Below are 57,671 nucleotides of genomic sequence, written 5' to 3' on the forward strand. Positions count from 1 at the left end.
GCGCTTCAATGGCTCGATCTTTGGCTTCGCCATATAGCCGTGTGATTTCCTCCTGAAATTCGGGCTTCGAGAACCGGGCAATTGCAGCCTTTAACTCATCTGATTGGTTATCGGCTGCAATTGGAGCAGTTGCGGTGGGTCTGGTATCGACTGGATCGTCCATGGTCACTCCCCCTGTTGGAACTCGTGCCGCACTGCCTCAATTATATCACACACATTCCTTCTCAGCGAACCTCACCCTTCTAGCGCCTGCCGCAAATCCTCAATCAGATCGACGGTGTCTTCAATGCCGCAGGCGAGGCGAATCATGTTATCGAAGATGCCGAACTTGGCCCGCTCTTCGGGCTTGTAGTCGAAATAGCTCATCACCAATGGCTGCTCGATTAACGATTCGACGCCGCCGAGGCTGGGCGCGATGCGCGCGATCTTCGCCCCATCGACAACCGCTGCGGTCTGCTTCCAATCGGCGTCTTTCACCAGGAAAGTGATCAGTCCGCCGAAGCCCCGCATTTGCCGCTTCGCCACTTCGTAATACGGATGCGTTTCCAGACCGGGATAATAGACCTTGCTCACCCGCGGATGGTTCGCCAGGAATTCGGCGACCGCCTGGCCGTTGGCATTGTGCCGCTGCATCCGCAGTTCAAACGTCTTCAGCCCCCGTTCGAGCAGATAGATATTGTGGGGCGAATTGATCGCCCCCATGATGCCGCGCAACTTGCGAACCGGCTCCAACTGCTCCTTCGCACCGATAATTACGCCCGCCAGCAAATCGTTATGACCACCCAGGTACTTCGTGGCCGAGTGCAACACATAGTCGATGCCATACTCCAGCGGGCGGCAGTTGTAAGGCGTGGCCAGTGTGGCGTCGATTAGTGTTTCCACATTGTACTTCTTGCCCAGCGCGCCGAACTTTTCCAGGTCGACGACCGACAAGTGCGGATTGGTCGGCGATTCGCTGATCAGCATCCGTGTCTGGGGAGTGATGGCAGCGGCCATGGCGTCGTAGTCGCAAGCCTTCACTTGCTTGGTCACGACACCAAAGCGGCTCATGTGCTTGGTGCAAAACTCGCGGCTGCGGTGATAACACTCGTCGAAGAAAATCACTTCGTCGCCGGCGTTCAGCTTGGCCATAATCAGCCCCACGATGGCCGCCATGCCACTGGCAAACAGCACCGCGTCTTCGCCTCCATCCAAGGCTGCCAGTTTGCGCTCGACGACACGTTCGCCCGGGTTGCCATACCGCCCGTACTCTTCGCGCGGCTGCTTCTCGTGAATGTAATCGAGCACCGCCTGCGTGCTGGTGAACGTGTAGGTCGCCGAGCAGACAATCGGGTCGGTCAGCGAATGCGCAAGCTTCTGGCGATCTTCGCCGGCATGAACCGAAAGGGTGCTGAAGCCGGTGGATGGTTTGGCCTTGGACGGAGTGCCATTCGAGTCAGACATGCGGGCAATCGCTTGTGCGGGATGGTTGCGGGCGAACATTCGAAACGGCCAGAACGCAGTTTTGCTGCGCGGGAATCGCGTCGCGGGCAGAATGCCATCGCATAGAGCCGCCGACCAAAACAGGTCGGCTGTGACTTTCGTTTGCCGGGGCACCATCGCGGCAGGCCGCAATCGCGCAAGGAAACACGGGCAATCGAAGGTGGCTGTTTAGCAGATGAAGGCTGCAAGCGGCCGCAAATCCCTTGGCTGAACACTAAGTTTAATCTCTGACCGCCTGCCCCACAAGGTAAAGCTCGCGCGACCAAGTCGTCGCCGTAACTTGCGGCCGCGCCGAAACGAATGCGCCCTAATAGTTGATTTTGCGCTCGAATTAATCAACGCCACCTCGCGCAACTCTCGGCTGCGGCGCGCATCGGTGTTGATTAATTCGGGCATTTATCAACACCCCCCAATTGTGTGCGCACCGACTTACGTCAAACTCCCTCTCCGTGCGAATCCACAAGGAGAGGAAGTGAGCAATTCGCGCTCGCCCTGATTAGGCTTGCTGCGGGTCGACCCGCTTCGTCGCGCTCCCTTGGCCTTGGACGATGCGATTGACGGCTGCGAGGATGGCCTGGACCGTGGCTTCGACCGTGTCGGTCGAGACACCGCGGCCGCGGAACTTTTGGCCGGCGTGTTCGACGGTCAGCGTCACTTCGCCGAGCGCGTCGTGGCCGAGCGTGGCGCTGCGGACCTGATATTCGACGCACTTCACTTTGACGCCGGTGATCCGCTCGGTCGCCAAAAACGCCGCGTCGATGGGGCCGTCCCCTTCGGTCATCGTGGCCGAGGTCTCTTTGCCGCCGCGGCTGAGAGTCATCGAAACCTGCGGCTTGCGACCAGTGCCGCAAGTGACTTCAAACGACACCAGGTGCCATTCCTCTTGCGACGGAGCGCCGTGCAATTGGTGCTCGATCAGCGCGATGATGTCGCCGTCGTAGACTTCCTTCTTCTTGTCGGCCAGCTTTTTGAACTCGTCGAAGACGGGTTGGATCTGTTCGGGCGTCAACGTGTAGCCCAGCGACTTGGCCCGGTCGGAGAGAGCAGCGCGACCGCTATGCTTGCCCAGCACCAGGTCGGTCTTTTGAAAACCGACGTCTTCGGGGCGCATGATCTCGTAAGTCGTTCGTTCCTTCAGCATGCCGTCTTGATGAATGCCCGCTTCGTGCGCGAACGCATTGCGGCCGACAATCGCCTTGTTCCGCTGCACTTGCAGGCCGGTGATCGACGACAGTTGACGACTGGTGGGAACCAGCCGAGGCGTGACAATCCGCGTCGTACACTGGTAGTGATCTTCGCGAGTCTTGAGCGCCATCACCACTTCTTCCAGCGAGCAGTTACCGGCTCGCTCGCCGATACCGTTAATCGTGCACTCGATTTGCCCCGCGCCGTTTTCGACGGCGGCCAGGCTGTTCGCGACGGCTAAGCCCAGGTCGTTATGGCAGTGGGTGCTGATGACTGCCTTGTCGATATTCGGTACACGATTCTTCAAGAGCGCAATCACGCTGCCGTATTCTTGCGGCGTGGTGTAGCCGACCGTGTCAGGAATGTTGACCGTTGTGGCACCCGCGTTGATCGCAGCTTCGACCACCTGGCAGAGAAAGTCCCGCTCGGTGCGGGCGGCATCTTCGGGCGAGAATTCGATATCGTCGCAAACGGCTTTGCCGCGCTTCACACCTTTAATGGCGCGCTCGATGATCTCTTCGCGCGTCATCTTCAGCTTGAATTCGCGATGAATGGCACTGGTGGCCAGGAAGATATGAATTCGCTTGTCGCTGGCACCTTTCACCGCTTCCCAAGCGCGGTCGATGTCTTGATCGTTGCAACGAGCCAGGCCGCAGATCGTGGCTCCGTGAATCGTATTGGCAATTTCGCGCACCGATTCAAAATCGCCGGGCGAAGCAATGGGAAAACCGGCTTCGAGAATGTCGACCCCCAGGTCGACCAGCGACTGGGCCATTTCCAGCTTCTCTTGCAGGTTCATGCTGCAGCCCGGCGATTGCTCGCCGTCGCGCAGGGTGGTATCGAAAATCTTGATCGATCGCATGGCAGTCATCAGAAAAATCCTTCGTTGGCTGTCTAGTCATGATTCTAACGCGAAATACTCTCCGTCTGCCGGCCTCACGCCGGCCCGACAAGGAGCAGCTCCGTCAAATAACGACTCCCTTGGCTGATGGATCTGCCAGGCGACCAGCCGCGCAGCCCGCCGACGACCGCGGCGGAGATTTCCGCCTGGTTCGTCGCGCTGTCTGGATGTTCGCCGGTTGCCATGTTCGTTCTGCCAAAAATTCTGTCTGCCAACAAAAAACCCCGAAGCTTTGTCAGGCTCCGGGGTGAAATCGCCACAAACAAACTGCGCTGCTGCACCCCTACGTCCTGCCCAAGGCAAGCGCGAGAAGAAGGTCGAGTAGGAGGCCTGGCAATCGCATGATCTGAGTATTCTCGGGGCAAGATGACGCTGGAAACCACGTTTTGCTTGCTAACTTGACTCTAATGCGAGCCTGGTGGTCGGTCAAGGTCGAGACAACCGTCGCGGGGCAATGGTTCGGGCCAAAACCGACCTTTTCAGCCCACACGTAACGGTTTGTGATAGCTGAAGCGCTGGGCGTGACTTACCATGCTCTCTGCCGCCAATGCGGGCCAATTCAAACGTCGTCGTTACAACGGGTGTGCAGTGGAACCGGAACGCCTGATCAGCCTGCTGGGCTTGGTGGTGATGATTTTCCTGGCCTGGCTGATGAGCTCGCACAAGCGCAAGTTCCCCTGGCGCATTGTGGTCGCTGGCGTGGTTCTCCAGTTCTTCCTGGCCTGGTTGACGTTGATGACGGAGCCTGGCTTGTGGTTCTTCAAAGTCATCGGCGACTTCTTTACCAAGATTCTCGAGTTCACGGACCAAGGTTCGAAGTTTGTCTTTGGCGACGATTTTCGCGAGCACTACTTCGCCTTCAAGGTGCTGCCGACCATCATCTTCTTCTCGTGCTTCATGTCGATTTTGTACTACGTGGGGGCGATGCAGTATTTGGTCAAAGGATTGGCCTGGTTCATGCAAAAAACGCTGGGCACGTCGGGCGCGGAAACCCTGTCGGCAAGTGCGAATATCTTTCTCGGCCAAACCGAGGCACCGCTGGTCATCAAGCCTTACTTACCAACGATGACCCGGTCGGAGCTTAATGCCGTGATGGTCGGTGGGTTCTCGACGATCTCGGGCGGTGTGCTCGCCGCGTTTGTGGGCATGGGAATCGATGCGGGGCATCTGGTGACAGCTTCGGTGATCTCGGCACCAGCCAGCTTGCTCATCGCCAAAATCATGCAACCCGAAACCGAGGTTCCGCATACGTTTGGCGAAGTCCGCATCGAACCGCCCAAAGTTGGAGCGAACGTCATCGAGGCGGCGGCGATTGGCGCGAGCGACGGACTCAAGCTCGCCCTGAATGTGGCAGCCATGCTGGTGGCCTTCATGGCACTCATTGCCATGGGCGACTATTTGGTGCAGGCCCTGGGGGATGCGATCTCGCATTACACCGTGTTTATCTCGGCCCGCGACTGGTCGCTGCAAAACGCCCTCGGCGCTCTCTTCGCCCCCATCGGTTTCTTAATGGGCATTGAATGGAAAGATTGCGGCCGCGCCGGAGAACTGCTCGGCCTCAAAATGTTCGCCAACGAGTTCGTCGCCTACGACATGCTGCACACCTGGATCAAGCCCGACTCCGGAATCAAGCTGCAACCGCGGACCATCGTCATCATGACTTATGCCCTCTGCGGATTCTCGAACTTTGCTTCGATTGGCATTCAGATTGGCGGCCTCGGCGCGATGGCTCCCGAACGGCAAAGCGATTTGGCCCGCCTTGGTCTGCGCGCCATGTTGGGCGGCACCATGGCCTGCTGCATGACCGCGTGTGTGGCGGGAGTGCTGATTTAACGCACGAGAGGAGAATGGAATAATGACCGAATGCCGCGGAGCATCTGGCTCACTCCGTTTTTCACTTCGCACGCTCCTCATTGCGATGCTGCTGGCGGGTCCGCTCTGCGCAGTAGGGTGGAAAAAATATGTCGCCTGGCAGGAGTGGAAAGCGGAACAGGAGGCGGCGGCAGCGAACCAGTTAAAATGGCAGAATGCGGTGATAATAGCGGCGCAGAAAGGAACGTTGAGCCAATCCAGCACCATAGGTTCCCCGATTCCCTATGAACAGCTTTCTGCTGCTGAAGTTAAAGCAGAGGTTGAACGACTCGATCGCGAAGCAATTTTCATTCGACGAACTGGCCCTCTTCGAGAAGTGATCGACGAACGCGAAGCAGCCTCAATGGAATCAAGCCAGTTCGAAAATAGGTAACCGTTTACGCCGGCACCTCTTTAGGAAACCCGAAGCGTCAGCGAGGAAAGCGAGCGCGAGGTAAGGAAGTGCAAGTCTCTCGAAATGCGTTGAGATGACTCGCGTGGCACCATAGCGCTGGCAACAGCGAATGGTCTAACTATCGCGACGGCTCTTCACCGCGATCAGCACGCGCCTCGCTCACGCTTCGGGTCACCTGAAATGCGGCAAAACCGAATGTCAGTACCCCCGACATCATGCGGGCGTGAATGGCTACAAAAATAGCGTATTGAACTCACCGGTAGATCTCTCCCCGTAAAAGTCATACTGCGCGCGAGTTTGACCAACTTACGCGCACTCACGCTGCGCCAACTGCAAAAGGGGGGTGTCCAACAAAGGGGGGCATAGTTGGACGCGCGCTAGCGCAACTCTCGGGTTTCCGGCGCAACTGTGTCCAACAATGTGCCCGAAGTTGGACACTTTGGACAATTTTGGTTTATCGAAGAGTGGCCTGCGATCGACGTAAGTCCGGCCAACCGTTCGGCCCCCAAAGTTGCCATCCGGCGGCCCGTGGGCTAACATCAGGCGCTAGTTCCTGCCGCGGTTTTTCCGCTGCGTGATGCCGCTACCTTTCCCGCCGTCCATTTTCCCCTCGTGTGAGGCCCACCATGCGTCGCTGGTTTGCTTGCTCGCTGTTTGTCTTGTTGTTCGGGGGAATGCTCGCGAGCCACGCTGCCGCGCAGGAATGGACCCGGTTTCGCGGACCCAATGGCACAGGCGAAAGCGAAGCCACCACGGTCCCCGGTTCGTGGACCGACAAAGATTACAACTGGGTCGCTCAACTGCCGGGCATTGGCCACAGCAGCCCGGTGATTTGGAAGGACAAGATTTTTCTGCTGAGTGCCGACCCCAAGACGGCCGCGCGGCATGTTCTGTGTCTCAATAGTGCCGACGGCAAGATCGTCTGGCAGCGAGACTTCCCCGGCGTGGTGCATCACCTGCACGTGCGCAGCAGCTTTGCGTCGTGCACGCCCTGTGTCGACGAGTCGCAAGTCTACGTGGCGTGGTCCGATCCTGATCACACCTGGTTCAAGGCCTTCGATCATGACGGCAACGAGAAGTGGTCGCTCGATCTCGGCTCGTGGGTCAGCCAGCATGGCTTCGGCCAAAGCCCGATGATCTATAACGACCTGGTCATCATCACCTGCTCGCAAGAAGCTTCGAAGCAAGCCGGGGTGCCTGAGCCGCGCGAAAGCTTTATCGTGGCCGTCGACAAAGCGACCGGCAAGCAGCGTTGGCGGAAGGACTGCGTCATTGATACCGCTTCGTACTCGGTCCCCACGATTCGTAAGAATGAAAGTGGTGCCGACGAACTGGTGATGGCTTCGACGGGCGAAGGTCTGTTCGCGGTCGACCCGGCGACCGGCAAGACGAACTGGGCCAGCAAGGTGTTCAAGATGCGCACCATCAGCAGCCCGCAGTTGGTGAGCGGCTTGATTTTTGGCACCACGGGCTCGGGCGGTGGCGGCAACTATGTCGTCGCGGTGCGGCCCGGCCCCACGCCGGAAATCGCTTACGAAATCAAGAAGGAAGCTCCTTACGTTCCCACTCCGGTGGCCCGTGGCAACTTGATGTTCCTCTGGTCGGATAAGGGAATTGTCACCTGCATCAACGCCGAAGATGGCAGCAAGGTCTGGCAACAGCGGATCGGTGGCGTCGGCAACAGTGGCTCGCCGATTCGCGTGAACGACAAGATCTACTGCGTGGATGAGGCCGGTATGATGGTCGTGCTGGGGGCCGGTAACGAATACAAGCTGCACGGCAAGATGGACCTGAAAGAAGAGTGCCGTTCGACTCCTGCCGTCTCGGATGGCCGGTTGTACATTCGCACGCTCTCGAAGCTTTATTCAATCGGTGGTAAAAGTGGCTCGTGAGTGATCGCTGGAGCTTTTGGCTCGATGTAGGGGGCACGTTTACCGATTGTCTGGCGCTGCGGCCCGATGGCGTTTTGCTGCGGCGCAAAGTGCTGAGTTCCGCACGAACGAAGGGGCGATTAGCGTTCGACTCCTCGGCGGCAATTTTGCTCGACCCGGCTCGGCAAGAGCCGGACAACTTTTGGGCCGGCTACGTTTTGCGCGTGCTCAATGCCCAAGGGCAACTGGTCGATGCCAGCCCGATCCTGCATTCGAGCCCCACCACAGGCGCGCTCGAACTGGCCGAGCCGTTGCAAACTTCGGTTCAACTGGGTGGGCATTCTTATGAGATCATTTCTCCCGAGCCCGCGCCGATCTTGGCCATTCGCCTGTTCCTTGGTCTGAAGTACCACGAATCCATTCCCCCCTGCGATGTGAAACTGGGCACGACGAAAGGAACGAACGCGCTGCTCACGCGCACAGGAGCTGCGACGGCCTTCATCACCACCAAGGGCTTTGGAGACTTGCTGCGGATCGGCTACCAGAACCGGCCTAAGCTGTTCGCACTGAACATTCAGAAGCAAGTGCCGCTGCACGAAGTGTCGGTGGAAGTTGAAGAGCGCGTGGCCGCTGATGGGACGGTGCTGCACGCGCTCAATGCCGAACAAGCGCGGAGCAAACTGCAGCAATTGCGCGAGCTAGGTATCGGGTCGCTGGCGATTTGCCTGCTGCATGCGTGGAAGAATTCCGCGCACGAACTGCAACTGGAACAGCTCGCGCGCGAGGCGGGCTTTGCCGACATTAGCGTGTCGCATCGCGTCTCGCCGGGCATGAAGATTGTCCCTCGCGGTGATACGACCCTGGTCGATGCTTACCTTAGTCCAGTGCTGCGCGACTATGTGCGTCAGCTGCAATCGCTTCTGCCTGGGAGCGATCTCAGGCTGCTCACTTCTGCTGGTTCGCTCGTTCGTGCCGAGAATTTCACCGGCAAAGATAGTGTCCTCTCGGGCCCGGCTGGCGGAGTGACGGGCTTTGCCCGAGCTGCCGAGGCCGCTGGTTTCCGGCGGGCCATTGGCTTTGATATGGGGGGCACGAGCACGGACGTGGCTCGTTATGCGGGGCAATTCGAAACCGAGTACGAAACGCAAAAAGCGGGCGTGCGACTGGTGACTCCGATGCTTGCCGTCGAAACGGTCGCAGCGGGTGGCGGTTCGATTTGCCGCTGGGATGGTGTGAAGCTGATCGTCGGTCCTGAGAGTGCTGGTGCCGATCCTGGTCCTGCCTGCTATGGCCGCGGTGGTCCGCTCACGGTCACCGATTGCAACTTCTACCTCGGCCGCATCGTCCCTGCCCACTTTCCGTTTCCGCTCGATCTGGCAGCGGTCGAAACTCGCCTGGGCGAAGTGGCTGCCGCTTTAAGCAGCAGCAGTGCGCCAGCGCGAACCAGCGCCGAACTGGCGAGCGGCTTTATCGAGATTGCGAACGCCCACATGGCAGCCGCGATTCGCAGCGTATCGATCGCGCGGGGTTACGACGTGCGCGATAATCTGCTCGTCGCCTTTGGCGCGGCAGCCGCGCAGCACGCGTGCGCGGTCGCTCGTCAGCTGGGGATGAAGCAAATCCTCAGCCATCCCGATGCAGGCGTGCTCAGCGCGCTGGGTATTGGCCTGGCCGATGTAATTAAGCACGAAGTGGCGCCGCTGTATTGCGAGTGGCCGCAATTGCCGGCTGATGAACTCAAGGAGATTTTCCTCCGCCTGCACGATCAGGCTCGTGCAGCGCTGTTGGCAGAAGGGGTCGCGCCTGAACAGATGACGTTCACGCGGCAACTCGATTTGCGCTATGCCGGTACCGATGTGCCGCTGACGGTGAATGAACCAGCCGATCTCGATTGGCCGCAGGCCTTCGCTGCCGAACATCAGCGGCGCTATGGCTACGTGCAGCCTGGGCGCGAATTGGCCATCGCCTGCGCGCGCGTCACGGGAGTTGGCCACAGCAATTCGCGCTTGCCCGTTTCAGTACCAGTGAATTGGTACTTGCCGACGTTTTCGCAAACACAACTGCTGCACGAATCTGGCTCGAGCGAGCTGGTTCCGCTGTTCGATCGAACCTCACTTCGACCGGGCGCTCGCATCGACGGTCCCGCGATCATCGTCGAACCGCTGACCACGACCATCGTCGACCCCGCTTGGCAAGCCACGATGCTCAGTGACGGCGAACTGTTGCTGAACGATGTTCTGTCAAACGGCGATCTTCGCACGGAGGATACTCGGGAGGGCGAGGCTCCTGCCGAGCCGCCGCGTTTAGCAAGAGGTCACGGCTCGGCAGGAGCCTCCCACTCCCGACTACAAGCCTCCCAACTACAGCAGGAAGCCGATCCCGTCTTGCTCGAGATCTTCAATCAGCAGTTCACTGCAATCGCGACTCAGATGGGGCATACACTGCGGAATACGTCGGTCAGTGTGAACGTGAAGGAAAGACTCGATTTCAGCTGCGCGATCTTCACCCCGGCCGGTGATCTGGTCGTTAACGCGCCGCACATTCCCGTGCATCTGGGAGCGATGAGTGAGACCGTTCGCAGCGTGCTGCGAGACTGCAGCCCACTCGCTCCTGGCGATGTGGTCGTCACTAACGATCCGTATCGCGGCGGCTCGCATCTGCCCGATGTCACGGTCGTTACTCCCGTTTTCAACGCCGCGAGTGAGTTGCTCTTCTTCACTGCCAGCCGGGCCCATCATGCGGAAATCGGCGGGATTACGCCGGGCTCAATGCCGCCGTTCTCCAAGTCGCTCTCAGAAGAAGGAGTTTTGATTCGGAACTTCAAAGTGCTGCAAGCTGGGCACGAATGTTTTGGCGAACTCGCCCAACTGCTATTGAGCGGACCATTTCCGACGCGCGCGGTCGCGCACAACCTGGCCGATATCCGCGCGCAATTGGCCGCGAATCAACAGGGGGCAACCGAACTGCTCAAGCTCGTCGAGCGGTATTCGTTGCCGGTCGTCCGCGCCTATATGCAGCACATTAGCACGGCGGCGGAAACCAAGACCAGGCACGCCATCGCGCGGCTGTCGCTGGGGACGCGCAGGTTCGTCGATTATCTGGACGATGGAACACGGATTGAGGTCACCATCACCGCACGCTCAGCTGAGGAGTTTCCCGCCAAGCCGCTGCTCATCGATTTCACCGGTACCGCGGGTGTGCATCCCGGCAACTTGAACGCCAACCGCGCGATCGTCACAGCTGCTGTTTTGTATTCGCTCCGGCTGCTCGTTGCCGAAGACATTCCGCTGAACGAAGGAGTCCTCGCGCCGGTCGAACTGGTGATTCCACCAGGCCTGCTCAATCCCCCGGCCAGCGAACGGGCCGAAGATTGTCCCGCGATTGTGGGCGGCAATGTCGAAACGTCGCAGCGCGTGGTCGACGTGTTGCTCGCCGCGCTCGATCTGGCCGCCGCCAGTCAGGGGACGATGAACAACCTGCTGTTTGGCGACAAGACGTTCGGCTATTACGAAACGATTTGCGGCGGCAGCGGGGCAACTGCATCTGCCAGCGGCGCGAATGCCGTGCATACGCACATGACGAATACGCGCATCACGGATCCGGAAGTCCTTGAGCATCGCTTTCCCGTCCGGTTACATCGCTTCGCCATTCGCACCAGCAGCGGCGGCGCTGGCGCACAGCACGGCGGCGATGGCATCGTCCGCGAGCTCGAATTCCTGCAGCCGATGACGGTCTCGCTCCTCACGCAGCGGCGCGGCGATTATCGGCCCTTCGGTTTGCATGGTGGCGAGCCCGGCGCAAAGGGGATCAACCTGTTGCAACGCGCTGGGCAATTGCCAGAAACGTTGCCAAGCGGAAGTCAACTTGCCGTGCAGGCCGGCGACCGCCTCACGCTCGAAACTCCCGGTGGCGGCGGTTGGGGTGCGGTTCAGCAGTAACCTTCTTAAACGCCAACTTCGTCGGTCGAATGAGGTTCGACATGGACGAAGGCATCGGCAATTCGCAAGTTTGACGTGCGCAGGGCACTGCGCACACGACCACCAATGAAGTGCCCCTCTTGCACCGTCGCGAAGGCATCGACTTCGATGTGAATCTCGACAAAAAACGTCATGCCACTTTTGCGGATGCGGCACTTCTCCACGGCCCGCACCCCTTCGACCTGGCTGGCTACTTGCCGTACCTGTTCGGCGAAATGCTTGGGGGGAGCAGCGTCGAGCAGATCGCGAATCGCCATTCGCATCAAATGCACTCCGCTGTAGACAATCACCACGCAGGCCACGAGCGCCGCCCAATCATCGGCCGGTTCGTAGCCTGGGCCGCCGATGAGACCAATGGTGATGCCGACAAACGCAGCAAACGAAGTAAGTGCATCGGAACGATGATGCCAAGCATCGGCTTGCAGCGACGAGCTGTCGGCTGCTGCGCCGATCTTGCCGATCCAGCGTGCCATGACTTCTTTCGTCACGACAACAATGCCCAGAACGAGCAAAGTTGACCAATGCGGCAGATGATGCGGCGTGAGAATCTCACGCACACTCTGCACTGCAATGACCACGGCGGCCACCAGCAGCGCTAACGCCGCCACGATTCCGGCAAGCGCTTCTGCTTTGCCATAACCATAGGGATGTTTCTCGTCTGCAGGAGAAACAGCGACCTGCAAACCTCCCCAAACAACCAGCGAGGTGACAATGTCGGAAGTTGACTCAATGCCGTCGGCAATCAGGGCGTAGGAGTTGCCCACAACTCCGGCCAGAATCTTGATTGCCGCAAGCGCCGCATTCACCGCCACGCTGACGAGCGGCAACTGGGTGATGGTCTCGGGCGAAGCTGGTTCCGGCGATGGCATGCGGTGGGAGATTAATGTTGGGACGCGATTTAGGATTGCGGGGACGTTCAATCTAGCGAGGGAGCTTCAGTTGCAGGGGCGCGACCCCGCCCGCCCGAAAGATTTCCGAAAATACGTGGCGGGCGACGCGGTCGGTTTGCGGGCTAAAGGTGACGAAGCAACTGACGCTTCGCAACCCGCACAAAACCCTAAGATTTGGAGTCCTGACCATGAAACTTGCAACTCTCGCCGCGTCCCTGGTTGTTGCCGCTGTCGCCCTGATCGCCGTCGAATCGGCTTCCGCTCAAGGCTTCGGTGGACATCAACAAAGCTACTCCACTGGGTACGGCTATCGCCCAGCCCCGTACTGCCCGCCGCAGTTCTGCCCGCCGCAGTTCTGCCCGCCCCAATACGGCCGGCCCTACTGCCCACCGAGCTTCCAGCCCAACTGCTTCCCCACTCGCCCGCAGCCTTGGTGCGGCACCGGGATGCAACGCTCGAACTTCGGTTACGGCTTCGGTGGCGGTTACGGCAACCCCTAAGTTGTTGCTGAATCACAACCTAAGAAGATAGCCCCGGTGTCACAGCCGGGGCATTTTTCGTTCTTGCTCAGCCCGTCTAAGATTTGATTGCGCGAAACCGCCAAGCCATAATACGACCTCACGACTCGCACTTTCGATGTCTCTCGGCAGTGAGATTTCTTCCATGCAACGCTCATCTTTCGCTGGCGGTATCGTGGGACTCACACTGGCCACGTGTCTGACCTTGCTGCCGGTCATCAGTGCTCAGGACGCTCCTCCGTCAAAAAAGAAAAACAAGAAACCCGCAGCTGCGAAAGCGCTGAACGACAAGGAACTCTATAAAGCACTCTTGCCCAGCGTGGCTTGGGTTCGAACCAGTCCGGGCAACGATGCGGGCGCGGGCATGGGGACCGGCTTCGTTGTCGATGTCGACCGCTGTTTGGTGGTCACCAACGAGCACGTGGTGAAAGGCTTCAGTGAACGCGGCTACGACGAAATGATCGTCCACTTCGCCGAGCAAGATGCCGAAGGGCGAACCATTGTCGAGCCCTTGCATTACGTAAAACAGCCCGACGCGCTAAAGGGAGAGGTCATTCACCGCGATGTGGCGCGCGACTTGGCGCTGATTCGCCTTCCTTCACTCCCCGCCTCAGCCAGGGCGTTGAAATTCGCCGACCACTTGCCCGAACCGGGCGAGCACGTCATCTCGATCGCGGGCAAGCCCGAAGGAAGCGAAGGGGTGTGGATCATGTCGACGGGTTCCGTGCGAATGTCTTACCGGCGGAGCCATGCCAACGGCGCGGTGGCGGGAGTCGTCGAATCGGATATGCCGACCAATCGGGGCAACAGCGGTGGGCCCATCGTCAACGACCGGAATGAATTGGTGGCCGTGTGCGAAGGACATCGCCTCGATGCGCGATTGGTCTCCATGTATATCGACGTGAACGAAGTCCGCGCGTTCCTGGAAGTCTGCGAACCGCTGATCGAGCCGCAAGATGCGCAAGCCTTTTTCGACCGTGGCTACTACCGGCACAACACCAAGCGCTGGGAGGCAGCGCTCAAGGATTACAACGAAGCACTGCGGCTCGATCCGAAAATGGCGCTCGCCTCGGTGAATAAGGGGTGGATCTTCAACAGCATGCAAGACTACGCGACAGCCGAAGCGGAATTCGATGCAGCCCTCAAGATCGATCCGGAAAATGCCTCGGGCTATGAAGGCCGGGGGGTGTGCCGCCGCTCGCTCGGTCGCAATGACGAAGCGATTGCCGATTTCACGCAGGCGATTCGTCGCTCGCCCGATGAGGCTCACCTGTACTTTCGGCGCACGATTGCGCACCGCAATAAGAATGACCTGCCAGCGGCCCTGGCCGACTTGAATCGCTGCGTTGCGCTCGATCCCAACACGGCCGACAATTACGGCAGCCGCGGTCAGGTCCATCGCCTACTCAAGAACTTCAAGGAGTCACTGGCCGACTTCGACATGACCTTGAAGCTGCAACCGCAGAACCCCGCTTGGTGGTATGAAGCAGCGCGGGTGCATTACGACCAGGAAAACTATGCTGCTTCGATTAACCTGAATTCAGTCGCTATTCAGCTGAACAACCAGACCACCAGTTACTTCAACGACCGCGGTCTCGCTTACTACCACCTCGAAAGGTACAACGAAGCAATCGCCGATTTTCAAGCCGCTTTCAAAATCAACCCCAAGGGTGCGAAGTACCTCGAGAGCATTGGCGATTGCCTCTGGTATTCCAACAAGTTTCGTGAGTCCTGGGATCTCTACAATCAGGCGGTTGTGCTCGATCCCTCACGGGCGAGCGCCTGGCGCAGCCGCGGCGATGTCTACAAACACTTTGGCGACACAGCTGCCGCCCAGCGAGACTATGCGAAAGCGCGCGAGCTAGAGGGAAAATAAGCGAGTTGGAAACCGATCAAGAACGAGAACTGCGCGAAATGGATGAACGCTTAGCGAGTCTCGGTTCGCACACGGTGCGCGAAGAGAAGAGACTATTTTCGCTCCTCTTGGGTGTGGTGTTCATTCTCAGCGGTGTTGTCCTGCTGGTGTGTTCCGTTGTGGGGAAGTAAACACCCTGAATTTAGCAGCCGTTTTCACCTTTGCTTCGAGCGTGAAAATCGCTTGCCGCGGATGCCGATGTGCGGTGGCCGGACGGGGCCGCGTCCTGTTCGTTCTGGAGAACTGCTCTTTTCCTCCATGACGGGGGATTCATGCTGGGCGTGCACCGCGCCCTCAATGTTCTCGGGCTCGGCATGCACTTGTTCATCTTCCAACAAGGTTCCCATCCAGCGATCCCAAACATTGAAGAACGCGCCGTAGTTTTTGTCCATGTGCGTGTGATGCGAGTCGTGATGGGTCACGGTATTCAAACCCTTGAACCACCTGCTCTGTGAGATAAACCGCGGCACCAACTCATAGCCGGTGTGACCAGCGGTGTTGATCTGCGTATCGATCCACAAAAACGCGAGCAATGCGAGCGGATGCAGCGGCAGGAACAGAACCAAAAGCGAAATGCCGATGAATTGCACGACCGCTTCTGCGGGTTGGAAGGCAAAGATCGCCCAGGGTGTCGGACTGACCGAGCGATGATGCCCGAGGTGCATGTACTTGAACACCGGCTGCCAATGCATGAACCGATGGCTCCAGTAGAAATAAGTGTCGTGAATGACCAGGCACAAGAAGACGCTGAGAAAACCGTAGCCCACCGGGTAATCGCGAAACCGCCAATAGATGCTAGTTAAGTCAGCCTTGTAAAGTTGATAGAGTCCGGTCGACATTACAGCGAAGATCAAAATCGTGACCAGAGAGAGTTTGATCTCTCGCACAATCTGCGCCTGCGAAGGCCGGCGTGCCTGCAGCGGCTCGAGCTCGCGCTTCTCGGCATTCAGGTGATACAGCCAATAATACATGCCCGCAGGTGCGAGATACCCCAGCACCAGCAGGAACGCAAAGAAGGCAGTGAACTCAAGCAGGATATTCATAGCAGGAACTTATTCAAAATCAGATAGAACGCTCACTGGTGGCATATTTGGCAAGTATTATGCCGACCGCGTCAAAATGACGGAAGCTCAACTTTTCGGCCGCTGATAGCACCGCGAAACGCCGTAAAAAGCCGCCTTATGTCGTCTGAAATAACGGTCTTGTTAAGTTGCCGCACCATGGCAGCAAGCCGTTCACTGAGCGATCAACGACGCTGCGCACAAGCCAAAAAGTCCCCTGGAATCGGCGCGGCACGCTCCCTAGAATCAAAGATGTAGGCCTGACAAACTGTCGGGCTGAGATGAACAGTGTCTGCGACCGACCGAGACAAACGCGTGCTGCCGACAAAACAATCACGAACCTTTAGCTGGCTCCTCGTGATTGCCTATTTCTTGTCGTTTCCGCTGTTCTGCCCGAGCGGGCTCGAAGATTGGAAATCCGGCTCTCACTCAGCCGATTTAGTTGCCGGGCCGACGGCGGACGTCGCCGCCTCGCTGGTGAAGGACACGTCTGAATTCAACCGCCTGACTCGCCGCATCTTCAGTCATGAGCGGTGGGAGTTGCTGGCATGCCCCGCTGGGGCTGTCGAATTATCGACCTTGCGCGCGCCGCGCCTCTGGTCGTCGAAGCAAATCTTGTGCGAACTGGCCCGCCACGAAGCGGCGGGCGTCCTCTTGAGCTGATGGTCTGCGCTCTTCGCAGCTAAGCAATTCTTTTCTTCCGCTGTGCGGACCCGCACAGCGGTTGGCGGTCGGCATAACAAGATTGCCGCCCTTGCCTAACGCCCACTCAGACTCGCTTCTTACTCGCACAGTTCTTCAAGCCAAATAGGTTCTCGAAATATGTTTACTCAACTGCTGATTGCGCAAGCCAACGCCGCTAGTTCAATGTCTTTCTCTCAGTGGCTCCTCCTGGGAGTCACCGTGGTGGGTGGCGTGGGCCTCATTTTCCTCATTCTCAAAATGAAGCCCGCGGCCTGAGAGCGGCACAGTTCGGTGATTTCAACCTGTAGCCGCTTAACCGTAGCTTTCTCGGTGAATCTGTTTGCTCGTGATACCGATGGCTTGCAAGGCGGATAGCGAAGACTCCAGAAACCGCGGAGCGACTTCTTCCCCCTTGGCCTTCGCAGCTTCACGATCGAACTTGGTGATACCGGGGCCGCAGCAGAAGACTTCAACCGCAGAGGGATCGGGAATGAACTCCTTCAATAATGCCTGGTTCAGTCGCCCGCTGCGGAAGTTTGTCCCCTGAGAACTGGCGGCTGCATCGCGCGTGAGCGTATAGACGATTTGCAACTTGTCTGGGTTCGCGCGGGCGAGAGTATCGAGTTCGCGGCGGAAAATAATGTCGTCGTGTGTCTTGTTGCTATAGACGAGCGTGTGCTTCATCTTGGGCAACTCGACCAGGCAGTGCTTGATGATGCTGTAATTCGGCACAATGCCCGAACCGGCACACACGTGCACCAGGTGATCGGTGCGCGTGTTGATATCCGGCGGCAGTACATACGGACCGGTGAAACCGGTGATCATCAGTCGTGTACCGCGCGGAAGGCGATGCACCAAGAGTGGCGACAGCAGGGGGGGATATTTGGTCGTCCCGCTGACGTATTTCTCTTCCTTGACCGTAATTGCCAGGTACTTTTCGTGTGGCGCGGACGCCAACGAGTAGGCTCGCGGCGGCTCCTTCTTTCCCTTCTGATCTTCCAGAAAGGCCGTAAACCTTTGCAACTGCGGAAAATTGTGCGGGTCGATGGTGCAGAAGTGCCCCGGCAAATACTCGAGCCGATCATTTCCCGTGAACAGGACGAGCGTCGTCGTGTCGTGCGTATCGGCAATGGTATCGGCGACCATTACTTCCAGTTCGCGGATGCGGCGGCGCTTACTTGGTTCAGATGGTTCCGTGGTTTCCATGATTTAACTTCAAGAGCGAGGATCACGAGTATTGAAAACTCGGTGCGAAAGGTAGCAGGAAATGCCTTGTTTTCAGGGCAAACTTGCAGCGGATTGTACCGGAGCCGATCGCAAATCCCAACTCCGGCGGCAGTAGTTCTGGCCGAAAACGTGGCTGAACACGGGCGCGGCAACTAGCATGGAGTCGGCCTAACCGATTTGCGAGGAGTTCGCCCGTGTACCCGAAGACGATGTGGAGTTTACTGCTAGTTTTATTTTGGGCAGCGCCGTTGCTGGGGCAAGGACTTGGGCCCAATCAAGGTCTTGCGGCGGGACAAGGTGTTGTGCCGCCAGGCGCTGAACTGTCGCCGCCTGAGGATCCCGTTGTGGTGGGACGGATGGAGCATTTGGGTTGGAGTTTAACCGGCCCTCGCGCGCGGCATTATGTCTTCGGCGGGTTAGCCGTTGCCGACTATGTTTGGCAAGGAAAGCGGCGCATCGTCACGTTGCAAGAACAGGCCACCACACCCAATCCCGATCCGGAGTATCTCTACTACAGCGAACTGCGCGATGGGCATTGGTGGGCTTTTCGCAAACAGCCGTGGCCCGACAACACGTACTCGGTTTGGTACCGGCCGCAACAAAATCCGCCCTCGAAGTGGATTCGCTTGCAACTCTCCAGGTTGGAGATGCCGACGGTGCCGAAACGCTGAAAGTTGTCTTCTCAAGACTCCCAAACCAGGCAGTCAATCTTTTTTAAAACCAAGTCATTCTTTTGAGGTATTTTGCTGGCACTGTAATATATTTTGCCCCTAACAATGAGTAGACAATTTGACGTTAAAAGCGAATTCTTCGCTAAGATTTACCGCAATTGCCGCAATCTGACTGGCAATTATTCAGTTCGCGGATAACCTGCCATCTGCCGCAAAGTGCCCACCTCTCCCGGGTTGCTGAGTGGCGAGTTTTTGCGCCGTCCCACCAATCGGCGTTGGCTCGTCACGTCTCCACAGCTTCGTCCGCCGGCCTCGAGGAAGCATCTGCGCGCCACCAGCTTCCACGAAACATCGGGATTCTCATCCTGTAGCGGGGTTCTTCCATGGCGTCGGACTTAAGTGTTGCTCGTTCGTTGATTGGTCGCAAAGTTCGCAGCGGATCCACTCAAACCAAGCTCGCGGCCCGCACCAAACAACGTCGGTTATTTCTCGAAGCGCTCGAAGACCGCCGCGTGATGGCGACTGTCGGTGAAGATCAGATCTTTCAGTTTAATGGCAGCGAGTTGGGCCTCGGTAGTGTCGTTGCCGACTTTCGCGATGACTACCAAACCCCAACTCCCAAGGCGAACTGGAGCTATCAGTGGAACAGCGGTGGCGCGATTGGCACTGCGGCGAACTATGCCAACATGGTCTTCGGCACTTCCAATTACAACAACGACGATGGGATCCCGGGGTTACCGGGTACTGCCCCAGGTAGCTTCGTTTCCATCAACGCGAATGGTGGTCACCCTGGTCTCGGTACTAACCAGGCAACCGGTGGCAACAACCTGAACCGCTATGCCATTACTTCCTTTACGGTACCGACTTCCGGCCCGTATTCAATCACCAACAGCTTTGTCAATCGAAACAATGGGGTCAACGAACTTGATGTTCGCGTTTACGTAAACGATTCGCTCAAATCATTTGCCGAACAAACCACGGTTAATCAGCCATTCAACCAAAGTCTCGGCATGCTCAATGTAGGCGATAAAGTCTACGTGGCAGTTGGACCTGACGGTAATGACGGCAACGATAGTTTTGCGCTCGACTATACCCTCTATGGTAGCGCTCAAATTACGAGCGTAGCCGCCTTGAGTTCCCTGGGAGCAGCGGTATCGGTAGCTGGAGGAGTGGTCACCTACAACCCAACAGCGGCTGCGAATTTACAAGCTCTGCACATTGGTGACTCGGCGGCTGATTCGGTCTCGGTCGACTATGTACTCCCCAACGGTACGACGGGCACGGCCATTGTGCCAATCACGGTTCTGGGCGCCGATCCCACGGTTCTCGCCGACTCGGCCGCGACCCTCGCGAACACGGTGCTTAGCTTCGATGTACTCACCAACGATACCTTTACGAATCGCTTAATTGCCGATTATCGCGACGATTTTCAGGGCCCGACACCTAAGTCAGGTTGGGCCTACAAGTGGAATTCAACAACCACGATCGGCACAACTTCTGGCTACGCAAATTTAATTTGGACCGGCACTGGTGCGTACGACATTGATGGCATCCCAGGCACCCCTACAGCTGGCCCGGGGCAATACACCTACTTTACCGCCACGGGTGTGCATCCGGGCATTGGCTATTCCACGCAGACTGCCACGAACTTCGACCGCTATGCCATTGCCGAATTTACGGTTCCGGCAAGCGGAACTTATTCGATTACCGATAGTTTGTTCCAGCATGACGACCCCGCTGGAACTGGGGTTGCGGTTCGTGTCTATGTCAGCACCAGCGCGACACCTCTTTTCAGTACCAATGTGTCGCAGGCGACAGGATCGGCAACATTCAATACCGCACTAGGAACGCTCGCTGCTGGCACGAAGGTTTACGTTGCCATTGGTCCCGACACTAGTCACAACAACGACCGCAGTTTCATCGATTTCTCCATTCGGGCGAGTTCCACTCCCACCCTCACTGCGGTTGACACTCTGAGCACCTACGGCGCTGCGCTCGCGCTCGATGGGGCAAACAACGTCTCGTACAATCCCACGAACTCGCTAAAGGCCAAGGCCCTCGTCGCTGGCCAGACCCTGGTCGATACGTTTACCTACAACATTACTGAAGCGGGTGTCGGCACCGCCACTGGCACTGCGTCCGTCACGCTGACAGGTGTGGGTGCCTTCGAAGTCGATTTGAACGCCGTCGGCGCGCCCGGTAACGATCTGGCTGCCGATGAAATCACCTTGCGACTGAGTGCCGACGGGCTGATGCGGCAAATTTACATCAACGACGTTTTGCTGAACGAAGTGCCGGTCAGCGATACCAGCCCACTGACGATTGCAGGCTCTAGCGACGACGATACGCTGACCATCGACATGAACAATGGTAATCCGATTCCTACGAGTGGGATTTCGTTTGACGGCGGAGTTGGCGGCAACGATTCAATGGTGGTGACAGGCGGCAGCACAACGACAGTCACACACACGTTTAATAACGCCAGTGATGGGCGCATTGTGCTGGCCGGACCGATTGCCGGCACCATCAACTACAGCGGCCTGGAGCCAGTCGATCAGGACATCTCAACTGAATTTGCGGAGTTCATCTTTCTCGGCGCTGCTGAAACCATCACGGTCACCGATGAAACGGCCAACGATGGGCAAATGCGAATCGATTCTGATCTCTTCGGTGAATTGACTGACTTTAATATCCCGTCGGCGCGACTAACGATTCGCACGAGCACCGGCGCCGCAGGAGCAGACACACTCACTTTCGACTCGGTCGATGCTCAATTTCGCGCTTCGATAGAAATGTTCACCGATAACAACGATATCGTGAATTTGAATGCGCCCCTGACGCTGGGCAACACTATCGCTGAAGGCAACGTCATCGTTGCTGCCGCCAGCCTCGTCAATCTGAATGCCAACATCAATACGGATGCTGGCACCGCAACCGGTGGCGGTGATATCCAAATCTCTGCGCCCGTTGCGCTCGCGGCCAACGTGACGCTGGATACCGACCGCCCAACGGGCACCGATGGAACAATCTCCTTTGGGGCAACCGCGAATCTCGGCAGCAACGAACTGACACTAAATGCTGGTACGGCCAATTACACGATGTCAACGGTCATTAGTGGCACAGGCTCGCTCCGTAAGCTTGGTAGTGGCACGTTGACATTGAATGGTTCAAGTGCCAACACACTCTCTGGCACGACGGTGGTGAATGCGGGAATTCTGCATCTCGCGAAGACTTCTGGCAACGCAATTGGCGGTGACCTAACCATTGCTACGTCTGGCAAGGTTACATTTGGTGCGAGCAATCAAATTGTCGACACTGCGACCGTGAGCATGAGCGGTTCGGGAAGTGTTCTAAATGGCAATGCGATCAATGGTGGTCAGTTTAATGTGACTGAAACAATCGCTAACTTGACCATTACCGGTGGCGCATTTAATCCTGCTTCGGATGGTGTATGGACAATCACCGGCACAGGCAGTTTCACCGGTGGCGCAGGAAACACGATCTTTGTCGGTAACAGCGGAACTCGCCTAAGCTTCGGCACTTTGCAGATCAAGGATATGTTAGCGGTGGCGGGGTCAACCGTAACGACCGCGAACAGCTTTACGCTTTACGGCAACAATTCCACGCGGCAATCGACGATCACCGTTGGTGCTGGTGGTCTGATCCTTGATGGATCTAGCCTGAATATTCGGTTGGGCTCTAGTGCGAACACCAAAGGAAGTCGCCTGATCGTCAATGGTGGCATCTCGACCACGGGGTCAACTGCGTCATTCATTTCTGAGGACACAGCGGGCGGCACCCTCGGCGCGATCGCCGTTGAGTTGAGCAATTCCGTCGGTGCCGTTACACGCAACTTTACTATCGCCGGTGGCGGTGCCAATCTAACGGTTGGCGTGCCTATCACCAACGGTATGGCGACCCCAGGGGGGATTACGAAAATTGGTACTGGCAATCTGACCTTAGCCCGTACTAACACTTACTCCGGACTGACCACGATCACCGAGGGTATTTTGCATGTCGGCAGCGCCGGTACAACGGGCACGCTGGGTTCGGGAGCGGTGGTGAACGACGCCACGCTGGCGTTCAATCGCACCGATACGCACCTTGTGAGCAATAACATCTCGGGCAGTGGTTCACTGAACCAAGCTGGTTCGGGCACAATTGTGCTGACGGGTGCAAACACTTATGGCGCGACCAACATTACTGCTGGCACCTTGCAGGTGGGCAATGCCGGCACTGTTGGCACGCTGGGTACGGGCGATGTCTCCAATGCCGGTACACTCGCGTTCAATCGCAGCGATGCCATCACCATCGGCAACAATATCACCGGCGCGGGCATTATCAATCAAATCGGCGCAGGCACGACCGAACTCACTGGAACGAACTCCGCTAACACCACCAACGTCACTGCTGGTCGCCTGAATGTGAACGGCGAACTAACCAGTACGGTCGTCGTTAGTGGCAGCGGTGTGCTGGGCGGCAACGGCACAATCATCGGAAGTGTCTCCAGCACGGGCTCGGCTGCCCAGGTCAATCCTGGCAACAGCCCGGGCACACTTACCGTCACCGGCAACTACTCAGCCAACTCGACCTTTGAGATCAACGACGACTACCTCACTCCTGGAGTTGGCGGCGACTACGACCAGATCATCGTGAACGGGGCCGCCAATACGATCAATCTAGCTGCTGCCTTGGTGACCTTCGTCAGTGCCGGTGGTGGCACAGCTCCCGCATTGCCTAATCTTATTACGCTCATTGAGAACAATACTTCGAACCCCATCACACCATTCTCGAATCTGGCGCAAGGGTCTGTTGTTACGCTCGGCACTGGTGGTGCTGCCCGCAGCTTTATTGCCTCGTACACCGGAGGCGATGGCAATGACCTGGTGCTATTCAATGCGACAGTGCCGAACAACATCATCTATATCGACGACAGCTTCGTGGGTACTGTTGGCCAGCCCGTGAACGATGCCGACAAAGGCACGATCGGTGATGAAGTCGCCATCCTCGGTGGCAATGCCTTTACGACCTTTGCTGCCGCTCAGTTGGCCCATCCTTCGTTTGGCGGCACCTTTATCGTCAACGATGGCAACTACAACGAAGCGGTTGTTCTAGCCAATACTCAGATTTTGGAAGTGACCGGTCCAGATGCGCCGCAGACGGTTGTCATCGCCTCTTTGGCGGTCGCTGGAACTCAATCCATCACAATCGAAGGAACTTCGAATCTGACCATTGGCAACGCCTCAACCACGGAAATCGCTGGCGTCATCAGCGGCAGCGGAAGTCTGACCAAGCAGGGTGCCGGCACTGTTACGTTGGGTGCCGCCAATACGTATTCGGGCGTTACAAGCATCACCCAGGGTGTGCTCCTGGTGAATGGTTCGTTGTCGAATTCGACGGATGTGGCCGTTTCTGCCGGCGCAACTTATCAACTTGGTGCCAGCGATACGATTGACGGGCTCACCGGTGCGGGCACTGTGACATTAGGTGGAAACACGCTCACCGTGGGCGGCAACAATGAAGCTACGCCCAGTTTTGGTGGCGCAATCGGTGGCACCGGCGGCCTAACAAAGATCGGTTCCGGCAATCAAACGCTGAGCGGCCCCAATAGCTACACCGGCGCAACCACGATTAGCACGGGGACTCTCTCCGTAACCGGCTCACTCTCGAATTTGACAGACGTAAGCGTGGCTAGCCTGGCGACCTACAGCGTGGAAGGTACGGACACAATCAATGCCCTCACGGGCACGGGTACGGTTTCGCTCGGAGCAGGGTTCACACTTACCGTGGGTGGCGCCAACCAAGTAACGTCTTGGTCATTCGGTGGCCTCATCACCGGTTCGGGTTCGTTTAGTAAGACAGGGGCCGGAACGCAGATCCTTACTAGCGCCAATGACTACACAGGTTCGACAACAGTTGGTGCGGGTATCCTAAGAATTTCCAATGCGACAGCACTCGGAGGGATTGGTGCGGCATCCGGAACAACTGTTTCCAATGGTGCCCGTCTGGAACTTGCGGGTGGCATCACGGTCAACGGTGAAGCTCTTACAATCTCTGGCAGTGGCACCAACAATATCGGTGCTCTTCAGAGCGAGTCTGGCGCGAATACCTGGGCTGGAACCGTTTTGCTTGGTGCCGATTCAACCCGCATTGGTGCCAATGGCTCGGGCGATATCTTAACCATTTCAGGAGTGATCGATGATGGAACAAGCTCCTTTACGCTGGCAATTCGCAACGCAGATGCCGGTGGTACTGTCGTTCTCAGTGGCGTGAATACTTATGGTGGCAACACAGATGTCGTTGTGGGTCTGGTTCAAATTGCTGGTGGCAACGATCGCCTTCCAGTCGGTACAGCCTTGCGTGTCGGCAACGCCGCGAACGTTTCAGCTGCACGGTTCGATCTGAACGGTTTCAACCAAACGGTGGGAGGGTTGGTCTCGGTCGGAACCACGATGGCAAAGACCCTGGATAATTCCGGGGCTAGCGCGACGTTGACGGTGAACAATTCCAGTGCCAACACTTATCTTGGCAGAATTGTTGGCAATCTAAGTCTGACAAAGATTGGAAGCGGCGAGCTTGTGTTGGCGGGAAATACAGCCAACGGCGCGAATACCGCGACGGGGCTCACCACAGTTTCGGCTGGCACGCTGACGCTAAGTAAGCCAGCTGGTGTCGATGCGATTGCGGGCAATATCCTAATCAACGGCGGCACGTTGCAACTGGCAGCTACCGATCAAATTATCAACACCTCGGCCATTTCCCTCAGCAGCGGTAACCTGAATTTTTACTCAGGATTTACGGCATACAACGAAACGTTTGCCAGTCTCGCCATGACGGGTGGGAACCTCAATACGGCTCCAGCATCGAATGCAAATGACGTAACCGTAACTGGTTTGGCTTCTGTTTCTGCTGGCAACTTTACGATCAACAGCGGCACTCACTTTAGTGCAAATAGCCTCACATTCACTGGCGGCACGAACACGGTTTGGTCCAATAGCACGATTCGCGAAAGTCGCCTCATAGTCGGTGCGGGTGGGCTATCGATGACAGGTTCTACACTCACCCTCCTGCAAGGGACTGCAGCGGGCGCACTGGGGAGCCGACTGTTGCTCAACGGCGATGTTACGACGCTGGCTTCAGCGGTGTCGGCCAGCATCGTCCAAGATGTCGTTGGCGCACCGACAGCGCTTCCGCATATCAATTTGGGTGGTGTGAATAGAACTTTTACAGTGGCTGATGGTGCAGCAGCCGTCGACCTGATCCTGGGAGTTGTAATCGAGAACGGCTCGCTCATCAAATCCGGAGCTGGCACGCAATTACTGAGCAATTCCAACACTTACACCGGCACGACTCAGGTTAACGCAGGTACGTTGCAATTGCAGGGTGGAACGGCAATCCTCGATACGGCTGGTGTGGTGACTGTCGCGGCAGGAGCAACGCTTGAGTTGCTGGCGGACGAGACGGTGTCGTCGTTTGTGGGAATTGATGACCCTGCGAATGAAACTGATGGTTTGTTGGCGCTCGGCGCGAATCGATTGACGACCACGGGCGATGCCACGATCGCGAACGTTTCCGCCTCAGCCGGTGCCCGAATCGTTGCACAAGGCGCGATCATCGATGGCGATCTCGACAACAACATCACCGGCCCGAACATCTTCCTGCAAGCAGCCACTGGCATCGGTTCGAGCGGTGCCAATGGTGCGATTGAAACTGCGGTCAGCAACATTCAGTTGTTCAACTCCACCAGCGGGGCGATCAGTGTGCTCAACAGCAACATGGGCGCGTTGCTTACGGTGAGCGATCTGCACCTGCTGGGCTTTGGTGCCAACAACGACGGCGGCAGCACCACCATCGTCAATAGCAGTCCGCTGACGATTGCCTCTGACAGCATCTCGCTGGGGGATGTGGTTTTCACCGCGTCGGATTCGGCGGCGGTGGGTGATAACCTGACGGTGAACAGCGGGGTTACGGTGCAATCGACGGGTGGTAGTGTGACGCTCAATGCGGGTGACGATGCGTTGTTGGATGGAGATGTGACGGCGGCGACGCAGGTGACGGTGAATGTGGATGCGGGAGATGGGGAGTCGAATGGAGTCGGAGAAGTTGCGCCGGGAAGCGGTGGGACGGTGACGATCAATGGTGTGATCACCGTCAATGGCGGCACTGGCACGACGTTCTTAAACGGCGGGGACGACTATGACACGTTCGACTTCGATCCGCAGACAACGACCTCGTTCAGTGTGAACGGCAACGCGCCGCACGGCACGGCCGACGGCGATCGCCTGGTGATCACGGTCCCGGCACTCACCGTGCAAACGGTCAGCGACGTGGGGAGCGGCGGCTTCTCGTTCGCGCCGACCGCCAATCCGGCGCTCGACCCGGTGACCTACGTCAGCATCGAAGAGCAGGACGTGACCGGCGGTCCGCTGAACCTGCTGATTGATCTCACGCCGGTCTATAACGGGGTCAACAATCAACTCACGATGCAGCGGGTCGGAGCCGACCTGGTGATCAATCGCCTGGGGACGGGCCCGGTCACCGGCAACTTCTACACCGGCACCCTGGCCACGATCAACTCGCTGGAGATTCGCGGCGGCGGGCAGAACGACTCGGTCGAAGTGTTCGACACCGGCACGGGCCTGCCCGACTTCGTCGGCACGGTGCCTGGGGTAACGAATAATCCAAACGTGGTGGGGACGCCGGAGTTCTTGTTCACCGGCGGTGCAGGCACCGATGTGCTGACGTTCAACCTGGGATTGGCCAGCACCGCCCAGGTGTACGGCATCGGCAGTGGCTCGGGAACTGCTGCGAACGACGGCGAGATCAGCACGACCAATCCGGCGAACACGCTGATCACCTACTTCACCAGCGTCAGCGAAGTGAATCGGGCGGGCTTCAATGCCACGGCCGATGGGCTGCAGATCTTGGGCGACCTGTCAGGCAACACGATCAACACGACCGATAACGGTGGTGGTGAGACCCGCGTCCAGCCGACCGGTTACACGCCGTTCGACTTCAGCGGCGATAACTTCAGCAGCTTCGAAGTCTACGGCCTGCGGGGCAGCGACACGCTGACGCTGACCAGCTTCGGCAGCGGTCAGACGAATAACCCGACCATCGTGCTCGACGGCAGCAATCCGACCGGCTTCGGTGGTCCAACGGACGACGGCCTCGCCGACACGCTCCGCGTCCTCAGCACCAGTTCGAACACCGGACTGGTCACGCTGCTGGGTGGTCTGGGCAGCGATCAGTTCTTCCTCGCGGGTCCGGGCCTGACGGTCGACGACATTGCCGGCCCGGTGGTGGTCGACGGGGAAGACAACAACCTGGCGGGCAATAACGATCAGTTGTTCATCGACGACAGTGGCGACACGACCGCTGACCCGAACGTGCTGATTGCTGCAGCCGGCGGGATGAATGCGGACTATGCGGTGACGGGAATCAACGCCAGCGGAGTCACGTTCCGCAACATCGACAGCTTCGATTACACGGGCACGGAGCAGGGGGACACGATCGACGGCCGGTTCACCCCGACCAACGTGCCGCACGACCTGAACACGGTGGCCCTGCGTGGTTTCGACGGCGACGATCAGTTCCTCCTCTTCACGTCGAACCAATGGGGCGGGGTCACCCCGGTGACGGAACTGCCATTCACCCGCGTGGCCAGCGGCGTGGGGACGATCAGTCTGTACGGCAACGATGGTGAAGATATCTTCGGCGAAACTCCGGCCCCGGTCATCGGGAACACGGGAGCCATGCACGTGGGCCTAGCCGTCCCCGCCACGACGCGGCTGATTCGTCCGACCACGGCCGCGACTGCGGGGGGAAGCACCATCTTCATCGACGGTGGCGATCCGGTACCGGCGCTCAATCAGGCCGGCGATACGGTCGGCGATGTGCTGAACCTGGATGTCACGGACGTGCCGAAGAACACGGCGATGATCGTGGGAGCCGGTTCGTCGGGGAACGTCCTCAGCGCCAACACGGCCCCCTTCAGTTGGGTCAGCATCGAAGACCTCAACCTGGTCGACAACGGCAAGCTGACGGGCGTGCAGATCGGCGACGTGTTCGGCCGCGGGACCACGGGGAACGACCTGATGCAGATCTCGGCCAATGCCACGGCCGCGCTTCCGCATCAGGTGCGGGTGCGCATCGGCGGCGCGATCATGAACTACAACGTGCCGGGCAAGGCCGTGCTGTACGGCGGCAACGGAGTCGACACGATGTCGCAGACCACGGCCAAGATCCCGGCCGTGTTCTATGGCGAAGCGGGCAACGATTCGCTGGCGGGGGGCTCGAACAACGACTGGCTGGTGGGTGGCGACGGGAACGACCAGATCACGGGTGGCGAAGGCCAGAACGTGATCTGGGGAGATAACGCGCCAACGAATCCGGGCGACCCGACCCCGCAAGACTTCCAAGGCCTGAACGACGGTAACGACACGATCAGTTCGGGCAACGGAGCCGACGTGATCTATGCCGGTGGTGGCCACGACGTGGTGAACTCCGGTGGGGGCAACGACTACATCCATGCCGGGGCTGGTAACGACAGCGTCGATGCCGGAGCCGGAGACGACCGGGTGTATGGCTACAGCGGCAACGATACGCTGCAAGGCAACAGCGGCAACGACCTGCTGTCGGGCGGCGACGGTAACGATTGGCTACTGGGTCACTCGGGGAACAACGTGCTGATCGGCGGCACGGGGAGCGACACGCTCTCGGGTGGGGACGGCAACGACCTGCTGATCACCGGTGGGCTGGGCGGTGAAGAGAACAGCACCTGGACTTCGGCTCCCAACACGATGACCTATGCGGCGAACACCTACAGCGACCCAATGGATAACGATGCAGCCCTGCTCGCACTCCTGACGGCCTGGCAGCTGAACTCCAACGCCGCTGCACCACCGCCCGAAGTGCTTGCCCTGCTCCCCATCATCGCGCCCGACGGCTCGGACGACGACGCCTGGGGCGGCAACGGCAGCGACCTCTTCAGCTGGGACGCCGCCGACATGGCCGACGAATCCCTCACCGCCCCCGGCCCCAACGACTTCAACAACCCCGCCACAGGACCAGACGTCCGACTGATCTAAACCAGCGACACAAAAAAACAGCTTGAGCAGAAGTGAAACTTCTGCTCAAGCTACGGCTGGTCTTTGGAAAGTCTTGTAGGAGAGGTAGGGCTTAGCTCGCGCCGTCCTTTTCGAAGCTGAGCGTTAGTTGCGGATCGCGACGATCGCTTTGGGGATTCAGTTCCTTGTAGAGAAGGCTCGGCTGAATATCGCGATTGTGCTGGTACTTATCGCTACAATACTCAGTGATGCTGCCGGTAATCTGATGATAGAAGATCTGGCAGATCGGCACGCCGGGATAGATACGAATCGGCTGGACGGCGAACATTTCGAGGGTCCAATAGCCAGCAAAGCCTACGTCCCCAAAGCCGGCAGTCACATGCACAAACAGGCCAAGCCGACCGATCGAAGAGCGGCCTTCAATCATCGGAACGAAATTGTGCGTTTCGGTTCGCTCGACGGTCCTGGCCAGATAGAGCTTTTGCGGCGCGAGAACCAGACCTTCAGGAGGAATTCGCATGCGCCGCGTACGATTGGGCTGAGCCATATCGAGCACGACTTCCTCGTACGTGATTAACTCATCGTGCAGCGTCAGATTATAGCTGTTGGGATTGAGCCGCTCCGGTTCGAAGGGCTCGATGCAAATATCTTTGCCCAAGCGTTTGCGAATCTCTTCACCGGAAAGGATCATGATTCACCCATAGCGGCTGCGGTGGTTGCGGGCGCGTCATTGTAGCCTGCGAACTTCATTCCGGAGAGACGACGTCCAATTTTTCGTGGGCTCATCGGCAAGCTACGACTAATCCGGCAGTGGTTGGCCCTTCGTTTCGGGCGCGAACCAGATAATGACCATGCCAAGCACATAGACCAGGCTGATCGTGGAGCAGGCGAGTGCGTGACCGTGGGGAATCACCAGGCTGCCGAGCATCACGTCGGTATCGAACAGCTTCAAAAGATTGCCGACCTGCAACACACCAATAGCGGCGAGGATGCGGCCAAAGTTAAAGCTGAATCCCTGGCCGGTTGCCCGGACATTCGTGCTGAAAAGTTCAGGCAAGTAAAGTGGCAACCAGCCATAGAACGAGGCGGTACAAGTGCCCGCAATAAAGGCCCAAATCAATAGAGGAGTGCCGTAACTCGTATTGAGCAAATAGAGCCCCCACACCGACAGCAAAGAGGTCAAGCAGAGCAGGAAGAAAGCGGTGCGCCGACCGAGCCAATCACCCATGAAGGCCGCGGCCAACGTACCAATGATCGCCCCGACAGAGAGCCAAATCAGCGTGTACTCGCGAGCTCGCAACTTGGGACGTTGGAGCGAGGCCGCTTCTTCTGTTTTTCCCTCGGCAACGAGCTGTTGCTTGGTCTTGTTGAAATCGGCTTCGGTCAACTTATCGGCCCAACTGGGGGCCTGTTGCGTCGAACCCCAAGTCCCGAGCAGCGCGACGCCGCTGAGCGTGGCACCCAGCAACATTCGCTGCATCGTGCCGGCCCAGGGTGCCGAAGTTCCGGCGGAGTGAATTGCATGCCGCTGGAAGTAGCGAACCACGGGATAGGTGTAACCAACAAGCGCGATGGCGAGCCCCAAGATCGTGCCGACGATTCGCAGCACATTGCCATGTTCGAACAGGACGGTTTCGGTACCGGGTTGATAGGTACGATCGAAGGCCCAGAGATAGACGATCATAAATGGGCCGATGAGCCCAATCAGCACGCCGAACAAATCTTGCGATGCCCAGTGTGAAGTCGTTCCCTTTTCCTGCTCGTGTTCCCACTTTTCCGACTCTGGCACAAAGACGCGAATGAGAAACGTCAGCAGGGCTGGCAACGTGCCCGCGATCATCATCAGCCGCCAACCGTCGTTACGTACGAGCATCGTGACGGTGCTGGCGGGCAAGCCGATGCTGAGCATAGTTTCTTCCATCCCCTGGATCACGCCGAGCAGGCCAAGACCCAAAAAGCCAACGAGCAGATAGCCCACGTTTGCGGCGGCACCAATCAAACCTGCCATGAAAGCCCGCGATTTGTTAGGCCAAACTTCCATCACCAGCGCGACACCCAGCGACCACTCGCCACCCATGCCGAGTGCGGCGATGAATCGCAACACGCCGACTTGCCAGGCTTCGCCAGCGAAGCCGCAAAGTCCGGTAAATAAGGCGTAAGTGAGCACGCTGAGGGTCATCGCGCGGACGCGGCCAATGCGATCGCCAAGCCAACCGAATACAACGCCGCCCGTCGCTGCGCCCACGAGAAACGATGCGATGATGACGTTGAACCAAAGCCCAACTGTTTGCTCGTTGGCTGTGGGCATCAGGTCCATCACCGCTTTGCGGCCGACGAGGCTGAAAATGCCCATCTCGGCCCCGTCAAACATCCAGCCTAACAACGCGGCGGTCAGCGCCATCCAGCGGCCGTGGGCGTTGTCCTTGGGTGGGTCCGTCGGCGCGGGCGAAATCACTTGGGGAGATTTGTGCTTGGCTTCGGAGGCGGGGCGGGTAGTCACATTGGCCATGATGGGCCGTTCCTCAAACAGGCAATTCGGGGAGAGCGGGGAAGCCGCGATTGTAGCCCGCGAGGCCCACCGCGTCACGCGACCAAAGTGCCGCCGAGCCGAAACTTCTGCAGCAAATGGCAGAAAATCCCGGCAATGTTCCAGGCATCGTCGTGCCCCCGGTGATGCGTCCCTTCCAGCGGCAAGCCAATTCGCTCGCAAGCTTCATCGAGCCCCATTTCGCCGTTGTCGCCATAGGCGACGGCAAAGAGCGTCTTGATATTGAGGTGCCCGACACCGAACGGATAAGGAACGGTAAGTTCCTTGCAGACTCGTTCGAACTGCCGGCGGTCGTAGTCCCCCCAACTGGCCCACAATCGATCGGGCGAACGATACTCTTTTTTCAAAATGCCGACCGCATCGGCCAAAGTGCCAGCCGCGCGAAAGTGCTCGTCGGTGAGCGTGGTCAACTTCGTACAGAACTCACTGATCTTGCTACGAATTGGTTTGATGAGAAGACTCCGCTTTTCTAATCGCGCGAGCTTTTTCACATCGACGGGGCAAAGACCAACTTCGATAATCTCGCTGATTTGCCCCGCGGGTGGATAGCCTTGCCAACAGGTGGATTCGATATCGACGACAAGAACTTGATCGAAGAGTTTGGCCATGAACGAATTCTAGCGACGAACGAGCAACTCGTCCCGAGGCGTAGCAGCATTCACCCGTATTCCGCTACATTTGAGCGCTATGAAAATGCTCATTCGTCATGCTCAGGTGGTGTTACCGACGGAAACCATCGCTACGTCGGTGCTCGTGGAAAATGGCAAGATCGCAGCTGTCGATGCGGCGATTCACACGCAGGCCGATGAAATTATCGATGCTGCCGGCCTGCATCTCATTCCCGGCGTGGTGGACGACCAGGTTCATTTCCGCGAACCCGGGCTGACGCATAAAGAGGATCTCACCACGGCCACCCGCGCCTGTGCCAAGGGAGGCGTTACTACCTTTCTGGAGATGCCGAATACCAATCCCACCACCACCTCCGTCGCGGCGCTACACGACAAGTTGGCGCTCGCGGCCAACAAATGTTTGGTGAACTACGGTTTCTATATTGGCGCGACCACCAGCAATGTCAGCGAATTGAAGGCAGCCAGGCGAACGCCGGGGATCAAGATCTTCATCGGCTCTAGTACCGGCAATATGCTGGTCGATGAACAGGCGGCGCTCGAAGCGATCTTTGCCGAGACATCGCTCCCCATCTGCGCCCACTGCGAAGACGAAACAACCGTGCGCGCCAACAGCGCCAAGTTCGCCGACACGCACGACGTGGCCGATCACAGCCGCATTCGCGACCATCAAGCAGCGGTGATTGCCACGCGCCGCGCAATCGAGCTGGCTCATCGGCACGGGCATCGGTTTCATGTGCTGCATGTTTCAACGGCAGACGAAGTACCGCTGCTCGTCGACCATCGCGGGCTGATTACGGCCGAAGTCTGCCCGCATCATTTGTTTTTTAATGTCGACGACTATGCCCGCCTCGGCACACTCGTGCAAATGAATCCCTCGCTCAAGACATCGGCCGATTGCCGTGGCTTGTGGCAAGCACTGCAAGACGGGCTGATTCAGGTTATCGCCACCGATCATGCCCCGCATACGCTGGAAGAGAAGAAGCTTCCCTATTCGCCCGGCCACGGCGGCAGTCCATCGGGATTACCCGCGGTCGAGAACAGCCTGGCGCTGCTGCTGAATCAGGTAAATCAAGGCCGTTGCACGTTGCAGCAGGTCGTTCACTGGATGTGCGATGCCCCGGCTCGCGTTTGGGACATTATGAACAAAGGACGGATTGAGCCCGGTTACGATGCCGACCTGGTGCTGGTCGATTTGAACAAGACTGCCACTATTCGCAACGAAGAACAAGAAACCAAGAATCGCTGGAGCCCTTGGCACGGCGAAACACTCACCGGATGGCCCGTTCGCACTTGGGTCATGGGGCAGGAGGTTTTTCGCGCTGATAGCAGTGGTTCCCGGATCAATTCACAAGTCCGCGGACAGGAAGCCACCTTCGACCACGCCCGGGGCGGATACTGGTCAACAACATCACCGTAGGCGAGTCATTCCATGACTCGCGGACTCAGTCACGGAGTGACTGAGTAACAAGAAGAGGCTACGAGGCTGGACCACCTTTGCCTCAACTTCCGGTGGGGCGGTGGTCGACAGTAATTCCAGATGCCTTGATTCTCGCGATTGTGCCACCTACTATTTCCCGAGAGTCGGCATTCCCGCCCGCAAAGTTTGCCTCACTGTTCGCGTCAACCACTTTGGATGCCTACCATGCCTGCTTGCGTCCTTCTGCTGGCCCATCACTTCGAGCAGTGTACCGGCTGATCAATCACGCTCCCTGAATCAGGCGAGCCCGTTGATCACCGCCGTCGCACTTTTCTCGTTTCTGCTGGTGACGCCCTCTTGCTGGAGCTGAGTATGGCTTCCGACTTTCGGCTGAAGGAACAACTCCCTCGCCTGACCGACCGCATCGTGGCCACTTATAAATGCGCCGGTGCGGTCCATTATTTGGGCCATTGCCCGCTCCCCAACTACGACGAGATCATCGAGTGCGTGGCGGATCTGAAAGACATTCTCTATCCCGGTTATCGTCGCCGCGAAGGTTTGCACATTGGCAACGTGACCTATCACGTCGGTGACATCATCGATGGCTTGCACGACAAGCTCACGCGGCAAATTGCCCGCGCCCTGCAGCACGATGACCGCGTCAACGGCGGCAATACCTGCGATCCAGAGACCGACTACGAAGCCAAGGGCCAGGCGATGGCGATTGCGTTTCTCGAACGCATTCCCTACCTGCGCGAAATCCTCGGCACCGATGCCCGCGCGGCCTACGATGGAGATCCCGCCTGCCGCAGCATCGACGAAGTCGTGTTTTGCTATCCGGGGCTTGAAGCGATCACCGTCCATCGCATCGCGCACGAAATGCGCAAGCTGGGTGTGCCATTCATTCCACGCATGATGAGCGAGTGGTCGCACAAGCAGACCGGCATCGATATTCACCCGGGTGCGATTATCGGCCATCACTTCTTCATCGATCACGGCACCGGTGTCGTCGTTGGTGAAACGTGCGAGATCGGCAACAACGTCAAGCTTTACCAAGGCGTGACGCTCGGTGCCCTCAGCTTTGCCACCGATGACGACGGCAACCTGGTCCGCGGCCACAAGCGGCATCCCACGCTGGAAGATGGCGTGGTGATCTATGCGAACGCCACGGTTCTCGGCGGTCGCACGGTCGTCGGGCATCACTCGGTCATCGGTTCCAGCGTCTGGCTGACGCATAGTGTCGAGCCGCATACGACAGTCGTCATGGAAAAGCCGAAGCTCCGGATTCGCGCGGAAGTGCCCGACGAACTGAAGCCGGAACTGAACTACCAAATCTGAGCGTGGCAACCCGAGGCGTTGACGTCGTGTTGCCAAATATCAACGCCTGTTGTCTTTTGGCAACGTCTCTTGGCAACATCGCGCTTCAGGTTTGAAACATCGGTTCACTCAGGCAGCACTCGGCGGTTGAAAAAAACAGCCGAAACCCGCCGTCTTTTCAGGGCTTACGCTTTCGCCCCGGCAGATTAGCCTTCTGTCGCCAGCGATTGGTACGAAGTGTGCATTACGGGAGTGCTGTCTCGTGTTGCCTCCGCGCCGCACCCCGGACAAACTTCCTAGACAGAGAACAGGTGGGCTCATGGTTTGGTTGAAGAAGCAGTTTGGTAAACGTTCGGATCGCCGCGGCGTGTTGACCCTCGAATGGATTCTGCTCGTCACGGTGCTCGTGATTGGTGTGATTGGTGGCCTGGGGGCCGTCCGCAACGCGACCGTCGCCGAGCTTGGCGACCTGGCCGAAGCCATCGAAGCTCTGAATGTGAAGACTCAAGCAGAACAAGCAGAGGAACTCACCGAACCGTAGATCGCACTTGCAAAACATCCTTGGGAACACGCCACCGCTTGCGAATGCCCGAATGTGCGAGCGGCTAATCGTTGGACCTGCCACAGGAACGGAAAGCAAGCAAAACCAGGTTTGGACTTCGCCCAGTCCGCCCTGGCGTCTGCCCTTGGGGCCTCTTAAGCTGAGATGGTTCGCCACTCAGCTTAAGGGGCCCAGCTTTTTTTGGTGCCTCACATTTCGAAGCCCAGCGTTTCAGACTTAGCGGCATGCGGCACCTCTATCTCGATTACAACTCCACCACGCCGATTGCTCCTAGCGTGCAGGAGTCGATGCTCCCCTTTTTGGCCGAGCACTTTGGCGATCCCGCTAACAACCACTCGACGGGTCGCGCCTGTCGCGAAGCGGTTGCCGATGCTCGTGGCCAACTGGCCCATCTGCTCGGTGCCGATGCCGAAGAAATCGTCTTCACCAGCGGCGGCACCGAAAGCAACAATCTGGCCCTCCTCGGCACGATGCTGCGCCATCAACCAGGGGCCGGCGGCCACCTGATCATCTCGGCCATCGAGCACGACAGCGTCGCCGAGCCAGCTAAGTTTCTCGAACGTCTCGGGTACGATGTCACCGTGGTTGGCGTCACGGGCCAAGGGGTCGTGCAACCCTCGGCCATCCAGGCTGCCCTGCGCGACGACACCGTGCTCGCCAGCATCATGCACGCCAATCACGAGACGGGCGTCATTCAACCCCTGCGGCAAATTGCCGAGTTCTGTCACGCGCGGAACGTACTGCTGCATACCGATGCTTCGCAAAGCGTCGGCAAGATTCGCACCTTCGTCGACGAACTCGATGTCGACCTGCTCACCGTTGCCGGGCACAAGGTCTATGCCCCCAAAGGCATCGGCGCTCTCTTCGTTCGCCGCGGCGTTCCGCTCGAACCTCTCCTGCGCGGCAGCGGACAAGAGCGAGGCTTGCGGGGCGGTATCGAAAACACGCCAGCCATCGTCGGACTCGGTCGGGCTGCGATGCTCGCCGCGCGTGCGCTCGAAGAATCCCCCGATCGCCTGGAACAACTGCGCGATCAACTCTTCAGTCTGTTGCAAGCGGCAATTGGCGACGAATTGATCCTGCACGGGCAACTGGCCACTCGCCTCCCCAATACGCTCAGTTTGAGTTTTCCCGGCGTCGCCGCGCACGAGTTACTCGCGCGCGTACCGGAACTATGCGCTCACACTTGTGGTGGTTCCCACACCGATGCCCGGGCCAACTCGCCCACCCTGGCCGCGATGGGAATCGATCCCCAAACGGCTCGCCAAACGCTCCGCCTCAGCCTGGGTTGGTACACCGCGCCAGAAGACATCTCCCGCGCTGCCAATTTGCTGCTCGGCGCCTGGGAATCGCTGCGGGAATAAACATCTCGTCTCCCGACATTGCGCCTGATTGTTCGGCCTCTTTTAGCTGGCCTCTTATTGCACAGGGGTTTATCAACACCCCCCTTTTGCGGACATCGTCGTCAACCCGTTTTGCAGCAACGAATTGCGCCCAAATTTCCAATCCTGAAATCATCCTATCTGTTGATAAACCTCACCAGTGCAACTTCCTGCGATTGGCTCCTTGCCCGCCAAGCCAAGAAATAATTCGCCGCTTCGCGCGGACTGTATCCGCGCGAGCCCACGCGTTCCTTTCACCGTGTTGCCAAATAGCTACTTAGATTGTCTTCAGTTAGTGATTACTTGTCAAGTATCTATGGACTATATGTAGTTGCTGTTTTAACCCGGCTGTTCGACGTGAGACGACGCGCTCGCTCCTTCTCAATCACCTGTGCCAGCGAACACCGACCGACCGCCATCGACGGGCAAGCAGACGCCGGTCAAAAAATCGTTCTCCAGAAAGTGGAGCACTGCTTGGGCCACATGCTGTGGCGTTCCTTCGCGCTTGACGAGCGTACCGGCAATGGCCGCGGCCCGTTCCGCCTCGGGTAGCTCAGCGGGCAACATCACCGGCCCGGGTTGAATGCAATTGACGCGCACGCGCGGATTGCGGTGGGCCAGTTCCACGGCAAAGGTGCGCGTGAGTGCGGGAATCGCCCCCTTCGACGGAAAATAAGCAGCGTAATTCAGGTAGGGCCGAATCGTCGCCCAATCGCCAAACGTCACAAGGCAGCCCCCCGTCGCTTGTTTTACCATCGCCAGTCCGGCGTGTTGGCAGCAGAGGAATGTCGCCAGCGTATTCACTTCCAGATAGTGCCGCACATCGGCTGCGGTCACCTCTTCCAGCTTCTTCGGCTGCCAGATGGCCGCCGTATGCACCAGCGCATCGAGCTGGCCGTATTCACTCAGCACATCGGCCATCAGTTTTTTCACCGCCGTTTCATCGGCCAGGTCGCCTGCGAATGCGTTAGCTTCCCAGCCGCGCGAACGAAACTCCTTCACAGTCTCGGCGGCTTCCTGCGCAGAAGTGCGATAGTGAATGGCCAGTGAATACCCGCGCGCGCCGAGCGCTTCGGCCACGTGCCAACCGACGCGCTGCTTGCCGCTGCCGGTGATGAGAGCCACTTTACGATCGGTCATGCTACTGCCTGTTCTCTGGCGAGAGGATGGTTTGGTGCAGACAGTTTAGTAGCTGCACACGAGGCGAACAGTGTCTAGCCAACTTGACGCTCCCCCATGAGTCCCTACGATGCCAGAACGGCCCCAGGAAAGCGGGGCTTCCTTCTCAAAGCAACGATCGCCACTTGGCATACGAGCGCAGGATATCATGGCAAAAAAAGCGACCTCGCAACCACTGCTCGCCGGCTTCGACGATCCTGCGCCTGCGCCCGCAGTAGCCATTACACCAACACCCGCGACGATCCTGCCTACAGTGCCAGTGGATCACGCGGCACTCGATACGCACGCCGTGGTGGTCAACGAAGCGGCGCTCGCGAAAGCTCCTGCGAACGAACCGCTGAGCCTCAAGGGAAAGCGAGTTTATCTCGTCGATGCCTATTCGCTCATCTATCAAGTGTTTCATGCGCTGCCCGAGATGACCGGCCCTTCCGGCCAGCCCGTCGGGGCGGCGCATGGCTTCGTCCGCGACATGCTCGACCTGATCGAGAACCGCGGAGCCGATTTGTTGATCGCTGCCTTCGACCATCCGAGTGCTACGTTTCGCACGGAACTTTACACCGAGTACAAGGCCAATCGGCAGGAGATGCCGGTCGACTTGCAGCCGCAGATTCCGCTCATTAAGCAGTTCATGGATGCGCTGGGCATTCCCGCGCTGGCGCTCGCAGGTTACGAAGCCGACGACCTGCTCGCAACCCTCGCCCTGCAGGCGCACGAAGCCGGCGCGGAGTGCCTGATTGTGACGAGCGACAAGGATTGCCGTCAGCTGATTACCGATAACGTCCGGCTCTACAACATTCGCAAGAACGAAGCGATGGACGCGGCCGGCCTGCTCGAGGTGTGGGGCATTCGGCCGAATCAGGTCGTCGATTTTCAATCGCTGGTCGGGGACTCGGTCGACAACGTCCCCGGCATTCCAGGCATTGGTCCCAAAACGGCCACGACCTTGTTGCAAAAGTACGAAACGCTCGAAGGGGTCTACGAGCATCTGGATGAACTGAAAGGAAAACAGCGGGAGAATATCGAGAAAGGGCGCGAGTCGGCCTTCATGAGCCGCGATCTCGTGCGGCTCAAGGCCGATCTCGAACTTGACTTTAATTGGAGCATCGGCCTGATCGGCGGCATGCAACCCGCAGTCCTTGCCGAACTCAATCGCCACGCCGGCTTCAAGCAACTGGCCAAGCGGATGGAATCGCTCGCGGCAAAATTCGCCGGCGATGCTCTGCCCACCGCGCCCGGGCCGACGCATGACTTCAGCTCGGCAGAGTTTGTTGCCAAGCGAGAAATCGTGGCCAGTTCCCCCGCGGCGGAAGTTGTCTCGCGCCCCATGGTCGCCACGGCCGATCCGTGGATCGTCGACTATCGCACCGTCGCCACGGTGGAACAACTCGACGAACTGATCGAGCAGATGAAGCAGCAGAAGGAAATCGTCATCGATACCGAGACGACTTCGCTCCGTGCGCGACAGGCCGAGATTGTTGGCTATTCCTTCTGCTGGACTCCAGGCGTCGCTTATTACCTGCCCGTTCGCGCGCCAGCTGGTGAGACAGTTATCGATCCGCAACTCGCACTCGAGAAACTGCGCCCCGTGCTCGAAGACCCGCAGATTGCCAAGGTGGGCCAGAACATCAAGTACGATCAGTTGATTCTACGCTCCGCCGGTGTGACACTGCGCGGCGTGGCCTTCGATACGATGGTCGCCGACTATCTGATCGATCCGGGCGAGCGGAGTCATAACCTCGACGACCTGGCTGTGCGGCATCTGGGGCACCAAAACATCACCATCGATACACTGATCGGCACGGGTAAAAACCAGAAGCGCATGGACGAAGTGCCGGTGGCCATCATCACGCAGTACGCGGCCGAAGATGCCGATGTGCCCCTGCGGTTGAAGGCCGTGCTCGAACCGCGACTGGCCGAGCAGGATTTGCTGCCGCTGTTTCACGAACTGGAGATCCCTCTCATCGACGTGCTGGCCGAGATGGAATTCAACGGCATTCGCGTCGATCGCGAGCGGCTGAAACAACTCGATGAACAGTTTACGCTAAGGATTGCCGCGCTCGAAAAAGAGATCTACGAAATTGCCGGGGCCGAGTTCAACATCGATTCGCGGCTGCAACTATCGAAGCTGCTGTTCGAAGATCTGAAGCTGCCGATCGTCAAACGAACGAAGACCGGCCCGAGTACCGACGTCGACGTGCTCGAAGAACTCGCGCGGCTCCATCCGCTGCCGGCGAAGATCATCGACTATCGGCAGAATTCGAAATTGCAAAGCACGTATGTCCTCGCGCTGCAGGAATTGATTCATCCTGGCACAGGCCGCGTGCATACGTCGTTCAAGCAAGATGTCGCGGCCACCGGTCGCCTCAGTTCGCAAGATCCGAACTTGCAGAACATCCCTGTGCGGAGCGAAGCAGGGCGCGCCATCCGCTCGGCATTCTTGCCCGGGCCAGATGGTTGGCTTCTCATGACCGCTGACTATTCGCAAATCGAACTGCGGGTGCTCGCGCACTTTTCCGGCGATGTCACGCTGCAACAGGCGTTCATTCTTGACCGCGATATTCACACGCAAGTGGCCAGCGATGTGTATGGCGTGCCGCTCGAGCAGGTGACGCGCGAAATGCGCCGCAATGCCAAGGCAATCAACTTCGGCATCATCTATGGCCAGAGCCCGTTTGGGCTTTCGAAGGCCCTCGATATCAGCCAGGGCGATGCAGCGGAATTCATCGAAGCCTATTTTTCGCGCCTCCCCGGCGTCGAAAAATTCATGGAGCAAGTGCTGCTCGACTGCCGCCGCGTCGGCTGGGTGAGCACGATTCTTGGTCGTCGTCGCCCGGTCCAGGGGGTACGCGATCCGCGCGTCCAGGTGAACAAGCGCCAGCGGACGCTCCCCGAGCGCATCGCCATCAACACCGTCATTCAAGGCTCCGCTGCTGATATTATCAAGCGGGCAATGATCAACGTCCATCGTCGGCTGGCAAAAGAGCAGCTGCAATCTCGCTTGCTCCTGCAAATTCATGACGAACTGGTGTTCGAGTTTCCGCCCGATGAGCAGGAGCGCCTGGCGCAATTGGTCGGGGAAGAAATGTCCACCGCCGCGCAGCTCAGCGTGCCACTCAAGGTCGACGTAAAGACGGGTCCCAACTGGGCCGCCTGCGAGGTGCTGGAATAATCGACACGCGGTCAGCGCGGCGCGAGGTTTGCTACTGGTGAGTGCTCGCATCGATCCGCGCCGGTCGTATTTCAGCCAGAGAAGATTCACCAGCGCTCTCATCAACGACTAGCAGGGAGTCAAACCCGATGAAGACGCGCGATTTAGAGCACTTTCGGGAAGAACTTGTTGTGCTCCGCGACCGCTTGCTGGGCGTAGTATCGGCGGTTACCGATCAAACGCGTCAGCCGAGTGGCGGTCAAGGTGACTCCGAATTGTCCAATGCTCCCATGCATCTTGCGGACATGGGAACCGAAGAATATCTGCACGATCTGAATGCCACGCTGCTGGAAAACGAAGAACAGCTAGTAGCCGAGGTCCGCGATGCGATTGCCCGGATTGATGCTGGCACGTTTGGCGTTTGTGACAATTGCGACCAGGCCATTGCCCGCGAACGGTTGCAGGCGATGCCATTTGTAAAACACTGCGTCGTTTGTGCCGAGGCCATTGATCACAGCGAAACGGTCAATTTCAATCGTGGCCGCCCCAGCACTCCGCGCGACACGCTCGCCCCAGAAGGGGAAATGAACGAGAACCGCTCGCGGACCAGTCAGCGGCCGCTGAGCGAGATCTCGGCCGATGCCGGCGAAGAATTTTCCGATGATTCGCATGCTGTGGGAACTGCTGGTGGTGGCACGGCCGTCGGCGGCCTGGCAGGGACCAACATTGGCCGCGGCGATCCCAGCATTGCCGACCTGCAAGATGCTTCGGGAAGCAGCGACTTCGACCGCACCGATGCCCGCGATGATAACGGCCCCGTGCCGCACGCGGCGCGCAACGGCGTGCCTATTCGTGGCACGCCAAAATCGAAACGCACCCGCTAACGAGTTATTGCCAGCCCGCGATTGCAGCTATTGTCATCGATCTTCATTAGCGCTCTCTCAGTCACTAGCGGTCTGGCCAACTGCGGCAAAGGAACTTTGCCAGCGGTGGCGTACTCTGCGCGCACCACGTCACGCCGAACCGAAAGGAGAAATGTTATCTTGCTGACAGCCACCGCTTCTCAGCGACGAAGGAATAACTCATGCCCGCCGATGCGACGACAACCGTGCAGCAACTCAAAGAGATCATGCGGGCCTTTGTCGCCGAGCGCGACTGGCAGCAGTTTCATTCGCCCAAGAACTTGAGCATGTCGCTCGCCATCGAGGCGGCGGAATTGATGGAGCACTTTCAGTGGATCGATGTGCCCGCCTCGCGGCAGGTGAAAGATGAACCTGCTAAGCTCGCTGCTATCGGCGAGGAACTGGCCGATGTTCTCTGTTATGCACTGGCCCTGTCCAACGAACTAGGGCTCGACTTAAGTGAGACCATCCGCGCGAAGATGGTCAAAAATGCCACGAAATACCCCGCAGCGGAATTTCGCGGCCGGTATGGGAAGGATGATCTTCCTACTTAGCCCGACGCGTCAGCGAGGGGATATTCAGAACTTACGTTCGTTCGCAGCAGATGATCGACCATCGTGTCCCCTGGCTGACGCGTCGGGCTAAGTGAATAAGGCTTAGTGTTTGTAGACTTTGTGCTGCGGGCGACCGGAGAGGATTTGTTCTTTGCCCCAGTTGGTAACGTCGCGGAACGCCTGGCTGCGGATGAACTCGCCAAAGGCGTTCTCGTCCGACCATTCGCTGGTGATCAGGTACGAAGCATCGTCGGCCACATCTTTCCACAATGTCGACGAAGTGTGACCCGGAGCAGCCTTGAGCGCCGTAATGACGGCGGCAAACTTCCCCTCAAAATCCTGTTGCTTGCCTGGAAGGACGTGATAGTTCATGCCGACAGTAATCATGGCTTGGCCTCGGAGTGAGCAATGAGAGAGAATGTGTCTTGTTAACAAGTCCCGCATTCTACCGCAGCCTGCGAGCGCCGGGTTGCCCCTCTCGACCTTCGCAACGACAATGCGGATGGTCGCTTTCCGTTGTGCCTTTGCAGAAATCTCTCCATGAAACGCCCGGCTCGCATTACCGTTCCCCAACTGGTCCGCATGAAGGAAGCTGGTGAGGCCATCACCATGCTGACGGCCTATGACTATCCCACGGCAGCGCTGGTCGATGCCGCGGGAGTCGAAGCGGTGCTTGTTGGCGATAGCCTGGCGATGGTCGTGCAAGGGCACGAAACGACATTGCCGGTCACCTTCGAGCAGATCAAGTATCACGCCGAAATGGTCGGCCGCGCGGTGCAACACGCGCTGGTCATTGTCGATCTGCCGTTTCCTACGAACCACCTGGGCGTCCATCGAGTGATCGAACTGGCTGGTCAACTGCTCAAAGAGTGCCGCGTGCAGGCGGTGAAGCTTGAAGGCGGGGCCGATCAGGCGAACGTGATTGCCGGCCTAACCACAGCTGGCATTCCTGTGATGGCGCACGTCGGTCTGCGACCGCAGAACGTCCACAACATGGGGGGCTATAAAGTGCAGCGCGACGCTGAACGGCTGATGGCCGATGCCAAGGCGGCGCAAGATGCTGGTGCGTTTGGCATCGTGCTGGAATGCATCCCGGCCGAGGATGCCGCGTGGATTTCGCGCGAACTAAAGATTCCCACCATCGGCATTGGTGCTGGCGCGCAGTGCGATGGTCAGGTACTGGTTCTGCACGATCTGCTCGGGCTCACGAATGGTTTCGTCCCCAAATTCGTCAAGCAATATGCCGACCTGCGCAGCACCATCACCGACGCCGTGACCAACTATCGCGATGAAGTCCGGGCTGGGAAGTTCCCGACGAAGGAACAAGAGTTTAAGTAGGTGAAGCAGGGAGGAAGCGAGAAAGGGATGAAGGGTTGAAGAGAGAAAATGCGGTTCGACGTTCTCTTCATCTCTACCCCTTCGTCCCCTCCTCCGCAAACGGATCCTCAATATCCGCAGGCAGCGGAGCATCGGCGGGGGATGTCTGCACGAGTTGAGCCGGCTCGAAAGGGCGATCGTCGACGCGGACGATGAGGCGCTGGGTAGAAATCTGTACCACGATAATCGGCTGCCCAGCTTCGATGCTCGCTCCTTCGCTGATGGCGTCATAGTTGTGCCCTTCGACGTGTACGATGCCGCCGGGCAGCATCAGGCTCTTCGCCACACCCCGCTTGCCAACCAAGGCCTGCAAGCCGCGATAGGCGACGGTCTCGGGCAGCACTTCATCGGCATGCGATGGGCGGGGAATAAGAATCAGTTTGCCGATTGCCGTCTCGGGCCAGTAATGAACGGCTGCAAACAGCACTCCGGGGACAAGTACCATGATTCCCAGTAAAAACACCGCGCCGGTATTCGAGCCCGACATAAACCCCAGTACGACGGAACCAATCAGCGACAGCCCACAGAGCAGGCCCAACATGCCCCCCGAGGGAACGAAGAATTCGAGCACGAGAAAGAAGAGCCCGAGAGCCAGCAGAATGAGTGCCCAAATGAAATAGTCCATACCGTCGATTCTACTCGCCTAAGTCACTTCGCGCACCAGCACGCGGCTCCCGATGACATCGGTCACGATCACGCTCGCTCCCTTGGGGATCATTTCGCCCGCACTGACCACGTCGACCATTTCGTCGCCGAAGAGTGCTTTGCCCGACGGGAAGAGTGCCGTGGTCGTTTGACCCCGCTTACCAGCCAGATGCGCCCACTGCACCAGTTGTTCGCGCTCCAGCCGCTCTTCGAGTTCTTCGTTTTGTGGTGGCTTCAGAATCATGCGATTGAAGTAGGGCGTATCGGGCAGAAACCGCCGAATAGCTGCGATCGCCGCAATGCCGCCCGTGATGCCCACCACCAGAATCGTCAGGGAGATCGGCATCTGCTGCAGCTGATAAGTATTGCTAGGCAGGATGAATGTTTGGCTAGCGAGCACAATCGAAGAGACAATCATCAGGCCGCCGCCCAGCCCAAAAATAAACGTGCCGGGAACGACGAACAGTTCGATCAGCACGCAGACGATACCACCCAGGAACAGGCAAATCTCCAGCCCTGTCGCATTGCCGTGCAAAAACTGCGACCAGAAGTAAAGCACAAAGCAAAGGAGCGAAATGAACCCCGGTAGCCCCAGCCCCGGCGAGGAGAATTCAATCATCAGCGCAAACATGGCGACGAAAAGGAGCATTGCCGAGATGCGTGGGTCTGACAACCATTCGACAGCTGCGAGGGCCCAGTTCGAACGGACGGCGGGGAGTTCCCCTTCGAGATGATACAGGCTCTTGAACTCTTCCTGATTCTGCACCACGTGCGTCGCGAGACCGGTCTCAACCGCTGTCTTGGTATCGAGCCCCCGCGTCAGCCGCAGCGCACTTGCGCCGCGCTGCCAATCTTCTTTGTCGGGCAAGGTCGACCACTCGGCGGGCGATAAATAGAGCGTCTCGGCCAGGCCGACTCGCTGATATGGCCAGACTTCGGTGGTCGAATCGATCATCGCAAGTGGCAGCGACCAGTTTCGCTGGCGCTGAGCGGCGATCTGTTGCAGCGGCGCTTTCACCGCCTCGCGCTGGCGGGCGGTGAAGGTGGCATCACCTGGTCCGCCGAGGATGACACTATCGCCAACGATCAAATCGTCGCAGGCCCAGGCAATCAGTCCAGAATCGGCAAGTGCTTGCCGCGGCACGAACGCGACCGTCCGCACTTCTTTGTCGAGTTGGGCGAGAAACGAAGCGAGTTCGATGCTCTCGTCGAGATTGCCGCCGCCACTCGTGATGAAGATGCACAGCAGGTTGAAATCGTTCTTCTGCCGATGATCTTCCACCACGCGGCGAATCCAACTCACCTTCTGATTTGTGATTGGCCCGTCCAGATCGACCCGTATCGGCCGCCAGCCATCCTCGGGCATCAGCGGCGCGCGCAGGGCAGACGGAGCCAGGTTAAGGGCCGTCGCCAGCGACTGTTTGTCTTCGGCCAGGTGCGTGGCAAAACCGTGATAGCGCATCTCGGTGCCGTTGAGCGAATGGGGTTCACCCGAGCGAAAGATGGTTTCTTCTTTCTTGACCACGCCCTGCGCTCGCAGTCCCGCGAGGGCCTCGGCCGCTTCATAGCGAACGCCGTCGGTCGTCGAGACTTTGAAGACTTCAAGTTCGGTATCGAGCATGCCCAGCGCGACCGCGGCCGGCACGGTGCGGCGGCGGAGCGCGAACTCGCGATAGGCTCCGCGCATTGTGTCGTCGAGCAGTTTTTCGTCGACGCCAGCGGAACCAAATTCCGCCTCTTTAGCCATCACAATTTGTTCGCAGGCCAGCACCGGCAGCACCGCATGACCCTGCACCGCGTGGGGCAGATAGGCGACCGTCTTGACCTGCGCCAGCGATTCAGCCACCAGGAACTTGGCCAGCGAATGTGCGCGGCCGAAGTCGCTCCCCGTGCCGGCGGTATCAGGGGCCGAGCGAAACTCCAGAACCAGCGTCGGCCGTTTGGCATCTTTGGGAAAACGCTTCAGCGCGCGGGCGATCTGGCTTTGCACCAACTGATCGGCATTGCCAACCAGGGGCAGGGGAACTTGAATCAGCACGGCCGCGGAATTGGCCGGCTTCTCGCCGGCCTCTTTAGCCGGCACCGGCTGATCGTTTTGGGCTAGCAACGAGCTGGCTTGATGAGAGCCCGCAAGACCATAGCACGATAGCGACAGGAGCCCGAGCAACGTCAGCATCCGGGCTGTTCGCCAGCTACCATTCGGCCGCGCGAGCGCGGGTTGATAACGAGTCTTTTGCATGGCTCCACGTAGCACCGCGGCGGGCACCTTGACTGGCAGCACGGCGAACGACCAGCAGCAAAGCCCGGGCGTTCGCAAGTTCACAGTTCGGGTAATTATAGGCTGCCTGGGCTCGCAGGCGAGCGGGCAAACCTGTTCACCCGTTATTCGTCGACTGCGGGCCGCTATTGTCCGGTCAATCCCCACAATGCTAATGCGGCTGGTAGCTTCGGGTTGCGCCGCTCGCGGTCACCCACGTTAGCCGATCGCTGTTTCCCCGCTGGTGAAGATCGGGCTAAGATGGAAATATGACGTTGCGGCTGCTGCCAGTGTTGTCCGGCCTGTTCCTGCTGCTAACCCTGGTTGGCTGCAGTTACTCACCGCTGCCTACCCAGGTTGCGCAGGCAACGCGAACTGCGCCCGGTGAAGGCAATGCAACTGTCAACGAAACAACTTCGCCCGCAGAAAGCCAGCCTCCCACGACCGAAGCCATCACTTGGGAGCGGCTTGATATTGGCATGGAGCCCGATTCCGTTTATCAACCGTGGATGCTCAAGGAGCAGGTGAAGGTGCTGGAAGGAATGCCCGTGCGAATCAAGGGTTACATGCACGGGGCTCTCTTCCAGAAGAACAACATTCGCACGTTTCATCTGCTGCGTGAGGTCGACTGTCCGTTCGGTCCCGGTGGCCAGGCCCACCATGCGATTGAAGTCGAATTGCAAGGCTCGCTGCGCACTTCGTTCACCAAAGACGAACGGACGATTGAAGGTATTTTCAGCGTCGTCCCGGTCAAAGGCGAAAACGGCAACACCTGGTCGCTCTATCGCATTGCAGGAACTTCCATTCAATGAAGCTCAACTACTACGCCACGCTCGGCGTCACCGTCTGTTCGCTGGTCATGTTCACCGGCTGCCCGGTGACTCAGGCGACTCATGAAGGCAGTCGCTTAGAGCCCGTGGTGGTCGAAAATTTGCTCGTCGAGCCCGCAGCCGACAATCAGCCCGGCGATGCTCCCCTCGCGCAGTCCCCTGCGGTCGTTGCTCCCACAACTCCTGCTGAATCTACCGGCGATGCGCTCACCGCTGCTGAGCCAGCCAAGGAAGAGCCAAAACCAGACGAGCCTAAAAAGCCAGCCAGCGATGCGAATCCGACGGTTCGTCCCAAGGCCGACCGCACGCCGCGCAAAGCTGGCGATCCGATCAAGATCACGTTCGACAACATCATCATCGGCATGCAGGCCGATATCGCCTATCGTCCTTGGATGCTCAAGGACGAAGTGAAAGAACTCGATGGTCAGCGGGTGTCGATCACTGGTGTGATGTGGGGTGCCGAATTGACGCGGAAGCTCGATTCGTTCGTGTTGCTCCGCAACAAAGAGTGCAAGTACGGCCCCGGCGGCCAGGCCGACCACCTGGCCAAAATCGAACTCAAGCCTGGCACCAAGACGACACTCACGGCAGCGACCGTTCGCGTCGAAGGTGTATTGCGCATCCAACCCGAGACTGGAACCGACGGCAACACCTGGTCGCTCTACGTCATCGACGATGCCAAGGTCACGGTGCAGTAGTGCCAACGTGTACAGGTAACAGTAGTGGTGTCACTCCAAAAGTCTTGGCACCATTCGGCCGGAATATTAAGCATCGCATCGAGTCCAACCGCGTTCGCCGTTCTTGAGCGAGCGGGACTGCCACCATTCGTGTGATAGCTATGCTAAGCGTGCTGGGCGAACGGGGACGGAAGGTTTCGATTGCGAGATCACTGAAGAGGGCTTTTGTCTTCTAGGTAGTTTCTGGATGAAGTGGCAAAGCGGCATCGGTAGCGAACGAAAGCGGATTGCCGCAACTTGCTTCTGAGCCGAGACTTCGGATGGGAGTTTTCTTAGAATCGATTCTTTAATCCTCGTAGTGCCTGCCAAAGCACCTTCAGGTTTCTTCCCATGAAGTTTCGTTACTCTTGGCAGGAGGTTGAGGTTCCACCTCGCCTCGAACTGGTCGACAGGGTTTGCAAGAACTCGGTCGCTCTCGTGGTCTTCGATCCAGAGACACAAACCTGGGAATGGACTCGATATACCACACCAACGTTGCACGGTGCCCCGGCGGCCTCGGGTTCTACGAGTCAAGGGCCAAGTGAAGCCATGCGGCAAGTGCTCGAAGGTTTGCGAGATGCTTAAGCCTGGAAGCGAAAGGCATTGTTGAAGTCACCGGAGTTGTGAGTTAAGACGGCTTGCCTGGTGCGCTGGGCCAATCGGCGGGCTGATAAGCAATGTCGAGATAGGGCGTCTCGATGGGCTGCGAAGTGGCATAGCTTTTCATCGCGGCGTTGATGATGCCGGTGGTGAGTAGAGTCCGCTCGACGGGATAAGCTGGCCTGCCGGTACGAACCATCTGCTCGATGGCTTTGAGCAAGTACCCGAAGTGACCGAAGGGGGCTTCGTTCTGCACGGCAAACCAGGTGGCTACCGGTTTGGGCTGTCCCTTAAGCTTGGCAGCAAAGGAAGAATTCCGCGTGACGCCATTCGCCATCGCGACGGTGGCGCGGAGACCGTCGCGATACTCAATCAGGTAGAAGGCGGCCCTTGAATCGAGCAGTTTTTCCGGCTCTCCCTTCTTTTCTTCCGGCGTGGTCGCGAGCGCCGCATCGAACAGTTCTCGCGACCAACGTCCCGCTTTTTGCGCTGCCCAAATCGCATCTCTCTTCACGACTTCAATTCGCCTGACGCCCGTCTCGCCACCTCGACGCCGTTCGACCATGCACTGCAAAACCTCGACGGCATGAAAGCCGTAGCTTTCGAGCGACGAATAGCCAATGGCGAGAGCTTCTTCGATTTGACATTCGCGCTCGAGTACCAGTGGCGGCAAGCGCCAGGCAACTGGCAACGACGAACCAGCCATGAAGGGGAACTTCATTTCGCGCGCGGTTTTTGCCATGTGCTCGGCATCGGGCCAGTTGTAGCTCAGGTGCTTGTCGTTGAAGACGGGGACCACCTTGCCGACACGCTTGAACGTCTTCACCACCTCGTCGAACAGTCGGCGGCGCGGATACATCTTCTGGCCGGTAACGGGGTCGTTCGGATAGTTGCCGTGCTCGCCCACAATCAGCACGCCGGAGACGGCCAGGTCATCGCTGCCCAGCGTGAGGGCTTCGTCAATCGAGCGAGCCAAGCGAAAGCCATGCTTTTCTGACAGCCCGCGGCTCAGATCCCGCGGATGCTCTTGCTCGACGAAGAGCGAAGTCAGTTTTAGATCGGGCCCAGGGCCGCCATCGTGCTCATAGCCCGATACGATCTTCGTGAAGATCACGTCGGCGTGATTGTTGGGGCCATAAGTGGTGGTAATTCCGGCGACGGGGAGTTTCGCTTTCGGCTCCACGGCAAACGCCAATGGAGCTGCGATGCCAGCTGCCATGCCAGCTGCGATGGAAGTTTCCAGAAATGTGCGTCGCGTGGAATTCATGGAGATACATCCCATCCGATGGCGCTCAACCAGTGCAATTACTTCAAACTGGACAAGTAGGCGAGCAAGTCTGCGACTTGCGCCGCGGTGAAATCGCGCAGGAGCAAATCGGGCATGAGCGACTTCCGCTGAGGGAACAACGCTTCAATCTCGTCGGTCGCCAGCCGATGCTGCTTGTTCTGCATGTCCTTGATGACGATGGCTGCGTCGGTTTTCTCGACCATGAGTCCCGTAATTACCGTGCCCGCTTTGGTCTCCACCAGCCAGCCGGCGTACTTGGGATCGATGCTGGCCGAAGGTTGCAAAATACTGTCGAGCAATTTGGAGCGATCGAGTTTCTTGCCGATGGCACTCAGGTCCGGTCCTAGCTCGCCCCCTTTCCCTTCGCTGCGGTGACAATTGCGACACTGCGTCACTGTTGATTCGTGAAACAATTGGCGGCCGCGGGAACTGTCGCCCGTCATTGCCAGAATCTCTTGAGGACGGATCGACTCACCCAACCGCTTGGTCCGTTGTTCCTCGGGCACAAAGGGCTCGAACAAATCGCGAATGGCAAGATCAGCCTGCTGCAGCGCCGCCTCAATGGCCAGTTGGCGATTGGGCTCAGCAAGCTTTCGTTGACGAACCGCATGAGCCAGACGCAGGGCGTGCCCCGGTGTTGAAAGCAACTCAGCAATGGCCGCTGAGCGGTCTGCTGCTGCAGTGTCGTTTGCGAGTTGGGTCAGCTTGGCGGATTCACTTTCGGCAGGTTTGCCGGGCAACGAGGCAATCCAATCGTGAATCAGGGAGACCCCCTGATGATCGACAAGCTTAGAGCCCAAGTGGGGCATGTGTCCCGGTCCCGACTTCGCCAGTCGAAAGAGGAGCACCGAGCGATAAGGATCGGCGGAGGCCAGTATCCGCGCATCGCGAATGCCAAAGGTTCCCTGGATTGGTCGCAGGTCCAGAGCTTTGATCTTGGTAAGTGGCAGGTCATGCTGCAGATAAATATGCGCGGAGCCACCGCCGTTAAAGCGATGACAATGCGAGCAGTTGACGTGCAGATAGGCCCGGGCGCGGAGATCCAAATTCGCACTGCCATCGCGCAGATCGGCCAGCCGAGGAAGTTGTTCCGGCGGCTTCGGCCCTCCGTCCTGCGCCGTGGGGTCTTTGGGATCAGGTGGGTCAGTCACGTCGACCAGCACGCCAATGTGCTTGAGCGTGCGGATTTGATTATCGGTGACTGAGCCAAAGTCGTGCGAACGATTCAGCTGAGCGATGTTGAAAGCCAGCGTGTGCTCGGACCAAGGATTGTGACAACGAATGCAGTCCATCCGCGAGGCAAACAGCCAGTTCTGGACGCGCTTGCCACCCGGTGCCTGCGCATCCTCAACGTGCCAGGTGCGCGACTTCCCCTCGGCAGCAACGAGCACAGCATCGGTTTGCTGCTCGTTCCACTCGTAGCTGTAGCCGCGCCAATCGATGCCGTCGAAATGGAGCACCTGTGTTTCGATACGTCGCCGGCTGGCGGGATCGCCTTGGATCAAGTCGAGCGAGAGCGTCTTCGTGAGCACAGTCTCGGCAGGAAAATCCATAATTCGGCTGCCTTGCTTCCCCGGGATGAGCATGGCCCGCGAATGCAGACCGATGGAAGTTTTCTCAGGCAATGCCAGGTAACGCTGGGCAACTGCATAGTCGGACCATTGCTCGGCGTTGATCGAAAAGGGAAGCACTCCCGGTGCCACGCGATGCTCTGCTACCGAGTCGAAAATGCCGGTGTCGCTCAACTTGCGGGGGAACTGCAAATGGGTAGGCTTCGCCTCGTTGCGGGCGAGCACGTGAATCGTGCCCGCATCGTTGTCCAAGAGATACAGCTCACCTTGTTCGTCCTCTGCAAAGTCGACAATGCGCACCGTCGGCTCCACGAGTTCGCGGTACTGGCCGACGCTTTGCTCCTCAACCTTGGCCCCCCAGATGCGCCGCGTCTCCCAATCTCCGAAGATGTATATGCCATACAGTTCGGGAAACTGCCGGCCTCGATAGACATATCCTCCGGTCACCGAGGCTCCGTCGGTGTGGGGAATATCGATGGTGGGAGGAATGACCGGCGTGGGACCGGGAATCCCCTCGGTGTGAACGGACTGTCGGCCTTCGACCAGACTCCAGCCATAGTTTTCTCCCTTGCGCACCCGATAGATCAACTCCCACAGTTCCCAGCCCACATCGCCCACCCAAAGTTCGCCGGTAAGTCGGTCGAAACTCATCTTCCAGGGATTGCGCAGACCATAGGCCCAGTTCTCGCCGCGCGCTTTGTCGAGCGACACGAACGGGTTGTCGCCGGGAATGACATAGGGCCGTTTAGAGTCGGCCGGATGAACGTCGATTCTTAAAATCGAAGACAGTAAGTCGGACAGGTCCTGACCCGTATTCTTGCCATCGGGGGGAAAGGCTTCACCGCCATCGCCAGTCGAGATGTAGAGGTATCCATCCCGGCCAAACTTGAGGCAGCCGCCGTTATGTCCCCCTTCGAGCCACGTGATAATTGTTTTCTCACTGGCAACTTCGCAGCGGGGCGGATTCGTGTCACTCACCTTCAGACGCACGACGCGCGTTCCGTCTGGGTCTTGCGGCCGGCCTCCGCGCCGATGAACCACGTAGCACACATAACAGAAGCGGTTCTGCTCGAAGCGAGGATCAAAGGTGAGGCCGTACAGCGCATGAAATTCGATAGGCTGCTTCTCGTGCTCACTGAGTTGTTTCGCGAGTTCGGTGCAGTCCAGAAAGAGATCTGGCTTGGCTTTCGAACCCTCAACGGGAAATGAGTAGATCTTTCCCAGTCTTTCGGCGACGAACCAACGCTTGGTTCCCGGCGCGCCTGTAAGGACAGTGGGGCCAGTGAATTGAATGTCCGGATAGACTCGCTCCGCTCGAAACGGCGGCGGTGGTTCCGGTTGACCGTGGAATTTGGAAGTGGTCCACGGCGTGCGACTGGTTAAGCCAAAAGGGGCGTCGGCACTGGCAGCAAGGGATGCCTGAGCTAGAAGGACCAACGCTATCAACCACGGGTTGTTACGCATGGCTGCATTATTGGCGTCCGCCGAGAGCCAATCCATACCCAGTGATGCGATCAACCCGAGAGATATGACTGAAAGTCTTGAACGTTGAGTGCTTGAAAAAGGCGGACTGGGATAACCGCACGCTGACTTTAGACGCTGACCTGTTTGCCTGCTCAGCTACCCAGGAGTCCGATTCTGGGCTCAACTTGCGTCCTGAACAAAAGCCCCTTACCAAAGGAGGGGTCTAACGATGGCCAATTCATTTCGCACAGTTCGATTTCGCACAGTTCGCGTACCGCCAATTCGATCAAGTGGCGCAACTTGGTCTAAAACGCGTGTAAGACCCGCCGATCAATCTGGTATACACCCGCAGTTCAGTAGTGCGTCTCCAGGTCCTCGTCAGCGGAGCGAGTTCTGTCCTGAAGCGTCAGATGCCACATCGCATTGATTCCAAGTCGTGCCAGCTGGCAACTAACCACCCATTTAGTTTCTAACGAAAGTGAGCCTTGCCATGACCAAAGTTGAAGCCTGGGTTGCCCCGAGTGCGAAGCAGAAACTCGTCCGTCAGAGCATCGATCTAGGAGAACTCGGTGCTGAAGAGGTGGAGGTTGCGGTTGAACACTGTGGGTTGTGCCACTCCGACCTCTCGGTGCTAAAAGACGATTGGGGCGCTTCTCAATATCCAGCGGTGCTGGGTCACGAAGTCATCGGCCGAGTGGTCGAAGTTGGAACTTCGGCTAAGGGTTTGAAAGTTGGCCAAGCTGTCGGAGTCGGCTGGACGGCTCGAAGTTGCCTGCACTGCCGGCAGTGCATGTCGGGCAATCAGCACCTGTGCGCGGAGGCAATGCCGACGATCATCGGCCATCGAGGGGGCTTTGCAACGCGGGTCCGTTCGCACTGGTCCTGGGCTATTCCCTTGCCCGAAAACATCAACTACGCCGAAGCTGGACCGCTCCTGTGTGGCGGCATTACTGTGTTCAATCCGCTGGCCATGTATGCCAAGCCTACTAGCCGCGTTGGCATCGTGGGCATCGGCGGTTTGGGCCACATGGGTGTCAAGTTCGCCGCTGCTTACGGCTGCGATGTGACGGCCTTTACCTCCAGCGAAAGTAAGTTTGACGAAGCCCGCAGCTTTGGGGCGAATCAAGTTGTCTCGAGCCGCGATTCGGCGGCGATGAAGAAACTGACAGGGACGTTCGACCTGCTGATCGTGACGGTGAACGTGCCACTCGATTGGCAAGCGATGATTGGCACTCTGGCTCCCAATGGCCGGATGCATGTGGTTGGTGCAGTCCCGCAGCCGATTCCTGTCTCCGCTATCCAGTTGATTTGGGGTCAGCAAAGTATCTCGGGTTCACCCACCGGTTCGCCGGTGGCGATTGGAACGATGCTGGAGTTCGCCGCGCGTCACCAGGTCAGCCCGCAAACCGAGCACTATCCGATGTCGCAGATCAACGAAGCGTTCGATCGCTTGGAGGCCGGCAAAGCCAGATATCGCATCGTCCTCGATGCAGACTTCTAGCGAGTGCGGTTCCCTTTTTTGGGTAGCGGTTGCCGCCGTGATTGAAGTAATTTCGGCGCTCTGGTTCTTAGAACTTCGCGCAGGGAAGTTCAATCAGCGCGAAGTTTGACGAGTAGGCCGTTGATGCCATCGGTGCAGAGAGCCCCGATGAAGTTTGTGGCGTGCCAACGGCCAGGGGGTACTTTTTCGATCACCCCGTTGGCCGCGGGAAAGGTTTTCGTCGCCTTCGTGGCCGACGATCAAGCCAAGTATCCGCAGGCGGCCCAGTGCCTGACCACAGACCGCGACGTACTGTCAGTACATCGTTCGCTTTCTGCCATAAAATTCGCGCGTGTGCTTCTTGGTTGACCGTGCGTTTTCCTGCCGTGATACTGACGCCGTTCGGCAAACCCTGGGCAATGAGCCGGTTTGCAGCTGACGATGCCAGCCCGCTCCTCTCTCAGCGAAGTTTTATGTTTTTGCTACACAAAGTCGCTACGCCGATCGTTGCGATCACCGTTTATTGCTGCGCACTTTGTCCGCTATTTGCCGATGAAAGCGCGATCTCCAAGCGTGCACCAAACATTGTGCTGATACTCGCGGACGACCTGGGTTTTGGCGATCTCGGTTGCTATGGACAGAAAGTGATCTCAACCCCCAATTTGGATCGCATGGCGAAGGAGGGGCTGCGGTTCACGCAGTTCTATGCCGGTGCTACCGTCTGCGCTCCATCGCGGAGTGTGCTGATGACCGGCAAGCATCACGGGCACACGCGCGTCCGTGGCAACGCGGGCGCGACGAATCCAAGCGCTCAGGCGCTACGGTCCGAGGATGTGACGGTCGCCAAGGTTCTGCAGCAGTCCGGCTATCGGACGGCGCTCATCGGCAAGTGGGGACTCGGCGATGTCGGTGCCGCGGAAAGCGGGCTGCCGCGCAAGCACGGCTTCGCTGAGTTCTTCGGTTACTTGAATCAGCGGCACGCTCACAATCACTTTCCTGCATTTCTCTGGCGGAACGAAGAACGCGTCGAGTTGCCGAATGTCGTGACTCCGGTAGGTGGCGACGGCGCGGGCTATGCGACCAAGGCGGTTCAATTCGCCGATGATCTGTTCGCGGATGAGGCGATCAAGTTTGTTATTGCCAACAAGTCGCAACCATTCTTCCTGTACTGGAGCATGGTCATTCCGCACGCCAACAACGAACGAACTCGCGAATTGAAGAACGGGGCTCAGGTACCCGATTTTGGTCCCTATGCCGATCGGGACTGGCCCGATCCAGACAAAGGGCAGGCAGCGATGATCTCGCGGCTTGACGGATACGTGGGCAGAATGCTGGCGACGTTACGCGAGCAGGGTCTGGCGGAAAATACGCTCGTTGTTTTTACCAGCGACAATGGGCCGCACAACGAAAGCAACCATAACCTCGCGCGGTTTAATCCGTCGGGGCCGTTGTCCGGCATCAAGCGCAGCTTGACCGACGGCGGCATTCGTGTGCCGCTGATTGCCTGGTGGCCCGGTCATGTGCCAACCGGGGTCGAGACAAATCACGTTGCCTATTTTGGAGACTGGCTGGCGACGGCCGCCGAACTGGCTGGCGCCAAGACTCCCGACCACTGCGACTCGATCAGTCTTGTGCCAACTCTGCTCGGCCAGCCCGCCGCACGTCAGCCCAAGCACGATTTCCTCTATTGGGAATTTCACGAGGGAGGCTTCAAACAAGCGGCCTTGTACCAAGGGCGTTGGAAGGGGATTCGCACAGGCAGTCCTGACGCAGCCATCGCCCTGTACGACCAACAGGCCGATATCGGGGAGAAAACCAATGTCGCGGCAAAACATCCCGACATTGCATCAACGATCGGCGACTACTTGGATTCGGCACGGAGCGAATCAGCTGACTGGCAACCCAAATGGTCCGGCGGCAAAAAGTGAGTTTGAAAGATTGGTTGATACTTCACAGGCCCGCAGTACAACCGCGAAATCGTCGCACGGCTGAAGATATTGATGTCGCGGGCCCACATCGACTCGGCAGATTTCCCGCTGGCTGGGAACAAACCAAAGCATAAAAAGCAACCGTAACCATTGGCAATCT

General features: G+C 58.3%; 39 protein-coding genes (1 of these 39 running past the window's edge). 24 read left to right on the forward strand and 15 right to left on the reverse strand.

From position 1 onward, the window contains the following. The 3 genes from ETAA8_RS07235 to ETAA8_RS07245 form a co-directional block, all read right to left on the reverse strand. Positions 1-163, reverse strand: the 5' portion of a protein-coding gene (locus ETAA8_RS07235) for a hypothetical protein (protein ID WP_145086956.1). Its footprint begins 50 nt before the window's first position; only the first 163 of its 213 coding nucleotides appear in the window; it begins with the start codon at positions 161-163; its stop codon lies off the left edge, out of view. Between the two features lie 71 nt (positions 164-234). Then, positions 235-1,443: a trans-sulfuration enzyme family protein gene (locus ETAA8_RS07240; protein WP_145086958.1), complete on the reverse strand. Its 1,209-nt coding sequence runs from the start codon at positions 1,441-1,443 to the stop codon at positions 235-237. Between the two features lie 535 nt (positions 1,444-1,978). After that, entirely contained in the window at positions 1,979-3,538 is a 1,560-nt protein-coding gene (locus ETAA8_RS07245; protein ID WP_145086961.1) for a 2-isopropylmalate synthase, read from the reverse strand. Positions 3,539-4,099: 561 nt separating this feature from the next. Between ETAA8_RS07245 and ETAA8_RS07250 the strand changes: the two genes are divergently transcribed. The 4 genes from ETAA8_RS07250 to ETAA8_RS07265 all read left to right on the forward strand — a co-directional run bounded on the left by ETAA8_RS07250 (position 4,100) and on the right by ETAA8_RS07265 (position 11,643). Next, a complete protein-coding gene (locus ETAA8_RS07250) occupies positions 4,100-5,401 on the forward strand; it encodes a NupC/NupG family nucleoside CNT transporter (RefSeq protein WP_145086964.1) in 1,302 nt (433 codons plus the stop codon). 22 nt (positions 5,402-5,423) lie between these two features. Then, positions 5,424-5,813: a hypothetical protein gene (locus ETAA8_RS07255; protein ID WP_145086967.1), complete on the forward strand. Its 390-nt coding sequence runs from the start codon at positions 5,424-5,426 to the stop codon at positions 5,811-5,813. Between the two features lie 647 nt (positions 5,814-6,460). Continuing rightward, a complete protein-coding gene (locus ETAA8_RS07260; RefSeq protein ID WP_145086970.1) occupies positions 6,461-7,726 on the forward strand; it encodes an outer membrane protein assembly factor BamB family protein in 1,266 nt (421 codons plus the stop codon). Further along, positions 7,723-11,643, forward strand: a complete 3,921-nt coding sequence (locus ETAA8_RS07265; protein ID WP_145086973.1) for a hydantoinase B/oxoprolinase family protein — start codon at positions 7,723-7,725, stop codon at positions 11,641-11,643. The genes ETAA8_RS07260 and ETAA8_RS07265 overlap by 4 nt, the downstream gene beginning before the upstream one ends. A 5-nt stretch (positions 11,644-11,648) precedes the next feature. On the opposite strand, the gene ETAA8_RS07270 is transcribed toward ETAA8_RS07265, so the two are convergent. Then, positions 11,649-12,551 carry a cation diffusion facilitator family transporter gene (locus tag ETAA8_RS07270; protein ID WP_145086976.1) on the reverse strand — a complete coding sequence of 301 codons (903 nt, stop codon included), beginning with the start codon at positions 12,549-12,551 and terminating at the stop codon, positions 11,649-11,651. A gap of 209 nt (positions 12,552-12,760) precedes the next feature. On the opposite strand from ETAA8_RS07270, the gene ETAA8_RS07275 reads away from it, so the two are divergent. The 3 genes from ETAA8_RS07275 (at position 12,761) to ETAA8_RS34440 (ending at position 15,136) form a co-directional block, all read left to right on the forward strand. Further along, the gene (locus tag ETAA8_RS07275; protein ID WP_145086979.1) at positions 12,761-13,072 is read left to right on the forward strand and encodes a hypothetical protein; all 312 of its coding nucleotides are present in this window, start codon (positions 12,761-12,763) and stop codon (positions 13,070-13,072) included. Positions 13,073-13,235: 163 nt separating this feature from the next. Continuing rightward, a complete protein-coding gene (locus ETAA8_RS07280) occupies positions 13,236-14,966 on the forward strand; it encodes a tetratricopeptide repeat-containing S1 family peptidase (RefSeq protein WP_202921638.1) in 1,731 nt (576 codons plus the stop codon). A gap of 5 nt (positions 14,967-14,971) precedes the next feature. Beyond that, the gene (locus tag ETAA8_RS34440; protein WP_202921639.1) at positions 14,972-15,136 is read left to right on the forward strand and encodes a hypothetical protein; all 165 of its coding nucleotides are present in this window, start codon (positions 14,972-14,974) and stop codon (positions 15,134-15,136) included. 24 nt (positions 15,137-15,160) lie between these two features. On the opposite strand, the gene ETAA8_RS07285 is transcribed toward ETAA8_RS34440, so the two are convergent. Continuing rightward, positions 15,161-16,048 carry a sterol desaturase family protein gene (locus ETAA8_RS07285; RefSeq protein WP_145086985.1) on the reverse strand — a complete coding sequence of 296 codons (888 nt, stop codon included), beginning with the start codon at positions 16,046-16,048 and terminating at the stop codon, positions 15,161-15,163. 306 nt (positions 16,049-16,354) lie between these two features. On the opposite strand from ETAA8_RS07285, the gene ETAA8_RS07290 reads away from it, so the two are divergent. Both ETAA8_RS07290 and ETAA8_RS34445 read left to right on the forward strand, forming a co-directional pair. Then, on the forward strand, positions 16,355-16,729 hold the full coding sequence (locus tag ETAA8_RS07290) for a hypothetical protein (RefSeq protein ID WP_145086988.1): 375 nt from the start codon (positions 16,355-16,357) through the stop codon (positions 16,727-16,729). Between the two features lie 159 nt (positions 16,730-16,888). After that, the gene (locus ETAA8_RS34445) at positions 16,889-17,026 is read left to right on the forward strand and encodes a hypothetical protein (protein WP_202921640.1); all 138 of its coding nucleotides are present in this window, start codon (positions 16,889-16,891) and stop codon (positions 17,024-17,026) included. A gap of 36 nt (positions 17,027-17,062) precedes the next feature. Here the strand turns inward: ETAA8_RS34445 and ETAA8_RS07295 are convergent, their stop codons facing one another. Further along, complete coding sequence (locus tag ETAA8_RS07295) at positions 17,063-17,956, reverse strand: ferredoxin reductase domain-containing protein (RefSeq protein WP_145086991.1); 894 nt, start codon at positions 17,954-17,956, stop codon at positions 17,063-17,065. 215 nt (positions 17,957-18,171) lie between these two features. Here ETAA8_RS07295 and ETAA8_RS07300 point away from each other — a divergent pair, with 215 nt between their 5' ends. Next, a complete protein-coding gene (locus ETAA8_RS07300) occupies positions 18,172-18,648 on the forward strand; it encodes a hypothetical protein (RefSeq protein ID WP_145086994.1) in 477 nt (158 codons plus the stop codon). Between the two features lie 383 nt (positions 18,649-19,031). Beyond that, a complete protein-coding gene (locus ETAA8_RS07305) occupies positions 19,032-29,738 on the forward strand; it encodes a beta strand repeat-containing protein (protein ID WP_145086997.1) in 10,707 nt (3,568 codons plus the stop codon). Between the two features lie 91 nt (positions 29,739-29,829). On the opposite strand, the gene dcd is transcribed toward ETAA8_RS07305, so the two are convergent. From dcd to ETAA8_RS07320, 3 genes are all read right to left on the reverse strand, one after another. Beyond that, positions 29,830-30,408 (reverse strand): dCTP deaminase, encoded by a 579-nt coding sequence (gene dcd, locus ETAA8_RS07310; RefSeq protein WP_145086999.1) that lies wholly within the window; start codon positions 30,406-30,408, stop codon positions 29,830-29,832. A gap of 108 nt (positions 30,409-30,516) precedes the next feature. Continuing rightward, positions 30,517-32,226: an MFS transporter gene (locus ETAA8_RS07315; protein WP_202921641.1), complete on the reverse strand. Its 1,710-nt coding sequence runs from the start codon at positions 32,224-32,226 to the stop codon at positions 30,517-30,519. A gap of 74 nt (positions 32,227-32,300) precedes the next feature. Then, positions 32,301-32,873 carry a 3'-5' exonuclease gene (locus ETAA8_RS07320; RefSeq protein WP_145087002.1) on the reverse strand — a complete coding sequence of 191 codons (573 nt, stop codon included), beginning with the start codon at positions 32,871-32,873 and terminating at the stop codon, positions 32,301-32,303. A gap of 79 nt (positions 32,874-32,952) precedes the next feature. Here ETAA8_RS07320 and ETAA8_RS07325 point away from each other — a divergent pair, with 79 nt between their 5' ends. The 4 genes from ETAA8_RS07325 to ETAA8_RS07340 all read left to right on the forward strand — a co-directional run bounded on the left by ETAA8_RS07325 (position 32,953) and on the right by ETAA8_RS07340 (position 37,554). Next, positions 32,953-34,311 (forward strand): dihydroorotase, encoded by a 1,359-nt coding sequence (locus tag ETAA8_RS07325; RefSeq protein ID WP_145087005.1) that lies wholly within the window; start codon positions 32,953-32,955, stop codon positions 34,309-34,311. A gap of 372 nt (positions 34,312-34,683) precedes the next feature. Further along, positions 34,684-35,649, forward strand: a complete 966-nt coding sequence (epsC, locus tag ETAA8_RS07330; protein ID WP_145087008.1) for a serine O-acetyltransferase EpsC — start codon at positions 34,684-34,686, stop codon at positions 35,647-35,649. Between the two features lie 298 nt (positions 35,650-35,947). After that, the gene (locus tag ETAA8_RS07335; RefSeq protein ID WP_145087011.1) at positions 35,948-36,169 is read left to right on the forward strand and encodes a hypothetical protein; all 222 of its coding nucleotides are present in this window, start codon (positions 35,948-35,950) and stop codon (positions 36,167-36,169) included. Positions 36,170-36,414: 245 nt separating this feature from the next. After that, the gene (locus ETAA8_RS07340; RefSeq protein ID WP_145087014.1) at positions 36,415-37,554 is read left to right on the forward strand and encodes a cysteine desulfurase family protein; all 1,140 of its coding nucleotides are present in this window, start codon (positions 36,415-36,417) and stop codon (positions 37,552-37,554) included. Between the two features lie 399 nt (positions 37,555-37,953). Here ETAA8_RS07340 and ETAA8_RS07345 read toward each other — a convergent pair whose 3' ends face one another. Then, on the reverse strand, positions 37,954-38,712 hold the full coding sequence (locus tag ETAA8_RS07345; RefSeq protein ID WP_145087017.1) for an SDR family NAD(P)-dependent oxidoreductase: 759 nt from the start codon (positions 38,710-38,712) through the stop codon (positions 37,954-37,956). Between the two features lie 187 nt (positions 38,713-38,899). Here ETAA8_RS07345 and polA point away from each other — a divergent pair, with 187 nt between their 5' ends. The 3 genes from polA (at position 38,900) to ETAA8_RS07360 (ending at position 43,355) form a co-directional block, all read left to right on the forward strand. Next, positions 38,900-41,920 (forward strand): DNA polymerase I, encoded by a 3,021-nt coding sequence (gene polA, locus ETAA8_RS07350; RefSeq protein WP_145087020.1) that lies wholly within the window; start codon positions 38,900-38,902, stop codon positions 41,918-41,920. Between the two features lie 128 nt (positions 41,921-42,048). After that, on the forward strand, positions 42,049-42,783 hold the full coding sequence (locus tag ETAA8_RS07355; RefSeq protein ID WP_145087022.1) for a TraR/DksA family transcriptional regulator: 735 nt from the start codon (positions 42,049-42,051) through the stop codon (positions 42,781-42,783). A 200-nt stretch (positions 42,784-42,983) separates the two neighbouring features. Beyond that, positions 42,984-43,355, forward strand: coding sequence for a nucleotide pyrophosphohydrolase (locus ETAA8_RS07360; RefSeq protein WP_145087025.1), 372 nt, complete (start codon positions 42,984-42,986; stop codon positions 43,353-43,355). A 102-nt stretch (positions 43,356-43,457) separates the two neighbouring features. Here ETAA8_RS07360 and ETAA8_RS07365 read toward each other — a convergent pair whose 3' ends face one another. Next, positions 43,458-43,742: an antibiotic biosynthesis monooxygenase family protein gene (locus ETAA8_RS07365; protein ID WP_145087027.1), complete on the reverse strand. Its 285-nt coding sequence runs from the start codon at positions 43,740-43,742 to the stop codon at positions 43,458-43,460. Positions 43,743-43,895: 153 nt separating this feature from the next. Here ETAA8_RS07365 and panB point away from each other — a divergent pair, with 153 nt between their 5' ends. After that, complete coding sequence (panB, locus tag ETAA8_RS07370; protein WP_145087030.1) at positions 43,896-44,693, forward strand: 3-methyl-2-oxobutanoate hydroxymethyltransferase; 798 nt, start codon at positions 43,896-43,898, stop codon at positions 44,691-44,693. A 73-nt stretch (positions 44,694-44,766) separates the two neighbouring features. On the opposite strand, the gene ETAA8_RS07375 is transcribed toward panB, so the two are convergent. After that, positions 44,767-45,357 (reverse strand): NfeD family protein, encoded by a 591-nt coding sequence (locus ETAA8_RS07375; protein ID WP_145087033.1) that lies wholly within the window; start codon positions 45,355-45,357, stop codon positions 44,767-44,769. Between the two features lie 18 nt (positions 45,358-45,375). After that, entirely contained in the window at positions 45,376-47,616 is a 2,241-nt protein-coding gene (locus ETAA8_RS07380) for an NfeD family protein (protein WP_145087036.1), read from the reverse strand. A gap of 287 nt (positions 47,617-47,903) precedes the next feature. Between ETAA8_RS07380 and ETAA8_RS07385 the strand changes: the two genes are divergently transcribed. The 3 genes from ETAA8_RS07385 (at position 47,904) to ETAA8_RS07395 (ending at position 49,765) form a co-directional block, all read left to right on the forward strand. Then, positions 47,904-48,446, forward strand: coding sequence for a hypothetical protein (locus ETAA8_RS07385; RefSeq protein ID WP_145087038.1), 543 nt, complete (start codon positions 47,904-47,906; stop codon positions 48,444-48,446). Then, on the forward strand, positions 48,443-49,162 hold the full coding sequence (locus tag ETAA8_RS07390) for a hypothetical protein (RefSeq protein WP_145087041.1): 720 nt from the start codon (positions 48,443-48,445) through the stop codon (positions 49,160-49,162). The genes ETAA8_RS07385 and ETAA8_RS07390 overlap by 4 nt, the downstream gene beginning before the upstream one ends. 369 nt (positions 49,163-49,531) lie before the next feature. Beyond that, positions 49,532-49,765, forward strand: a complete 234-nt coding sequence (locus ETAA8_RS07395) for a hypothetical protein (protein ID WP_145087043.1) — start codon at positions 49,532-49,534, stop codon at positions 49,763-49,765. Positions 49,766-49,808: 43 nt separating this feature from the next. On the opposite strand, the gene ETAA8_RS07400 is transcribed toward ETAA8_RS07395, so the two are convergent. Both ETAA8_RS07400 and ETAA8_RS07405 read right to left on the reverse strand, forming a co-directional pair. After that, positions 49,809-51,047 carry a hypothetical protein gene (locus ETAA8_RS07400; RefSeq protein ID WP_202921642.1) on the reverse strand — a complete coding sequence of 413 codons (1,239 nt, stop codon included), beginning with the start codon at positions 51,045-51,047 and terminating at the stop codon, positions 49,809-49,811. Between the two features lie 38 nt (positions 51,048-51,085). Continuing rightward, entirely contained in the window at positions 51,086-54,139 is a 3,054-nt protein-coding gene (locus tag ETAA8_RS07405) for a PQQ-dependent sugar dehydrogenase (RefSeq protein ID WP_145087047.1), read from the reverse strand. Positions 54,140-54,593: 454 nt separating this feature from the next. Between ETAA8_RS07405 and ahr the strand changes: the two genes are divergently transcribed. Both ahr and ETAA8_RS07415 read left to right on the forward strand, forming a co-directional pair. Next, positions 54,594-55,604, forward strand: coding sequence for an NADPH-dependent aldehyde reductase Ahr (gene ahr / locus ETAA8_RS07410; protein WP_145087050.1), 1,011 nt, complete (start codon positions 54,594-54,596; stop codon positions 55,602-55,604). A 452-nt stretch (positions 55,605-56,056) separates the two neighbouring features. Continuing rightward, complete coding sequence (locus tag ETAA8_RS07415; RefSeq protein ID WP_145087053.1) at positions 56,057-57,511, forward strand: arylsulfatase; 1,455 nt, start codon at positions 56,057-56,059, stop codon at positions 57,509-57,511. The last annotated feature ends 160 nt before the right edge of the window (positions 57,512-57,671 follow it).

The sequence above is a fragment of the Anatilimnocola aggregata genome (assembly GCF_007747655.1).
Classification (GTDB): domain Bacteria; phylum Planctomycetota; class Planctomycetia; order Pirellulales; family Pirellulaceae; genus Anatilimnocola; species Anatilimnocola aggregata.

What these genes read in the sequence shown, in the direction of transcription:
- ETAA8_RS07245 (WP_145086961.1), bottom strand. Translation starts at nt 3,538, where the DNA reads ATGACTGCCATGCGATCGATCAAGATTTTCGATACCACCCTGCGCGAC.
- ETAA8_RS34445 (WP_202921640.1), top strand. Translation starts at nt 16,889, where the DNA reads ATGTTTACTCAACTGCTGATTGCGCAAGCCAACGCCGCTAGTTCAATG.
- epsC (WP_145087008.1), top strand. Translation starts at nt 34,684, where the DNA reads ATGGCTTCCGACTTTCGGCTGAAGGAACAACTCCCTCGCCTGACCGAC.
- ETAA8_RS07240 (WP_145086958.1), bottom strand. Translation starts at nt 1,443, where the DNA reads ATGTCTGACTCGAATGGCACTCCGTCCAAGGCCAAACCATCCACCGGC.
- ETAA8_RS07400 (WP_202921642.1), bottom strand. Translation starts at nt 51,047, where the DNA reads ATGAATTCCACGCGACGCACATTTCTGGAAACTTCCATCGCAGCTGGC.
- ahr (WP_145087050.1), top strand. Translation starts at nt 54,594, where the DNA reads ATGACCAAAGTTGAAGCCTGGGTTGCCCCGAGTGCGAAGCAGAAACTC.
- panB (WP_145087030.1), top strand. Translation starts at nt 43,896, where the DNA reads ATGAAACGCCCGGCTCGCATTACCGTTCCCCAACTGGTCCGCATGAAG.
- ETAA8_RS07260 (WP_145086970.1), top strand. Translation starts at nt 6,461, where the DNA reads ATGCGTCGCTGGTTTGCTTGCTCGCTGTTTGTCTTGTTGTTCGGGGGA.
- polA (WP_145087020.1), top strand. Translation starts at nt 38,900, where the DNA reads ATGGCAAAAAAAGCGACCTCGCAACCACTGCTCGCCGGCTTCGACGAT.
- ETAA8_RS07345 (WP_145087017.1), bottom strand. Translation starts at nt 38,712, where the DNA reads ATGACCGATCGTAAAGTGGCTCTCATCACCGGCAGCGGCAAGCAGCGC.
- ETAA8_RS07295 (WP_145086991.1), bottom strand. Translation starts at nt 17,956, where the DNA reads ATGGAAACCACGGAACCATCTGAACCAAGTAAGCGCCGCCGCATCCGC.
- dcd (WP_145086999.1), bottom strand. Translation starts at nt 30,408, where the DNA reads ATGATCCTTTCCGGTGAAGAGATTCGCAAACGCTTGGGCAAAGATATT.
- ETAA8_RS07390 (WP_145087041.1), top strand. Translation starts at nt 48,443, where the DNA reads ATGAAGCTCAACTACTACGCCACGCTCGGCGTCACCGTCTGTTCGCTG.
- ETAA8_RS07275 (WP_145086979.1), top strand. Translation starts at nt 12,761, where the DNA reads ATGAAACTTGCAACTCTCGCCGCGTCCCTGGTTGTTGCCGCTGTCGCC.
- ETAA8_RS07355 (WP_145087022.1), top strand. Translation starts at nt 42,049, where the DNA reads ATGAAGACGCGCGATTTAGAGCACTTTCGGGAAGAACTTGTTGTGCTC.
- ETAA8_RS07385 (WP_145087038.1), top strand. Translation starts at nt 47,904, where the DNA reads ATGACGTTGCGGCTGCTGCCAGTGTTGTCCGGCCTGTTCCTGCTGCTA.
- ETAA8_RS07325 (WP_145087005.1), top strand. Translation starts at nt 32,953, where the DNA reads ATGAAAATGCTCATTCGTCATGCTCAGGTGGTGTTACCGACGGAAACC.
- ETAA8_RS07415 (WP_145087053.1), top strand. Translation starts at nt 56,057, where the DNA reads ATGTTTTTGCTACACAAAGTCGCTACGCCGATCGTTGCGATCACCGTT.
- ETAA8_RS07335 (WP_145087011.1), top strand. Translation starts at nt 35,948, where the DNA reads ATGGTTTGGTTGAAGAAGCAGTTTGGTAAACGTTCGGATCGCCGCGGC.
- ETAA8_RS07395 (WP_145087043.1), top strand. Translation starts at nt 49,532, where the DNA reads ATGAAGTTTCGTTACTCTTGGCAGGAGGTTGAGGTTCCACCTCGCCTC.
- ETAA8_RS07365 (WP_145087027.1), bottom strand. Translation starts at nt 43,742, where the DNA reads ATGATTACTGTCGGCATGAACTATCACGTCCTTCCAGGCAAGCAACAG.
- ETAA8_RS07305 (WP_145086997.1), top strand. Translation starts at nt 19,032, where the DNA reads ATGGCGTCGGACTTAAGTGTTGCTCGTTCGTTGATTGGTCGCAAAGTT.
- ETAA8_RS07340 (WP_145087014.1), top strand. Translation starts at nt 36,415, where the DNA reads ATGCGGCACCTCTATCTCGATTACAACTCCACCACGCCGATTGCTCCT.
- ETAA8_RS07250 (WP_145086964.1), top strand. Translation starts at nt 4,100, where the DNA reads ATGCTCTCTGCCGCCAATGCGGGCCAATTCAAACGTCGTCGTTACAAC.
- ETAA8_RS07405 (WP_145087047.1), bottom strand. Translation starts at nt 54,139, where the DNA reads ATGGATTGGCTCTCGGCGGACGCCAATAATGCAGCCATGCGTAACAAC.
- ETAA8_RS07315 (WP_202921641.1), bottom strand. Translation starts at nt 32,226, where the DNA reads ATGGCCAATGTGACTACCCGCCCCGCCTCCGAAGCCAAGCACAAATCT.
- ETAA8_RS07270 (WP_145086976.1), bottom strand. Translation starts at nt 12,551, where the DNA reads ATGCCATCGCCGGAACCAGCTTCGCCCGAGACCATCACCCAGTTGCCG.
- ETAA8_RS07360 (WP_145087025.1), top strand. Translation starts at nt 42,984, where the DNA reads ATGCCCGCCGATGCGACGACAACCGTGCAGCAACTCAAAGAGATCATG.
- ETAA8_RS07285 (WP_145086985.1), bottom strand. Translation starts at nt 16,048, where the DNA reads ATGAATATCCTGCTTGAGTTCACTGCCTTCTTTGCGTTCCTGCTGGTG.
- ETAA8_RS07255 (WP_145086967.1), top strand. Translation starts at nt 5,424, where the DNA reads ATGACCGAATGCCGCGGAGCATCTGGCTCACTCCGTTTTTCACTTCGC.
- ETAA8_RS07280 (WP_202921638.1), top strand. Translation starts at nt 13,236, where the DNA reads ATGCAACGCTCATCTTTCGCTGGCGGTATCGTGGGACTCACACTGGCC.
- ETAA8_RS07375 (WP_145087033.1), bottom strand. Translation starts at nt 45,357, where the DNA reads ATGGACTATTTCATTTGGGCACTCATTCTGCTGGCTCTCGGGCTCTTC.
- ETAA8_RS07380 (WP_145087036.1), bottom strand. Translation starts at nt 47,616, where the DNA reads ATGCAAAAGACTCGTTATCAACCCGCGCTCGCGCGGCCGAATGGTAGC.
- ETAA8_RS07320 (WP_145087002.1), bottom strand. Translation starts at nt 32,873, where the DNA reads ATGGCCAAACTCTTCGATCAAGTTCTTGTCGTCGATATCGAATCCACC.